51 protein-coding genes, 1 tRNA gene, 2 pseudogenes and 1 riboswitch (2 of these 55 only partly in view) are annotated in these 56,862 nt (G+C 59.7%); of the genes and pseudogenes, 23 read left to right on the forward strand and 31 right to left on the reverse strand.

The window, feature by feature from the left end:
- The 8 genes from phoR to OKB77_RS01925 all read left to right on the forward strand — a co-directional run.
- A protein-coding gene (gene phoR / locus OKB77_RS01890; RefSeq protein ID WP_150390417.1) for a phosphate regulon sensor histidine kinase PhoR crosses the window boundary here: on the forward strand, positions 1-434 show its final stretch. 862 nt of this gene lie to the left of the window's left edge; 434 of the gene's 1,296 nt are visible here — the last part of the coding sequence; its start codon lies beyond the left edge, outside the window; the stop codon is at positions 432-434.
- A gap of 178 nt (positions 435-612) precedes the next feature.
- Positions 613-1,587, forward strand: coding sequence for a PstS family phosphate ABC transporter substrate-binding protein (locus OKB77_RS01895; RefSeq protein WP_005338411.1), 975 nt, complete (start codon positions 613-615; stop codon positions 1,585-1,587).
- 181 nt (positions 1,588-1,768) lie between these two features.
- Complete coding sequence (locus OKB77_RS01900) at positions 1,769-2,575, forward strand: M48 family metallopeptidase (RefSeq protein WP_270816847.1); 807 nt, start codon at positions 1,769-1,771, stop codon at positions 2,573-2,575.
- A complete protein-coding gene (locus OKB77_RS01905; protein WP_199415299.1) occupies positions 2,563-3,069 on the forward strand; it encodes a GNAT family N-acetyltransferase in 507 nt (168 codons plus the stop codon). The genes OKB77_RS01900 and OKB77_RS01905 overlap by 13 nt, the downstream gene beginning before the upstream one ends.
- A 108-nt stretch (positions 3,070-3,177) precedes the next feature.
- Positions 3,178-4,080 carry an ROK family protein gene (locus OKB77_RS01910; protein ID WP_005338407.1) on the forward strand — a complete coding sequence of 301 codons (903 nt, stop codon included), beginning with the start codon at positions 3,178-3,180 and terminating at the stop codon, positions 4,078-4,080.
- Between the two features lie 41 nt (positions 4,081-4,121).
- A complete protein-coding gene (locus OKB77_RS01915; RefSeq protein ID WP_005338406.1) occupies positions 4,122-4,847 on the forward strand; it encodes a copper homeostasis protein CutC in 726 nt (241 codons plus the stop codon).
- Positions 4,848-4,997: 150 nt separating this feature from the next.
- Positions 4,998-5,609, forward strand: coding sequence for an FKBP-type peptidyl-prolyl cis-trans isomerase (locus OKB77_RS01920; RefSeq protein ID WP_005338405.1), 612 nt, complete (start codon positions 4,998-5,000; stop codon positions 5,607-5,609).
- A gap of 188 nt (positions 5,610-5,797) precedes the next feature.
- Positions 5,798-6,112 carry a DUF2845 domain-containing protein gene (locus OKB77_RS01925; protein ID WP_005338404.1) on the forward strand — a complete coding sequence of 105 codons (315 nt, stop codon included), beginning with the start codon at positions 5,798-5,800 and terminating at the stop codon, positions 6,110-6,112.
- 52 nt (positions 6,113-6,164) lie between these two features.
- Here OKB77_RS01925 and OKB77_RS01930 read toward each other — a convergent pair whose 3' ends face one another.
- Complete coding sequence (locus tag OKB77_RS01930) at positions 6,165-6,383, reverse strand: DUF1107 family protein (RefSeq protein ID WP_270816848.1); 219 nt, start codon at positions 6,381-6,383, stop codon at positions 6,165-6,167.
- A gap of 203 nt (positions 6,384-6,586) precedes the next feature.
- Between OKB77_RS01930 and yfcD the strand changes: the two genes are divergently transcribed.
- Positions 6,587-7,069: an NUDIX hydrolase YfcD gene (gene yfcD, locus OKB77_RS01935; RefSeq protein WP_236368015.1), complete on the forward strand. Its 483-nt coding sequence runs from the start codon at positions 6,587-6,589 to the stop codon at positions 7,067-7,069.
- 83 nt (positions 7,070-7,152) lie between these two features.
- Here the strand turns inward: yfcD and OKB77_RS01940 are convergent, their stop codons facing one another.
- Complete coding sequence (locus OKB77_RS01940) at positions 7,153-8,079, reverse strand: phenylacetate--CoA ligase family protein (protein WP_270816849.1); 927 nt, start codon at positions 8,077-8,079, stop codon at positions 7,153-7,155.
- A gap of 155 nt (positions 8,080-8,234) precedes the next feature.
- Here OKB77_RS01940 and OKB77_RS01945 point away from each other — a divergent pair, with 155 nt between their 5' ends.
- Together OKB77_RS01945 and OKB77_RS01950 are read left to right on the forward strand one after the other, a co-directional pair.
- The gene (locus tag OKB77_RS01945) at positions 8,235-8,708 is read left to right on the forward strand and encodes a peroxiredoxin (protein WP_206875717.1); all 474 of its coding nucleotides are present in this window, start codon (positions 8,235-8,237) and stop codon (positions 8,706-8,708) included.
- 126 nt (positions 8,709-8,834) lie between these two features.
- Positions 8,835-9,803: a calcium/sodium antiporter gene (locus OKB77_RS01950; RefSeq protein ID WP_005343920.1), complete on the forward strand. Its 969-nt coding sequence runs from the start codon at positions 8,835-8,837 to the stop codon at positions 9,801-9,803.
- Between the two features lie 88 nt (positions 9,804-9,891).
- Here the strand turns inward: OKB77_RS01950 and OKB77_RS01955 are convergent, their stop codons facing one another.
- Entirely contained in the window at positions 9,892-11,058 is a 1,167-nt protein-coding gene (locus OKB77_RS01955) for a type III PLP-dependent enzyme (RefSeq protein WP_118854176.1), read from the reverse strand.
- 507 nt (positions 11,059-11,565) lie between these two features.
- Positions 11,566-11,681, forward strand: a riboswitch (glycine riboswitch).
- A 107-nt stretch (positions 11,682-11,788) separates the two neighbouring features.
- Between OKB77_RS01955 and OKB77_RS01960 the strand changes: the two genes are divergently transcribed.
- Positions 11,789-13,165, forward strand: a complete 1,377-nt coding sequence (locus OKB77_RS01960; RefSeq protein ID WP_005338391.1) for an alanine/glycine:cation symporter family protein — start codon at positions 11,789-11,791, stop codon at positions 13,163-13,165.
- A gap of 115 nt (positions 13,166-13,280) precedes the next feature.
- On the opposite strand, the gene OKB77_RS01965 is transcribed toward OKB77_RS01960, so the two are convergent.
- Positions 13,281-13,997: a lipoyl protein ligase domain-containing protein gene (locus OKB77_RS01965; RefSeq protein ID WP_270816850.1), complete on the reverse strand. Its 717-nt coding sequence runs from the start codon at positions 13,995-13,997 to the stop codon at positions 13,281-13,283.
- A 99-nt stretch (positions 13,998-14,096) separates the two neighbouring features.
- Complete coding sequence (locus tag OKB77_RS01970; RefSeq protein ID WP_184232563.1) at positions 14,097-15,494, reverse strand: nucleobase:cation symporter-2 family protein; 1,398 nt, start codon at positions 15,492-15,494, stop codon at positions 14,097-14,099.
- 246 nt (positions 15,495-15,740) lie between these two features.
- Here OKB77_RS01970 and OKB77_RS01975 point away from each other — a divergent pair, with 246 nt between their 5' ends.
- A complete protein-coding gene (locus OKB77_RS01975; protein ID WP_236356432.1) occupies positions 15,741-16,862 on the forward strand; it encodes a GGDEF domain-containing protein in 1,122 nt (373 codons plus the stop codon).
- A 33-nt stretch (positions 16,863-16,895) separates the two neighbouring features.
- Here OKB77_RS01975 and OKB77_RS01980 read toward each other — a convergent pair whose 3' ends face one another.
- Positions 16,896-17,144 (reverse strand): YciN family protein, encoded by a 249-nt coding sequence (locus OKB77_RS01980; RefSeq protein WP_005338382.1) that lies wholly within the window; start codon positions 17,142-17,144, stop codon positions 16,896-16,898.
- A gap of 123 nt (positions 17,145-17,267) precedes the next feature.
- Positions 17,268-18,647 (reverse strand): MATE family efflux transporter, encoded by a 1,380-nt coding sequence (locus OKB77_RS01985; protein WP_005338381.1) that lies wholly within the window; start codon positions 18,645-18,647, stop codon positions 17,268-17,270.
- Between the two features lie 120 nt (positions 18,648-18,767).
- Here OKB77_RS01985 and OKB77_RS01990 point away from each other — a divergent pair, with 120 nt between their 5' ends.
- Positions 18,768-19,625 (forward strand): helix-turn-helix transcriptional regulator, encoded by an 858-nt coding sequence (locus OKB77_RS01990; protein ID WP_005338380.1) that lies wholly within the window; start codon positions 18,768-18,770, stop codon positions 19,623-19,625.
- Between the two features lie 69 nt (positions 19,626-19,694).
- Entirely contained in the window at positions 19,695-21,389 is a 1,695-nt protein-coding gene (locus OKB77_RS01995; RefSeq protein ID WP_005338379.1) for an NAD-dependent malic enzyme, read from the forward strand.
- An 85-nt stretch (positions 21,390-21,474) separates the two neighbouring features.
- Here OKB77_RS01995 and OKB77_RS02000 read toward each other — a convergent pair whose 3' ends face one another.
- The 4 genes from OKB77_RS02000 to OKB77_RS02015 form a co-directional block, all read right to left on the reverse strand.
- Positions 21,475-22,512: an OmpA family protein gene (locus OKB77_RS02000; protein ID WP_150390422.1), complete on the reverse strand. Its 1,038-nt coding sequence runs from the start codon at positions 22,510-22,512 to the stop codon at positions 21,475-21,477.
- Positions 22,513-22,741: 229 nt separating this feature from the next.
- Complete coding sequence (gene ompA / locus OKB77_RS02005) at positions 22,742-23,740, reverse strand: porin OmpA (RefSeq protein ID WP_005358919.1); 999 nt, start codon at positions 23,738-23,740, stop codon at positions 22,742-22,744.
- A 307-nt stretch (positions 23,741-24,047) separates the two neighbouring features.
- Positions 24,048-25,067: a porin OmpA gene (gene ompA, locus OKB77_RS02010; RefSeq protein ID WP_013723997.1), complete on the reverse strand. Its 1,020-nt coding sequence runs from the start codon at positions 25,065-25,067 to the stop codon at positions 24,048-24,050.
- A gap of 308 nt (positions 25,068-25,375) precedes the next feature.
- Positions 25,376-25,972, reverse strand: coding sequence for a hypothetical protein (locus OKB77_RS02015; protein ID WP_139432703.1), 597 nt, complete (start codon positions 25,970-25,972; stop codon positions 25,376-25,378).
- A 258-nt stretch (positions 25,973-26,230) separates the two neighbouring features.
- On the opposite strand from OKB77_RS02015, the gene OKB77_RS02020 reads away from it, so the two are divergent.
- Positions 26,231-26,497: a helix-turn-helix domain-containing protein gene (locus OKB77_RS02020; protein WP_005338367.1), complete on the forward strand. Its 267-nt coding sequence runs from the start codon at positions 26,231-26,233 to the stop codon at positions 26,495-26,497.
- 199 nt (positions 26,498-26,696) lie between these two features.
- A complete protein-coding gene (locus OKB77_RS02025; RefSeq protein WP_005338365.1) occupies positions 26,697-28,037 on the forward strand; it encodes an APC family permease in 1,341 nt (446 codons plus the stop codon).
- A 71-nt stretch (positions 28,038-28,108) separates the two neighbouring features.
- Here the strand turns inward: OKB77_RS02025 and OKB77_RS02030 are convergent, their stop codons facing one another.
- Together OKB77_RS02030 and OKB77_RS02035 are read right to left on the reverse strand one after the other, a co-directional pair.
- Positions 28,109-28,984: a patatin-like phospholipase family protein gene (locus OKB77_RS02030; RefSeq protein WP_005338362.1), complete on the reverse strand. Its 876-nt coding sequence runs from the start codon at positions 28,982-28,984 to the stop codon at positions 28,109-28,111.
- A 46-nt stretch (positions 28,985-29,030) separates the two neighbouring features.
- Positions 29,031-30,568, reverse strand: a pseudogene (locus OKB77_RS02035) (sensor domain-containing diguanylate cyclase).
- A gap of 197 nt (positions 30,569-30,765) precedes the next feature.
- On the opposite strand from OKB77_RS02035, the gene OKB77_RS02040 reads away from it, so the two are divergent.
- From OKB77_RS02040 to OKB77_RS02050, 3 genes are all read left to right on the forward strand, one after another.
- Positions 30,766-31,815 carry an efflux RND transporter periplasmic adaptor subunit gene (locus OKB77_RS02040; protein WP_040065810.1) on the forward strand — a complete coding sequence of 350 codons (1,050 nt, stop codon included), beginning with the start codon at positions 30,766-30,768 and terminating at the stop codon, positions 31,813-31,815.
- Positions 31,815-34,931 carry an efflux RND transporter permease subunit gene (locus tag OKB77_RS02045; RefSeq protein WP_270816851.1) on the forward strand — a complete coding sequence of 1,039 codons (3,117 nt, stop codon included), beginning with the start codon at positions 31,815-31,817 and terminating at the stop codon, positions 34,929-34,931. Before OKB77_RS02040 ends, OKB77_RS02045 begins: the two co-directional genes overlap by 1 nt.
- A gap of 175 nt (positions 34,932-35,106) precedes the next feature.
- The gene (locus OKB77_RS02050) at positions 35,107-37,458 is read left to right on the forward strand and encodes a YgiQ family radical SAM protein (protein ID WP_270816852.1); all 2,352 of its coding nucleotides are present in this window, start codon (positions 35,107-35,109) and stop codon (positions 37,456-37,458) included.
- 153 nt (positions 37,459-37,611) lie between these two features.
- Here the strand turns inward: OKB77_RS02050 and OKB77_RS02055 are convergent, their stop codons facing one another.
- The 5 genes from OKB77_RS02055 to OKB77_RS02075 all read right to left on the reverse strand — a co-directional run bounded on the left by OKB77_RS02055 (position 37,612) and on the right by OKB77_RS02075 (position 43,218).
- On the reverse strand, positions 37,612-39,075 hold the full coding sequence (locus OKB77_RS02055) for a DUF4041 domain-containing protein (RefSeq protein WP_058058345.1): 1,464 nt from the start codon (positions 39,073-39,075) through the stop codon (positions 37,612-37,614).
- 4 nt (positions 39,076-39,079) lie between these two features.
- Positions 39,080-39,427: a hypothetical protein gene (locus OKB77_RS02060; protein ID WP_081042861.1), complete on the reverse strand. Its 348-nt coding sequence runs from the start codon at positions 39,425-39,427 to the stop codon at positions 39,080-39,082.
- A gap of 390 nt (positions 39,428-39,817) precedes the next feature.
- Positions 39,818-41,317: a histidine-type phosphatase gene (locus OKB77_RS02065; RefSeq protein ID WP_270816853.1), complete on the reverse strand. Its 1,500-nt coding sequence runs from the start codon at positions 41,315-41,317 to the stop codon at positions 39,818-39,820.
- Between the two features lie 291 nt (positions 41,318-41,608).
- The gene (locus tag OKB77_RS02070) at positions 41,609-42,253 is read right to left on the reverse strand and encodes a hypothetical protein (protein WP_270816854.1); all 645 of its coding nucleotides are present in this window, start codon (positions 42,251-42,253) and stop codon (positions 41,609-41,611) included.
- A 356-nt stretch (positions 42,254-42,609) separates the two neighbouring features.
- Positions 42,610-43,218 carry a short chain dehydrogenase gene (locus OKB77_RS02075; protein WP_033113045.1) on the reverse strand — a complete coding sequence of 203 codons (609 nt, stop codon included), beginning with the start codon at positions 43,216-43,218 and terminating at the stop codon, positions 42,610-42,612.
- Positions 43,219-43,323: 105 nt separating this feature from the next.
- On the opposite strand from OKB77_RS02075, the gene OKB77_RS02080 reads away from it, so the two are divergent.
- On the forward strand, positions 43,324-44,205 hold the full coding sequence (locus tag OKB77_RS02080; protein WP_270816855.1) for a LysR family transcriptional regulator: 882 nt from the start codon (positions 43,324-43,326) through the stop codon (positions 44,203-44,205).
- A 128-nt stretch (positions 44,206-44,333) separates the two neighbouring features.
- Complete coding sequence (locus OKB77_RS02085; RefSeq protein ID WP_252657090.1) at positions 44,334-45,248, forward strand: Gfo/Idh/MocA family protein; 915 nt, start codon at positions 44,334-44,336, stop codon at positions 45,246-45,248.
- Between the two features lie 111 nt (positions 45,249-45,359).
- On the opposite strand, the gene OKB77_RS02090 is transcribed toward OKB77_RS02085, so the two are convergent.
- From OKB77_RS02090 to OKB77_RS02100, 3 genes are all read right to left on the reverse strand, one after another.
- Positions 45,360-45,710, reverse strand: a complete 351-nt coding sequence (locus OKB77_RS02090) for a TusE/DsrC/DsvC family sulfur relay protein (protein ID WP_019446869.1) — start codon at positions 45,708-45,710, stop codon at positions 45,360-45,362.
- Between the two features lie 24 nt (positions 45,711-45,734).
- On the reverse strand, positions 45,735-47,888 hold the full coding sequence (gene yccS / locus OKB77_RS02095; RefSeq protein WP_108571638.1) for a YccS family putative transporter: 2,154 nt from the start codon (positions 47,886-47,888) through the stop codon (positions 45,735-45,737).
- A gap of 164 nt (positions 47,889-48,052) precedes the next feature.
- A complete protein-coding gene (locus OKB77_RS02100) occupies positions 48,053-48,709 on the reverse strand; it encodes a Bax inhibitor-1/YccA family protein (protein ID WP_005338308.1) in 657 nt (218 codons plus the stop codon).
- A gap of 208 nt (positions 48,710-48,917) precedes the next feature.
- Between OKB77_RS02100 and OKB77_RS02105 the strand changes: the two genes are divergently transcribed.
- Positions 48,918-49,005: transfer RNA gene (locus OKB77_RS02105), tRNA-Ser, on the forward strand.
- Between the two features lie 139 nt (positions 49,006-49,144).
- On the opposite strand, the gene exeN is transcribed toward OKB77_RS02105, so the two are convergent.
- From exeN to exeE, 10 genes and pseudogenes are all read right to left on the reverse strand, one after another.
- Positions 49,145-49,912 (reverse strand): GspN family type II secretion system protein ExeN, encoded by a 768-nt coding sequence (exeN, locus tag OKB77_RS02110; protein WP_252657089.1) that lies wholly within the window; start codon positions 49,910-49,912, stop codon positions 49,145-49,147.
- Positions 49,909-50,400, reverse strand: coding sequence for a GspM family type II secretion system protein ExeM (gene exeM, locus OKB77_RS02115; RefSeq protein ID WP_005350039.1), 492 nt, complete (start codon positions 50,398-50,400; stop codon positions 49,909-49,911). The genes exeN and exeM overlap by 4 nt, the downstream gene beginning before the upstream one ends.
- On the reverse strand, positions 50,397-51,581 hold the full coding sequence (gene exeL / locus OKB77_RS02120) for a GspL family type II secretion system protein ExeL (protein ID WP_270816856.1): 1,185 nt from the start codon (positions 51,579-51,581) through the stop codon (positions 50,397-50,399). Before exeL ends, exeM begins: the two co-directional genes overlap by 4 nt.
- Before the next feature lie 122 nt (positions 51,582-51,703).
- Positions 51,704-52,705, reverse strand: a complete 1,002-nt coding sequence (gene exeK / locus OKB77_RS02125) for a GspK family T2SS minor pseudopilin variant ExeK (RefSeq protein ID WP_252657087.1) — start codon at positions 52,703-52,705, stop codon at positions 51,704-51,706.
- 112 nt (positions 52,706-52,817) lie between these two features.
- A pseudogene (gspJ, locus tag OKB77_RS02130) lies at positions 52,818-53,465 on the reverse strand (type II secretion system minor pseudopilin GspJ); the annotation flags it as partial.
- Positions 53,462-53,821 carry a GspI family T2SS minor pseudopilin variant ExeI gene (gene exeI, locus OKB77_RS02135; RefSeq protein ID WP_021229089.1) on the reverse strand — a complete coding sequence of 120 codons (360 nt, stop codon included), beginning with the start codon at positions 53,819-53,821 and terminating at the stop codon, positions 53,462-53,464. The pseudogene gspJ and the gene exeI, both read right to left, overlap by 4 nt.
- A complete protein-coding gene (gene exeH / locus OKB77_RS02140; RefSeq protein ID WP_236367994.1) occupies positions 53,818-54,390 on the reverse strand; it encodes a GspH family T2SS minor pseudopilin variant ExeH in 573 nt (190 codons plus the stop codon). The genes exeI and exeH overlap by 4 nt, the downstream gene beginning before the upstream one ends.
- A gap of 38 nt (positions 54,391-54,428) precedes the next feature.
- The gene (exeG, locus tag OKB77_RS02145) at positions 54,429-54,860 is read right to left on the reverse strand and encodes a GspG family T2SS major pseudopilin variant ExeG (RefSeq protein ID WP_042061950.1); all 432 of its coding nucleotides are present in this window, start codon (positions 54,858-54,860) and stop codon (positions 54,429-54,431) included.
- 150 nt (positions 54,861-55,010) lie between these two features.
- Positions 55,011-56,231, reverse strand: a complete 1,221-nt coding sequence (gene exeF, locus OKB77_RS02150) for a GspF family T2SS innner membrane protein variant ExeF (protein WP_005338296.1) — start codon at positions 56,229-56,231, stop codon at positions 55,011-55,013.
- Position 56,232: 1 nt separating this feature from the next.
- Positions 56,233-56,862: the 3' portion of a GspE family T2SS ATPase variant ExeE gene (gene exeE, locus OKB77_RS02155; RefSeq protein ID WP_103251307.1), read on the reverse strand. The gene runs 876 nt beyond the window's last position; 630 of the gene's 1,506 nt are visible here — the last part of the coding sequence; the start codon falls outside the window, past its right edge — the gene reads right to left on this strand; the stop codon is at positions 56,233-56,235.

Genomic DNA, 56,862 nt, shown 5'->3' on the forward strand with positions numbered 1-56,862 from the left:
TGGAGCAGGAGGCGCGAGCACTCTCGGGCGAACGGGCCCACCAGCTCGAATTTGTGGTGCAGCCCAATTTGCTGGTGCGCGGGGATCAGGAGCAGCTGCGCAGTGCCGTCTCCAATCTGGTCTACAACGCCATTCACTACACCCCGGCGGGGCGAAAAATTACCGTGGAGTGGCGCAAGCAGGGGGCGATGGCGCTGTTTGCCGTGAGCGATGAAGGGGAGGGGATTGCCCCCGAGCATCTGGCGCGGCTCACCGAGCGTTTTTATCGGGTGGACAAGGCGCGCTCGCGCCACACAGGTGGCTCCGGCCTCGGCCTTGCCATCGTCAAGCATGCCCTCAGTCATCATGACTGCCAGCTCGATATCGAGAGTCGGGTCGGCCTTGGCAGCCGCTTCAGCTTTCTCATTCCGAGCCGCATGGTGGTGATTAAATAGTCTTTTATGGCAATGAGTTAGCTGCAAAAAGAGGGCCTTTTAACGGGCCCTCTTTTCATTTGTTCAAATCTGTCGCCATGTCATTAAAGTGTCACATTAAATCCATAAATTTGTCACTGCCAGGTCAGATACTGGCGCCGTCTTAAGAACGGACCTTCTGTAACTTTGGAGAGATTGGATGAAACTCAACAAACTGGCTGGTGTAATCGGATTCACCGCAGCAACCCTGTTTTCTGTCAGCGCCCTGGCTGCCGGTGTGGATAAAGACCTGCCGGATTACACACCGACCAGCGGCATTTCGGGCAACCTGTCCTCTGTCGGCTCGGACACCCTGGCCAACATGATGACCCTGTGGGCCGAAGAATTTAAGCGTTTGTACCCCAACGTCAACGTGCAGATCCAGGCCGCCGGTTCTTCTACCGCCCCGACTGCCCTGACCGAAGGTGTTGCCCAGTTCGGTCCGATGAGCCGTGCCATGAAGGCCGGTGAAGAGGAAGCATTCGAGAAGCGTTACGGCTACAAGCCGACTGCCATCCGCGTTGCAGTCGATGCCCTGGCGGTGTTCGTCAACAAGGACAACCCCATCAAGGGGCTGACCATGCCGCAGATCGACGCCATCTTCTCCAGCACCCTCAAGTGCGGCGAAGCCAAGGCTGCCACCAAGTGGTCTGATCTGGGTCTGGATGGCAACTGGTCCAGCAAGGATCTGCAACTGTTCGGTCGCAACTCCGTATCCGGTACCTACGGTTACTTCAAGGAGCACGCCCTGTGTAACGGCGACTTCAAGAGCGGCGTGAACGAGCAGCCGGGTTCTGCCTCCGTGGTGCAGTCTGTCTCTGCCTCCCTGAATGGCATCGGCTACTCCGGTATCGGTTATGTCACCTCTGGTGTGCGTGCAGTACCGCTCTCCAAAGATGGCAAGACCTTCATCGAAGCGACCTCCGATAACGCCATCACTGGCAAGTATCCGCTGTCACGCTTCCTGTACGTTTACGTGAACAAGCATCCGAACAAGCCGCTCTCCCCGATGGAGCAAGAGTTCGTCAAGATGATGCTCTCCAAAGCAGGCCAGAACATCGTTGCCAAAGATGGCTACGTGCCGGTGCCGGCCAAGGTGGTACAGGCTGACCTGAAAAAGCTGGGTATCATGTAACTGCCTGCCGTCAGCATGCCCTGATAAAACGAGCCCCAAGCGGGCTCGTTTTGTTTTTGGCGGCTGTCAGTTTTGTTAATAGCGCAGGATGGATATTTTTCCGCCAGCCGGGGGCTGGCTCCCTTGCGTAGCAGGGCGGCATTTCCGAGAATAGGGCAACGTTATGGCAAAGGATCCCTTCATGATTGCGTCCCTCACCAAGTTTGGCCTGGTAGCCCTCTGTAGTTCCCTGCTGGTCGCCTGCGCCCAGTCGCCGACCGGCCGCAGCCAGATGCTGCTCTACTCTCCCCAGCAGATGAATCAGTTGGGCGCCGACTCCTTCGAGCAGATGAAGAAGCAGGAGAAGGTGAGCAAGGATGCCAAACTCAACGCCTATGTCTCCTGTGTCGCCAAGGCGGTGACCGCCCAGGTGCCGGCCAGCTATGGCATCACCAACTGGGAAGTGGTGGTGTTTGACTCCAAACAGGTCAACGCCTTCGCCCTGCCCGGCGGCAAGATTGGTGTCTACAGCGGTCTGCTCAAGGTGGCCAAGAATCAGGATCAGCTGGCGACCGTCATCGGTCACGAGCTGACTCACGTACTGGCCCAGCACTCCAACGAACGACTCTCGCGCAGCCAGCTGGCGGGGATTGGTCTGGCGGCTGCGGACATTGCCATGGGCACCAGCGAGTATCGCGGCGCCACCATGGCCGCCCTTGGCCTCGGGGTCGAGGTGGGGGTGATGCTGCCCTATGGCCGAACTCAGGAGAGCGAAGCGGATCGGCTCGGACTTGAGCTGATGGCGCGTGCCGGGTTCAATCCGGCCGAGGCAATCCCCCTGTGGCAAAACATGAGTGCCGCCGCCGGTGGCAACACGCCGCCGCAACTGCTCTCCACCCACCCGAGCAACGAGAACCGGATCGCCGAGTTGCAGGCGCAACAGGCGCAAGTGCTGTCGCTCTATGAGCAGGCCCGCGCCAACGGTCTGGTGCCCCAATGCAAGGCATAAGCCTGCGCATGGCGCGCAGCGACGATGCCGCCGCCATGACGGTGATGCAGCGAGCCAGCTGGCTCGCTGCCTATTGCCAGGTGCTCGGTGCCGACCTGCTGGAGCAGCTCGATGTCACCGCCCATCTGCAGATTTGGCAGAGCCGTCTGGCCGAGCCGGGCCCAAGGCCCATGCTGCTTTGTCTCGATGAGGTGGTGATTGGCCTGCTCTACTGGCAACCACTGCAGGAAGCGGGACAGAGCCATGCCCTGATCCGCGCTTTTTACCTCCATCCCGACCACTGGCGACAAGGTTATGGCAAACGGCTGTGGCAGGCGGTGGCGATGCAGATGCGCCGCGCCGGTTGCCATAGCGTCAAGTTGTGGCTGCTCGATGGCAACCACATCGGCGAGGGGTTCTACCTGCGCCGTGGCTTCGTCTTTGATGGCGAGGAGCGCACCCTGATAAGCCTCGGGCAGCCCTGCCTGCAGCGACAAATGAGCCGTTTGCTCTGATCACTCTCCTGTTTTTCGCCTTCGGTCACTTTATTTTTTTTGCGAATTAATACAATGTCCCCCTTGGAACAGAGTTGGATAAACACGGGCTGACAAGGGAGTGCTGGCATGTATTACGGCTTTGATATCGGTGGCACCAAGATCGCTTTTGCGGTCTATGACGGTGCATTGAACCTCTGCCACGAGGAGCGCATGAGCACTCCGGGCAACGATTACGAGGGGTTGCAGCAGCTGATCCGCTCCCGGGTCGAGCAGGCGGATGCCCGCTTCGGCGCACGGGGCTCGGTCGGTATCGGTTTTCCCGGTGTCATCAACAGCCACGATCACAGCATAGTGGCGGCCAATCTGCCCTCCATCAATGGTCGCCATCTGGGCGCCGATCTGGCCGAGCTGCTGGAGCGGCCGGTCAAGGTGGATAACGACGCCAACTGCTTCCTCTGGTCCGAAGTGCATCAGGGAGCCGCCGACGGCGCAGGCAGTGCGCTCGGCGTCACCATCGGCACCGGCATCGGCGGCGCCGTCTATCTGGCGGGCAAGCTTATTCAGGGGCGCAACTGGCTGGCTGGCGAGATTGGCCACTACCCCTTGCCCGCGACCATGCTGATGAAGTACCCCGAGTTGCCCCGTCCCCGTTGCGGCTGCGGCCGTCTGGTCTGTTTTGAAACCTATGCCTCCGGCACCGGTCTGGAGCGTCTCTATCACCATTTCCATGGCCAGCGCGCCACGGGTCACCAGATTGTGGGACGCTTCGAGGCCCATGAACCCCATGCGGTCGAGACGGTCGACTGCTGGCTGGAGATCATGGCCGCCGGGCTTGCCACCGCCATTTCGGTGATTGATCCCGAAGTGGTGGTGTTGGGGGGCGGCCTGAGCGGCCTGCCCGCCCTCTATGAACAGCTGCCGCTGCGTCTGCCCGGTCACTTGCTGCCCGGGGTCGCCCTGCCCGAGATCCGCCAGGCCCGCTTCGGCGGTGCCGGTGGTGTGCGCGGCGCAGCCTTGCTCAATCTATGAGATCAGATGTGGGGTCTGATCTCCCCGAAAAAGGAGTCCTCATGACCCGTCTTGAAATCTGTATCGACAACCTGGAATCCCTGTTTACTGCCCAGCAATCCGGGGCGGATCGCATCGAGCTCTGCTCTGCACTGGGTCTGGGCGGCCTGACCCCCTCCTACGGTTTTATGCAGCAGGCTGCCCGCCATGCCACCGTGCCGGTTTATGCCATGATCCGCCCGCGCGCCGGGGATTTTTGCTTCAACGACGGCGAGTTCGAGATGATGCTGCAAGATATCGCGGCCGCACGTGCTGCGGGGCTGCAAGGGGTGGTGGTCGGTTTGCTGGATGAGGAGGGGCGGGTGCCTGCCGCCAAACTCAAACAGCTGGTGGATGCTGCAGGACCGTTGGGGGTCACCTTCCATCGTGCCATCGATCTCTCCTCCGATTGGCGCCTCGATCTGGAGACCATAGTTGCAGCCGGTTGCGAGCGCATTCTGAGCTCGGGCCATGCGCCGACCGCGCTGGCTGGGCTGGAAACCCTGCAGGAGATGCAGCAGGCGCTGGCGGGGCGTGCCAGCCTGATGCCGGGGGCCGGGGTCAATGCCGACAACGTGCGTACCATCATCGAGTTCACCGGGGTGAGTGAAGTGCATATGTCCGGCATGGGCTGGCGCGGTGGCATGGTGCCGCACGGAGTGAATATGGGCACTTCGGATGATGGTCGGGTCAATATCACCGATGGCGCCAAGGTGGCTGCGGTCAGAGCCTTGCTGGATCGCGGTTAAGCAGATCGCCGCCGTTGGGCGGCGTTCATCCGCATCTTGTGTGAAGTTCCTCCCACTGACGGGGAAATCAGGGGCGCCCCCGGCAGCACCCCGGCCAAAAGTCTGATATTATCCCGCCTCTTTACTACATGGATCTGGAGCAACATCTCAATGTCCCAATACGACTCTATCGAACAGAAGGCCAGCTATGGCATCGGCCGCAACATGGGTGATCAGCTGGCGCAGCAAGCCTTCGCCGGTCTGGATATCCCGGCCCTGCAACAAGGTCTGGCAGATGCCCTGAATGGTCTGGAGTTCGCGGTCAGCCGTGACGATATCAATGATGCCTTCCAGGTGATCACTGCGCGTATGCAAGAAGAGCAGGAAGCCGCCGCCAAGGCCGCCGCTGCTGACGGCGAAGCCTTCCTGGCTGACAACGCCAAGCGCGCTGAAGTGAAGGTGACCGACTCCGGTCTGCAGTACGAAGTGCTGGTAGAAGGCAACGGTGCCGTTCCGGTAGCCGGTCAGTCCGTGCGTGTGCACTACCACGGTACCTTCACCCATGGTGGCGTATTCGACAGCTCCGTTGCTCGCGGCCAGCCGGCTGAATTCCCGGTGACCGGCGTGATTGCTGGCTGGGTTGAAGCGCTGCAGCTGATGCCGGTTGGTTCCAAGTGGAAGCTCTACATCCCCCACGATCTGGCCTACGGTGCCCGTGGCGCGGGCTCCATCCCGCCTTACTCTGCACTGGTATTTGAAGTCGAGCTGCTGGACATCCTGTGATCCTGCTGGCTTGATGCAAACGGCGACCCTCGGGTCGCCGTTTGTTTTTGAGCTATGTGATAGACAGCATTTGTCGCGACCAGCGGGCTGGAGAGCAGAAAAGGGCGGCACTTTTGCGCTTTTTACTGGTTTTTTCAGAAACGGGAACAGGCATACTGCGACTCATTAGAGAGGATAAGGAGAACCCGATGAGCAAGAAGATGAAGAAAGTAGCGGGGCTGGCCCTGTTGCTGCTGAGCATTCCGGCCAGTGCCGATGCCATGCGCTGCAAGAACGCCCTGATCACCGAGGGAGACACCACCGCCGAGATGCTGCTCAAGTGCGGTGAGCCGATGTTGCGCGAAGAGCTCAACCGCAACGAGGAGAACCAGTTTGGCAACATGGTGCAGGTCAAATATGGTGAACGCTGGACCTACAACTTCGGCAAGAACGAGTTCATGCGCTTTGTGACGGTGCGCAACGGCATCATTACCGATATCGAAAACGGCCCGCGCGGCCAGTAGCCGGCGGGCAAAGCATGGATGCACAACAGACAGTAGGGCAAGACCCTTTGACTCAGATGTCCGGCAAGGGGTCGCGGTGACCAAGTTGTCTGACCGCCAGATTGATCTGGCGAGCCAGTCTTAGCCGCTGGCGGCAGGTCAGGCCATGGAGGCTGATCCTGCCCGCGTTGAATTCAAATGTCCCCAGCGACTCGATGGCAAAATAGCCTCGATGAAAGCTCTTGATGTAGCGAGCGATCTGCCGTGGGGATAACTGCTTGAATACCTTCATCACACGGTTCCCTGATTGCCTGGACAGGGCACACTATGGTGTCGGTCGATGACACTGATATGACGGTTTATAAAGATTTGTATGAATCCTTATTTTGCCAGTGAGTTCGGCAAATTGACGGCGTCATCGAAAAAGTTGTGCCATGACAAACCACCGCACCGATATACTGCGGGCTTGAATGGAACAAATAAAAGGGCCTGTGCGTGGAATGGGTTGATGTGGTGGACGAGGATAACCGGGTGATTGGCGTGGCCGAGCGAGCCAAGGTGCGGCGGGAGAATCTCTGCCATCGTGCCAGCTATATTCTGGTGCTCGACGACGCGGATCGGATCCTGGTGCAGCGGCGCACCCTCAGCAAGGATTTCTGCCCCGGCATGCTGGATGCCTGCGCCGGTGGCGTGGTCACCACCGGTGAGGAGATGGAGCTCTCCGCCCGCCGCGAGCTGGCCGAAGAGCTGGGGATTATGGATGTTCCCCTGCAGGGCTTTGGCAGCTTTTATGCGGAAGGGGAGGGCTACCGGGTCTGGGGTGGCCTCTTCAGTTGCCGTTATCAGGGGCCGCTGCAGTTGCAGGCCGAAGAGGTGAGCGCGGTGCACTGGATGAGCCTGGCCGAGATCGCCGAGCGCGCCAGTGAATTTACCCCCGACTCCCTGCTTGCCATCGCCACCTGGCAAGCAAGGCGCTGACCAACTTCATATATTATCTTCTCCAGAGACAAGACGGGCAGCCTGATGGCTGCCCGTCTGCCTTTGTGCATTTACTTGATCTGCTACACCAGCTTGAGGCGCCGGTTGGTGCGCCCGCAAGCGCTCGGCTTGGCGAGCCAGTGCCCTTGCCAGTCGGTAGCCAGACGCAGTAGGGGATACTCCAGATCTAGCCGGGTCACCACCAGCTGGCCGGTCTCGTCGCCACTCACGGGATTGCCGCTGGCGGGATCGATGATTTCGACGATGCAGCTCTCGTTGACGATAAAGCCCTGACCGGGCTGACTCTCGTAGGCCACCACCCCCACATCCTGCCACACCAGACAGTTGAGGGCCGCAATGCCATGAATGGCGCGCAGTGGTGCCGTTTCAGGATGGGTGGCTTCGCACAGTAGGGCACGGCGCAGCGAGTCGCTCGGGATCTCCGCCGCTTCGGCCGCTTCCAGCAGGTCGAGCAGGGTCACCAGCGGGCCGACATAGCCGGTGGGTTGATAGCGCAGCAGTGCCTCCAGTTGGCGCTGGGTATCGTGGGGGCCGCAGGGTACCACGGGAGCCCCCAGCTGGCGGGCGCCGTTATCGAAGATAAAGGCGGTGGGACCAGCATGATAGTCGTGGCCGTTGAGCATCACTTCCCCCGCCTTGAAACCGGCGGCAAACAGTGCCCGGGCGGCCCCCCACCAGTCTGCCCCGGCATATTCGGGAATGGCCAGCTGGCCCGGACAGGAGAAGACCCGCAGCGCCTGACTGGCGGGGCGGCCGGTGAGACCGGCAAAGGGGGGATGAGCCTGCTGGGCGGCAAAGAGCTCTTTGCTGTCGAGCAGTGGCAGGGTGGCCAGCTCTGCCAGATCCTCGAGGTGGCACTGGCGATAGGCGCTGGAGTAACCGGCGCAATATTGACTGACATGGGTAAGCTGATGATTGAGCTGGTCCAGTTGCTGCTGTTCGCGCATGGCGGGGGGACGAATTTCCAGACCATCGTAATAGTGTTGCATGGGGCCTCCTGGCGCCGTGAAACCAGCTCAAGAGTAGTCTGCCCAAGGGGAAAATGCCTGCCGCTATCCATGGTCAGGCTCAGAGCCGCTGTTAGGCGGCATCGTCACTCTGGGATAAACTGGCAACTTCCCATCACGACTCAGGACGAGAAATCATGATTGCTGTAGGACAACCCCTGCCTGCGGGCGAATTTACCTTTATCACCGCCGAAGGCAAGCAGCTGCGGGATAGCAAGACGCTGTTCGCCGGTAAAAAAGTGGTGCTGTTTGCGGTACCCGGCGCCTTTACTCCCACCTGCTCCAATGCTCATCTGCCCGGCTATGTGGTGCTGGCCGATCAGTTTATGGCCAAAGGGGTGGATGCCATCTGTTGCCTCTCGGTCAACGACGCTTTCGTGATGCGGGCCTGGCAGACGGCCCAGAATGCCGAGGCGATCACCATGCTGGCGGATGGCGACGGAAGCTGGAGCCAAGCGCTGGGTCTGGCCAAAGATACCGGCGCCTTTGGCGGCATCCGCGCTCAGCGCTTTGCGTTGATCGCCAACGATGGTGTGGTCGAGCAGCTGTTTGTGGAGGCGCCGGGCAAGTTTGAGGTCTCCGATGCCGCGAGCCTGCTGGCTGCACTGTGAAATGTTAATCACGGTTTGATTTCCCCTTGAAATGGGAGGTGGCACAGCTACACTGGCGCCACTTTCCCATGGTGCCTGCCCGTTCGGGCTGGCGCTTCGTTGCAGATAACAAGAGATGAAGATCCTATGACCCTGGCTTTTGTTGCCCTGATTGCCGGACTGGCGCTGCTGGTCTGGAGTGCAGACAAGTTTGTCGATGGCGCTGCTGCCACCGCCCGTTATGCGGGGATGCCGCCGCTGCTGATCGGCATGGTGATCATCGGTTTTGGTACTTCGGCCCCGGAGATGGTGGTCTCGGCACTGGCGGCGTCCCAGGGCAATCCCGGGTTAGCGCTCGGCAACGCCTATGGCTCCAACATCACCAATATCGCGCTGATCCTGGGTCTGACGGCACTGATCAGCCCTATCGCGGTGGCCTCTCAGGTGGTGCGCAAGGAGATCCCCATTCTGCTCGGTATTACCCTGCTCTCCGGCGCCCTGCTGATCGATGGTCATCTGGGCCGGATGGATGCGGTCATTCTGGGGGCCGTCTTCGTTGCCCTGATGGGCTGGTCTATCTGGGCTGGCATGAATGGCAAGGGAGATGCGCTGGATACCGAGACCGCCGAGGATATCGAGAGCGAGGGGATGTCCCTCAAGAGCGCTATCTTCTGGCTGGTGGTCGGGCTGGTGCTGCTGATCGGTGCTTCCCGTCTGCTGGTCTGGGGGGCGGTGACCATCGCTCAGGCGCTTGGTATCAGCGATCTGGTGATTGGCCTCACCATAGTCGCGGTGGGAACCTCCCTGCCGGAGCTGGCCTCGTCGCTGATCGCCATTCGCAAGAACGAGCATGATCTGGCCCTTGGCAACGTGCTCGGCTCCAACCTGTTCAACACCCTGGCGGTGGTGGGGATCGCGGCGGGCATCCACCCGCTCGATGTGGCGCCGGAGGTGCTCACCCGTGACTGGAGCATCATGATGGGGCTGACCCTGCTGCTGCTGGTGATGTGTCTGGGCCGCAAGGGGCAGGGCCGCATCAACCGGTTGGAGGGGGGCGTGCTGCTGACCTGCTTCGTCGCCTACACCGGCTGGCTGCTGACCAGTCAGTTTATCTGATAGGGGTTGGTGAAATGAGAGAGGGGGAAGCTCAAGCTTCCCCCTCTTGTTTTTGCCCAGTGAACCTGTTAGCGAGCGAGCGGTGTGCTCAGGCTACTGCCACCAGTTTCTGCCCCTTCTGACTGCTGTCCAGAATGAGGATGCTGGCCTTGGGAAAGAAGTTGAAGGTGGAGGCGGAGGCCCAGGTGTAGGCGCCCATCACCTTGCCAACCACCAACTCGCCGATAGCCAGATCCGGCAGCATGATGCCATCGCGGATCACATCCACGCTGTCGCAGGTGGGGCCGGAGAGCACCGAGTTGTGCTGTTCGCCGCTGGCATAGGGGGTGCTCACCGGATAGGTGACGTGGTCATAGAGCTGGCCGTTGTAGCTGCCGTAGAGGCCGTCATCCAGGTAGTACCAGATCTTGTCGCCGCGGTGCGCCTTGCCCATCACGCTGGCGACCGAGGTCATGGCCGGTGCGCTGATAAAGCGGCCCGGTTCGGCAATTTTCTGCACGGTGGCCGGCAGCTTGGCCAGCGCCTCGCGGATCGGCGCGCAGAAGCCGTCGATGTCGAACTCGCCGCCCTCATAGTCGACCGGGAAACCGCCGCCGATATCCAGCACCCAGGGCTTGAGCCCGAGCGCCCAGGCCTGCTCCATGATCTCGCGGCAGGCGTCGATGGCCTGCACATGGCGACGGGCATGGGGCACTTGCGAGCCGACGTGGAACGACAGCCCCATCACCTTGATCCCCTTGGCGTGGGCCAGTTGCAACAGCGGCAGCGCCTGCTCCGGAGTGCAGCCGAACTTTTTGGAGAGATCGACCTTGGTCTCGGGGTTCGGGAAGCTGACCCGCAGCAGCAGTTTCACTTCGTCCTTGTAGGGAATGAACTTCTCCAGCTCCAGCGGGTTGTCGTAGACAAACACGGTGCAGCCGAACTCCAGCGCGTAACGGATATCGCTGTCGCGCTTGATGGGATGGGTATGAATGCAACGTCCCGGGCGAACCCCCTGACTGCGCACCAGATCCACTTCGCCATTGGTGGCCAGATCGAAACAGGCCCCCTCTTCCTTCAAGACAGAGACCACCGCCTCATGGGGCAGGGGTTTGAGTGCATAGTGCAATCGTACATCGGGCAGGGCGGCGGCCAAGGCCCGATACTGTTTGCGGACGGCTGCCTTGTCGAGCAGCAGCAGGGGGGAGCCGAATTGTTCAACCAGCTGACGGTAATCTTGTGCGACCACATCTTTTGCAACCAGGGTCTCGTTCATTCTCTTTTGGTCATCCTTAGGGGGCGTGATATGCCCAAGCCATATGCGATTGAACCGGCGACGGCCGGGTCAGGCGAGCGGTCCGGTGGGACCAACCGAACACAGTGCATAAATTGATAACAAAGTGCTTGGTTATGCAGCGGATTATCGGCTTATTGATTCTGTGTGCAAGCATTTTGATTGGATATGTCGGCAAGATTTTCTTGGCGAAACGAGAGGGATCACTGTTCTCTATCCGCCATTTTTCCCGTTTGGGCCACATTTGATCCGTGCGAGCCTAACTTGTTGATAGTTAACTAACATTTAACATTCTTGCCGCGGTTCTGGTGGTCACTAAAAAAATATAAATGGGGGCGGCCAAGTGCGAGACAGCTCACATTTTTTGGATTAACATGCCGACTTCCTAATCCAAATTAGTTCGGATGAAGGTAGCAGGAGAGCGATGGGCAACCATCCACCGAAGAAGTGAATCTTTCAGGTACCGGGCAACCGGTGTGGACTGCTACTGGACGATACTCTGGAGAGACCCGTTAAATCGGGCGCCGAAGGAGCAAGGCACCATGACTACCCGCAAGGGCAGGCTGGCGCCGGAAACTCTCAGGCAAAAGGACAGAGGGGATGGGATGGTTGTACCTGGGCTTGGCCCGCATCCGATCGCCTCTGGCCGATCGCGACACCTATGGGAAGATCATCCTTCTCCTCCTTAATTTCTGTTTCTTAAGGAGGATGCATGTCATCAATTCAATCGGCGTTAACCGCCATCGATAGCTTTATCTGGGGACCACCCCTGCTGATCCTGCTGGTCGGGACCGGTATCTATCTCACCCTTCGTCTGGGTCTGCTTCAGGTGGTGCGCTTGCCGCTCGCTCTGCGGCTGGTCTTCGGCCGCGATCAGGGTCAGGGCAAGCAGGGGGATGTCTCCAGCTTCGGCGCCTTGTGCACCGCTCTCTCTGCCACCATTGGCACCGGTAACATCGTCGGGGTGGCTACCGCCATCAAGCTCGGCGGCCCCGGTGCCCTGTTCTGGATGTGGATGGCGGCGCTGTTCGGCATGGCCACCAAGTACGCCGAGTGTCTGCTGGCGGTCAAATATCGCGAGCAGGATGCCAATGGCCAGATGGCGGGTGGCCCCATGTACTATCTGGAGAAGGGGCTCGGTTCCAAGCCGCTCGCCAAGCTGTTTGCCCTATTTGGTATCGGTGTGGCCTTCTTCGGGATCGGTACCTTCCCGCAGGTCAATGCCATCTCCGATGCCATGAGCCTCTCCTTCTCGGTGCCCCGTGAAGCGACCGCCGTGGTGCTGACCCTGATCGTGGCGCTGGTGACCCTGGGGGGGATCAAGTCCATCTCCAGCGTGTCGAGCAAGGTGGTGCCCTTCATGGCCATCTTCTACATCGTCGCCTGTCTGGGCGTGCTGGTGAACAACGCCAGCGCCCTGCCCGATGCCGTCATGCTGGTTATCGAGAGTGCCTTCACCGGCCATGCGGCGACCGGCGGCTTCGTCGGTGCCAGCATCATGCTGGCCATTCAGTCCGGGGTGGCGCGCGGGGTCTTCTCCAACGAATCGGGACTGGGCTCTGCGCCCATCGCGGCGGCGGCAGCCAAGACCGATTCGTGCGTGGAGCAGGGGCTGGTCTCCATGACCGGTACCTTCATCGACACCATCATCATCTGCACCATGACCGGCCTGACCCTGGTGGTCACAGGCGTGTGGAGCGGCGATGCAAGCGGCGCGGCCATGACCAGTCTGGCCTTTGCCCAGGGGCTTGATGCCCATGTTGGCCAGTATCTGGTGAGCATTGGCCTGCTGTTCTTCGCCTTTACCACCATCCTTGGCTGGAACTACTACGGCGAGCGCTGCACCGAGTACCTGTTCGGGGTGAAGGCAATCAAGCCCTATCGTCTGGTCTATCTGGCGCTGGTAGCGAGCGGTGCTTTCCTCCATCTGGACATGATTTGGCTGCTGGCCGATATCGTTAACGGCCTGATGGCGGTGCCCAACCTCATCGGCCTGATTGGCCTGCGCCATGTGGTGATCGCCGAGACCCGCGCCTACTTTAGCCGGGATCTGGATAGCGAAGCCGAGCCGGAGCCGCAGACGGCCTGAGAGCCTCGGCCCGTTTCACGTGTCCATTGAAAAGAACAAGCCACGACTCCGGTCGTGGCTTTTTTTGTGCGCTGTGTCTATGGACGGGGACTTTCCCTCTCCCTTCGGGATAAGGTCAGGATGAGGGGGATAGCCCCTCGCTCAGCAGGCTATCCAGACGTGCTCGCACTTTCTCTACCAGTGCCTGATCGCTACCGCGCCAATCGATGCAGCTTGCCAGCGTGGTGGAGGTTCCCGCCATAAAACGCAGTTCGCCGCCCGCCAGCTCGTAGAAGCGGCTCGCTATTCTGGTTCCCTCATCCACATCACCCGCCACCAGCAGCATGGCTTGTGCCAGCACGGCGCCCTGGTGATCCTGCCCCGGTGCCAGCCAGCGCTGGGCAGTGCCGGTGATCTTGCGTCCCCCGATCACCAGATTGTACTGACCATCGCAAAAGGAGCCGGGCACGAAGTCATAGCTTCCCTCAAGGCCGTACTCCGCCAACAGGGTCAGCAGCGGCGCCCCCAGCAGCCGGTAGTAGTGGGCGAGATCTGTGGTGGTGCGGGGCAGCAGCAGGGATAGGTTGAGGATCCCCGCCCCGTGGGGCACGGCGGTACCGCCACTGTCGCGCACATGTACCGGCCAGCCTTCATCTGCAAGTTGCTCGCAGGCGGCTTCGTAATGGGGGAGGCGGGTATCTTTGCGAGTGACAATCAAGCATTGGGGCGCCTGCCAGAGGTGAGCGCGGGGCTGGCCGTCATGGGCACAGTCGCGCAACCAGCACTGCTCTTGCGCCAGTATCTGTGCGGGTGAAGCGGTATCGGGGAGGGGGGAGAGCAGGCGATAGGGCATGGCGGCATCCTCAAAAAAGGCTGCCCAGCACACTACCCGTGGCGACTGGCAAGGTAAAGCCCCGCAGTGCGGGGCTGTTTGCTATCGGTAGACGGTGTCTCAGGAGTGGCGCGCTTCGCGCTTGGGCAGCAGCAGGTTGAGCACGATGGCGGTAATGCCACCGGTAGCGACGCCGTAGGAGAGCACGCTCTTGGCCAGCTCCGGCAGGTGTTGCAGCACTTCCGGCACCTGCGCGACCCCCAGCCCCATGGCCAGCGACACTGCCAGGATCATCAGGGCGCGGCGATCCAGCTCCTCGCGGGCAATGATGCGCACGCCAGCGGCGGCGATGGTGCCGAACATCACGATAGTGGCGCCCCCCAGCACGGGCTCGGGGATCTGCTGCACCAAGCTGGCGACCGCCGGGAACAGGCCGAGCAGGGCCAGCATGGCGGCGATGAAGAGGCCGACGTGACGGCTGGCCACCCCGGTCAACTGAATGACGCCGTTGTTCTGGGCGAAGGTGGACATGGGGAAGGTGGAGAAAACCGCTGCCAGCATGGAGTTGGCACCATCGGCCAGCACGCCGCCTTTGATCCGCGCCATATAGACAGGCCCTTCCAGTGGCTCGCCGGAGATGTCGGAGGTGGCGGTCATGTCGCCGATAGCTTCCAGCGCCGTCACCACGAAGATGATGGCGAGCGGCACGAACAGCTGCCAGTCAAAGCCGAGACCGTAGTGGAGCGGAATGGGTACCATCACCAGCGGGCCATCGAAGGTGGGGGCACTCACTTTGCCCAGCAGCAGCGCCACGGCATAGCCCGCCAGCATGGCGATCATGATGGCGGAGAGGCGCAACCAGGGGTTGCGACTGCGTTGCAGCAACACGATAAGGCCGAGCACCAGCAGGGAGAGGAAGAGGTTGGTGTGGCTGGCGAAGCTGCCATCAGAGAGGGCTGCATAGCCGCCGCCCATGCTGATCAGGCCCACTTTGATCAGGGTCAGGCCGATCAGCAGCACCACTATGCCGGTCACCAGCGGGGTGATGATCCGTTTCACCAGATGGAGGAAGCGGCTCATCACCACGATAGTGAGTGCGGCAACCATCATGGTGCCGAACAATGTGCCCAACAGATCCTCGGTGGGCATGGCGGCCTGTTTGAGGGCGAGGCCGGAGGCGATGATGGGGCCGAGGAAGTTGAAGCTGGTGCCCTGTACCGAGAGCAGGCCGGAACCGATGGGGCCGAAGCGGCGGGTTTGAATGAAGGAGGCGATGCCGGACATGACCAGCGACATGGAGACGATATAACGGGTGTCGGCGGCAGGGAGGCCGAGGGCATTGGCGATAATCAGGGGTGGGGTAATGATGGCGACAAACATGGCGAGCATATGCTGCAGGGCGGCGAACAGCGTCTGGGGCAGAGGCGGGACATCCTCTATGCCATAGACCAGTTCGCTATGGGCTCGCCTGGGTGGATGTGCCTCTCGATTGGCGCGTGTGACAGCAGCCTGTTCCATAAGTACCTCGAATTGTGTGGGGAGGGGGAGAAAATTGGGCGCTATTGTAGTGATTGAAATGAGGCTGACCAGCGCTAATTATGCAAAAAAAGGTTTATTTTTTGATGGGTTGAAACGTTTGCGCGCTGCGATTATCATCTGTCGGTTTGTGTGACCGACCTCTCCTTTTTATTCTCCCCGCTAATGACATTTTTACCACTTTGTAGGTGTAGAATGAGCCCTCGGTATTCATCGTGGAGACTCTGGATGCTCAAGTTGTCAGAGTTCTGGAGTGCGAGGGTTCACTCCGAAGACTTTACTCGTACTCGCATGGGCTTTATGACGGTGCGTTTGCGCCTGCTGACCTGCTTGCTGATGCTTGGATTGCCCGCCTGGGCCGTGGTGGATTGGCTGACCTTGCCCGCCGTTCATTTCGAGCAGCTGTTCCAGGCCAGGATCTTCTGCACCCTGGCGCTCTCGCCACTTATTCCGCTTTCGTACCTCATCCACTTCAAGCGGGAACGGATGAAGCTGGCCCTTGGCTACCTGATGGCCGTGATGATGCTCTTCTCCCTCTTCTGCCTGAACAGCTTTGGCGCCGGACAGGAGTTGCAGGCGGGCTATGCGGCCTTTCCCTATCTGCTGATCACCCTGTTTGCCATCTTCCCTATCCCCCTCTCCCTCGGCTTGCAACTGGCAGGCGTGGTACTGGTGACCATGCTGCTGGGCCACTGGCTGCTGGTGGGCCAGAGCATCTGGAGTCAGGCCACCCTGAATCAGGTGTGGGTGCTCGGCATGTTTACCATGGCCAGTTGCTGGGTGCAGTGCGGCCAACTCAACATGCTGCTGCGGCTATATCGGGAATCGACCACCGATGAGCTGACCGGCATGATGAACCGCCGCCTGCTGATGAAGCAGCTGGAGCAGGCCCGAATCCGGCTGCAACTCAAGAAGAAGCCCTTTGCGGTGATGCTGCTGGATCTCGATCGCTTCAAGCGGATCAACGATATCTACGGCCATCTGGCGGGGGATGCAGTGCTCAAGGAGGTGGCGACCACCCTGGGGGAGCAGCTGGAGCCTGACATGGTGCTGGGGCGTTATGGCGGCGAAGAGTTTGCCATCCTGATGCATAACTGCGCCGATCCGGCGCTGGCGAGCAAAATGGCCGAGCGGCTGCGCATTGCCGTCGAGGCGCGGTTGGTGAAGAGCCCTACCTCGGACGAATTGCTGGAGGTGACGGTGAGTATCGGGATTGCCATGGCTCGTTCCGATGACACCATCGATATTCTGATCAACCGTGCCGACGAGTGTCTCTATCAGGCCAAGATGGCGGGACGCAACTGCGTGGTGGTCGAGGGGCTGAACCGCGCAAAAACAGATGCCGCCTGAGGGCGGCATCCTGTTGGCAATGAGCTGGCGAGATCAGGCCAGCTTGTACTTGCCGGAGAGCTGCTGGGCCAGCAGCTTGAACATGTTGAAGACCGCCATGGTCTTGCCGGTCGGGGTGCCATCTTCGGCCAGGAAATACTCCCCCTTGAACACCAGAATATCCCCCTTCTGCTCCACCGAATCGGCGCGCATACCGTGGATGAAGTCTTCATGCTCTTTGATGATCTTGTTGGCCATCTCAAGCAGGGCCGTCTCGGTGATCAGCTCTTTCTGTGGTTGCATGCTCGTCTCCTTAAACGACTACTGGACAGGGAAATCGTGGATCCCTGCCTCTGATTGAAGAGGCGCCCAGCATACTGCAAACAGGGTTTTTCTGTCATTGATATGACCCCGATTTGTGGCTGTTTATCCGATCACCAGATTCTTCAACCAGCAGCGCTGGCGAATACGGCGCTGCACCAGCAGCACCTTGCTGAGTTCCTCAAGCAATACCACCGCCACCACCCAGGAGAGGGGCCAGCCGAGTAGCGTGACCGCCACCCAGGCGAGCGGGATGCCGATGCACCACATGCCGACGATGTCGATAAAGATGCTGTAGTTCACATCACCGCCAGAGCGCAGCACCCCGATGATCCCCACCATGTTGAACACCTTGAGCAGCATCCCGAGGCACATGATGCCGAGCACCTGTCCCGCCTCCGTCATCAGCTCGGGGGGCAGGTTGCCGACCCACTGCAGCAGGTTGGCTTGCAGCAGCCAGACGATGATCCCCACCAGTAGCGCGCCGATGGGGGCGAGCAGCAGGAACAGCTGGGAGTGCTGCCAGGCGACCTCGTACTCCTCGGCCCCGAGCCGGTGGCCGAGCAGGGTGGAGCAGGCCACCGCCAGTCCGAAGAAGAGGGAGATAAGGATGCTCTCCAGGGTGCCGAGTGTGGTCATGATGGCCAGCGAATCGGTGCCAAGATGGGCATAGAGAAAGCCGTAAATCAGCATGCCGAAGGCCCAGAGGCCGTCATGGAACAGCAGCGGCAGGGCGATCAGGGTAAAGCGCACCACCTCCTTGCGCTTGAAGGCGGCCAGCCAGTCTGGTGCGCGCGGGATCAGGCGCGCCTCATAACGCTTTACGTAGAGCAGTAGCAGGGCTGTCTGCAGCAGCCGGGAAATGGTGGTGCCCCAGGCCGAACCGGCGACCCCCATCGCCTCGAAGCCGAAGTGACCGAAGATGAGGGCGTAGTTGAGGATGACGTTGGCGATGATGGCGATAATGCCGATGCGGGTCGGCGCGGCGGCATTGCCGACCGAGCGCAGGGCTGACTCCAGCGGCACCACGATGGCGGTACAGAGGATGGTGGCGCCGGTGATCATCAAGAATTGATCCGCCAGTGCCCGCAGCGCCGGATCCTGACTGGCAAAACCCAGCACGCTGCCCGGTGATAACACATAGATGAAGGCAAAGGGCAGGGTGACCAGCAGGGCGCCCACTATGGCCAGCGCCAGGGAGCGGCGTACCCCGGCCATCTCCCCGCGCCCGAAGTATTGTGCTGCCAATACCGAGACCCCGCCCGCGAGGCCCGCTATCACCAGCAAATTGAAGAAGAAGACCCGGTTACCCAAGCCGACCGCCGCCACAGCCGTGGTGCCAAGCTGGCTCACCATCATGATATCGATGAGGCCGAGCAGGGAGAACATCATGGATTGCAGCGAGACAGGCAGGGCCAGCCGCCACAATCGGGTCATGAACTCGCGATCGGTGGTTTGTTTTAAAATCGCTTGCCAATAATTCATAGTTGTTAACCGGGTATGAGAAAAGCAAGGTTTGTCAGGGGTATGATAGGGGCTGGCGAGGCTCTTCTCACTGTGAGTAGCTCTCGATTTTCTTGTGTAAAACTATCCTGTTGAGGTGTTATGCCATTTGCCAGCGAGTGTCTGGAGATAGCGCCAGCCTGTGAAGAGCAGATGTTGGGACGTGAAGGGCTGCCCCTGCTCGGCGAGGCGGGGATCTTCCTGACCGGTCTCTCCCGGGTGCGGGATCACTACCTCATCCGTCGCAATCGCCCCGAGTTTCACATCCTGATGGTGAGTCACGATGAGGGGGGCGCGCTGCTCACCGACGAGGGGGAGCAAGCCATTCCGGCCGGGTCGCTGATTTTCCTGCCCGCTGCCGTACCCGGCGGTCTCAAACTGATTGGCGAAAGCTGGCAGATCAGCTGGATTTTGCTCGATGACGTGCCGCGCTGGCAGCACCTGCATCGCCTTGGTCACCGTATCTGGCAAGGGGATGGCGGCGATCAGCTCTACCATCTGCTCAGCCTGATGCAGGGAGAAGGGGTTCGCTCTTCGCTGCAACCTCAACTGCTCAGCCTGTTGCTGGCGCTGCTGGAGCGCACCCTGCAAGGGGAGGTGCGCGGCACCCCTGAACTCAGATTGCAGGCTCTGTTTCGCCGGGTGGAGGCGCGCCTGGATGAACCCTGGAGTGTGGCCCTGCTGGCCCGACAGATGGCCTGCTCCGTTCCCCATCTGCACCGGCTCTGTCAGCAAGCGTTTGGTATGGGGCCGATGGCGAGGGTGACCGAGCTCAGAATGAACAAGGCGCGCCAGCTGCTGCTCTATACCAACTGGCCACTTGGCGAGCTGGCGGCCCGGGTCGGTTACAGCGATGGGGCCAACTTTGCCAACCGCTTTCGTCGTCTGACTGGTCAGACCCCCGGCGCCTTTCGTCGACTGGGTCGCAAACCTTTTGCAACGGATGTGCAAACTCTTTGAAATTAATGAGACAAGCCCCTAGGATCGGCGGGTCCCTGCGTCTAGCTAACCGTTTAGGTACCAAGATCCATGTTTGAAGATAATAACCAGAAACGTCCTCTCTACATTCCCTACGCCGGTCCCGCCCTGCTGGAGACCCCCTTGCTCAACAAGGGCAGCGCCTTCACCAGCGAAGAGCGCAGCAACTTCAACCTCGAAGGTCTGTTGCCCCAAAATATCGAGACCATCGAAGAGCAGGCCGAGCGCGCCTATCGCCAGTTCATGGCGTTTGGCAACGACATGGACAAGCACATCTATCTGCGCAACATCCAGGATACCAACGAGACACTGTTCTACCGTCTGCTGCACAACCACCTGACCGAGATGCTGCCCATCATCTACACCCCGACGGTGGGCAAGGCGTGCGAGGAGTTCTCCAACATCTATCGCCGCGCCCGTGGCCTCTTCATCTCCTATCCGGACAAGGACAGGATCGATGACATGCTGCAAAACGCCACCAAGCAGAACGTCAAAGTGATCGTGGTGACCGATGGCGAGCGGATCCTGGGTCTGGGTGATCAGGGGATCGGCGGCATGGGCATTCCCATCGGCAAGCTGTCGCTTTACACCGCCTGTGGCGGCATTTCGCCCGCCTACTGCCTGCCGGTGGTGCTGGATGTGGGCACCAACAACCAGCAACTGCTGAATGACCCCTTCTATATGGGGTGGCGCAATCCGCGTATCTCGGGGGATGAGTACGCCGAGTTTGTCGATGCCTTCATTCAGGCGGTCAAGCGCCGCTGGCCCGATATCCTGCTGCAGTTCGAGGATTTCGCCCAGAACAACGCCATGCCGCTGCTCAACCGCTACAAGAACGAGCTCTGCTGCTTCAACGACGACATTCAGGGTACGGCTGCCGTGACGCTGGGCAGCCTCATCGCTGCCTGCAAGGCCTCCGGCGCCAAGCTATCCGAGAAGCGGGTTGCCTTCCTCGGGGCGGGCAGCGCCGGTTGCGGTATCGCCGAGCAGATCGTGGCGCAGATGAAGGCCGAGGGGCTGACCGATGCCCAGGCCCGCAGCCGGGTCTTTATGGTGGATCGCTTCGGTCTTATCACCGACAAGATCCCCAACCAGCTCGACTTCCAGCGCCGTCTCTCCCAGCCGGTGGAGCGCATCGCTGACTGGCCGGTGGGGGACAATATCTCCCTGCTGGAGGTGATGGAGCACGGTCGCCCTGACATCCTGATCGGGGTCTCCGGTCAGCCGGGGCTGTTTACCGAAGAGGTGGTCAAGACCATGCACAAGCACTGTGCCCGTCCCATCATCTTCCCGCTCTCCAACCCCACCTCCCGGGTCGAGGCGACGCCGGCTGACCTCATCCGCTGGACCGACGGTCAGGCGCTGGTGGCCACCGGCAGTCCGTTTGCACCGGTGGAGCACAAGGGCAAGCGCTACGTCATCGCCCAGTGCAACAACTCCTTCATCTTCCCGGGGATCGGCCTTGGCGTCATTGCCTCCGGCGCCACCCGGGTGACCGACGCCATGCTGATGTCGGCCAGCCGCGCGCTGGCAGAGTGCTCGCCGCTGGTGAAAGGGGAGGAGGGCTCCCTGCTGCCGGATCTGGCGGATATCCATCAGGTCTCCCGCTACATCGCCAAGATGGTGGCCAAGACCGCCATGCTGCAGGGCAAGGCGGTGCAGACCCCGGACGAGGTGATCGATCAGGCCATCGACGCCAACTTCTGGCATCCGGAATATCGCCGCTACCGCCGCACCTCGTTCTGATTTCTGCGAAAAGACGCAAAGCAAAAGGGATGCCTCGGCATCCCTTTTTACTGCACGTCTGACATGGTTATCGCCTCAAGATGAACTACTCGCTGCCGCCCTGTACGCCGGTGACGCGCACCTCGACCCGGCGATCCGGCCCAAGGCAGTCGATGAGCGCCGCCTTCGCCTTGATGGCATCACACTGGTTGCCGGTGACCGGATTGCTCGCACCATTTCCCTGGATGCTCACCTTGTCGGCAGGCAGCCCTTTGCTGATCAGAAAGTCGGCAACGGTTTGGGCCCGAGCTTCTGACAACCTCTGATTGTTGGCATCCGAGCCGATGCGGTCGGTATACCCCATCACGACTGCACTGCCATCCTTGGGCTGCACGTCGACGATCTGCTGGTAGAGATCGTCCAGCGCACTCATCCCCTCCTGTTTGAGGTCCGCTTTGCCAAAGGCGAACAACACATCGGAACTGAGGTTAAAGGTCTGATCCACCACCTCCGGTTCGGCCGGTGGCGGGGGAACCACGACCGGGGCGGGCGTGGGGGCCGCTTCTTTGGGTTGGCTGCGGTTCGGGTGGATCACCAGCTCCAGCGTGGCGGTGCTGATGTCGCTGACCCAGCGCTGGGTGCCGCTGTTGGCTTTGCCGTTATCCGGATCATCGCCAACGCGCACTATGTAGCGGTAGCGTGCCTGCAGATCGACCCAGTCATGGAGCCGGGCCGTCACTCCCAGACCCGCCAGCGGCGCCAGGTTGTCGTCCCCGCCATTGACTGACTCGACGTGATAGATATAGCCACCGCCTTCGGCAAAGAGCGAGAACATCTCGCTGAGCGGCAGGCGGCCAATGACTGACAGTGTGGCTCCCTTACTGTTGAAGTCATGGCCGCTGATATCCCAGTCACCGGTGGAGAGATAGCCAATCTCGGCCCCCAGGTTTTCCGTGAAGTTATAGCCGCCAAACAGGGAGAGCGCAGTCGCATCCTTGCCGACATCCTGACTGAAATCATTCAGATTGTGGGCAATGGCCCAGCCACCGCCAACCCCGGCATACCAGTCGTGAACCGGTTCCGCTTGTGCGCCTGTGCTCGCCAATGCCAATGCAATACACACAGGTTTTACTCTTATGTTCATCGCGTATCCTCGTCGATGTTTGGTGTAGTGGGGTTGCCTGCTGGTCAAACCCCACACTTATGTATAGGTGACGGGCTGTTTTTAACCACCAAAGAGGTATGGGGGGCGACACGCCGTGAACCATGGCGCGAGACGGGAAGAGGAAGAGCAAAAGAGGGTTACAAGGTGGGCGAATAAGCGGCAAGAAAAAGGAGGCCAGGTGGCCTCCTTGCTATGTCGGACTGCAGGATTACTGTTGTACTTGCTGCACGCCGGTGACGCGTACTTCTACACGGCGATCCGGTGCCAGGCAGGAGATCAGCTGAGCCTTGCCCTTGACGCTGTTGCACTGGGTACCGGTGACCGGATTGGCTTCACCGCGACCTTCGATGGCAACTTTGCCAGCCGGCAGACCTTTGCCAACCAGGAAGTCGGCTACGGTACGGGCACGCGCTTCGGATAGTTTCAGGTTGTAGGCATCAGAACCGATACGGTCGGTGTAACCGACGACCACGGCGCTGCCATCTTTCGGCTGAACATCAACGATCTGCTGATACAGGGTGTTCAGCGCTGCGACACCTTCTGGCTTGAGGGTGGATTTGCCAAAGGCAAACAGCACGTCAGAGCTCAGGGCAAAGTTCTTGTCGACCAGTACCGGCTCGGGAACCGGCTCAGGCGCAGGGGCGGCAACCGGGGCAACATAAGAGGTGCGATTCGGGTGCATCACCAGCTCCAGGGTCGCGACGCTCATGTCGCTCTCCCAGGTTTTCTGCTCGTCACCCAGATTCCACAGATAGCGGTAGCGTGCTTGCACATCGATAAGGTCGGAGAGCTTGGCAGTCAGACCCAGACCCGCCAGCGGCGCAGTGCCGTTGTCGCTGTTGCCATTGCCGTTGACGTGGTTGAAGTAGGCACCACCTTCAGCAAACACCGAGAAGATGTCGCCCAGCGGCAGGCGGGCGATACCGGAGAGGGTGGCACCCTGGGTTTTGAAATCGGCACCGTCCACGCCCGCTTTACCGGCGTAGAGGTAGCCCAGTTCCGCTGCGTAGTAGTCGTTGAAGTTGTAACCGCCGAACAGGCTCAGCGCAGTGGCGTCTTTGTCAGTGTCTTTGCCAAAATCATCCAGACCGTGGGCATATGCCCAACCTGCACCAACACCGGTGTACCAGTCATCGGCAGCCTGAGCTGTGGTGCCTGCGGCGGCGAGCGCCAGTGCAATCAGGGTAGGAGCCATTTTGAGTTTCATCGGTTTATCCTCGTTGTGTTAGCCCATGTCGGGCAATGCACTTGTTTTTATTGCTGCGAAAAATCGCCAGCAAAGTGGATAGCGAAGGCTTTGGACTCTCATGATGCATTGGCGTCATGGACAACAGACCGGACAAGAAGCGCTTTTTAGTGCTTATCCAATACCTTACAGGCGCAACTACTTTATGCTTTCGAGACGGGGCAGGCAAGGGCAGGGAGGCGGGAGTTAGGGATTCAATCGAGAGCCATGCAAACAAAAAGGGATGCCGCAGCATCCCTTTTTTTCGCACTATCTGAACGAGGTCAGATTATTGCTGAACTTCTTGTACGCCAGATACGCGAACTTCTACGCGACGATCCGGAGCCAGGCAGGAGATCAGTTGAGCTTTAGCAGTTACGCCGTTGCACTTGGTGCCGGTAACCGGGTTGGCTTCGCCACGACCTTCGATGGCAACTTTGCTGGCAGCCATACCTTTGCTCACCAGGAAGTTGGCAACGGTACGGGCACGGGCTTCAGACAGCTTCTGGTTGTAAGCGTCGGAACCGATACGGTCGGTGTAACCAACAACAACAGCGTTGCCATCTTTCGGCTGGAACTCAACGATTTGCTGATACAGACCGTTCAGGGCTGCAACGCCTTCCGGCTTCAGGGTGTCTTTGCCGAAGGCAAACAGTACGTCTGAGTTCAGGGCGAAGTTCTTCTCTACCACTTGCGGAGCAGGAGCCGGCGCTTCTTCAACTACCGGAGCAGCTACCGGAGCTACGTAGGAAGTACGGAACGGGTGGTATACCGCTTCCAGAGTAGCGATGCTCTGGTTGGCTTTGTAACGCTCACCGTTGGCGTGCAGGTCAGCCACGTCCCACATGTAGCGGTAGCGAGCTTGCAGATCCAGCGCGTCATTTACCTTGTAAGTCACACCAGCACCGGCCAGCGGGGAAACTTTAGTGTCGCTGGTACCCAGACCATCGGTGTGACCCCAGTAGGCGCCGCCTTCAGCGAACAGGGAGAAGTCGTTGCCAACCGGCATACGGGCGATACCGGACAGGGTGGCACCCTGGCTCTCGTAACGGTTGCCGTCGGTGTTGCCACGACCGGTGTACTGGTAGCCCAGTTCAGTACCGAAGTTTTCGGTGAAGTTGTAACCCATGAAGGCGTTGGCAGCAGCCGCGTCTTCCTGGCCTACATTGGTGCTTTCCAGCTTGTTCAGGCCGTTGAAGTGAGTAGCACCGACACCGGCACCGAAGTAGATGTCGTCAGCGGCGTGAGCAGCGGTAGCACCCAGAGCAGCCATGGCGATGGCGATCATGGAAGGAGCCATTTTCATCATAAAAAAATCCTCGTTGAGATCGCACGTTATTCACGTGCTTCACACTTTGTAATTTATGTAAGCTGCAGGCTCCGCCGTACGGCTGGCGTCGAGTCTGGCAGATGACCCGGTATAACCGGGTTGCACACTCTCCTGGTGTGTCGAGTGCGCTGGCATGGCACGCAATGCGTGAGAAACCACTGCCAGGCAACTGATGTCATTCCGATGACGAGGCGCACTCTATGCCGATTTTAAAACATGATCAAGCTCACAAATGAGCCTTGTGGCAAATTGTGTCGTGCCCTTAACTGGCTGTTTATTTTGATTAATTAGTGATCCAGATAGGCCCTGTGCAGTTTCTTCTCCAGCTTCATATAAGCCTGAACCCAGTCGCTATGCGGGCTGGCAGGATTCGCTCTGGCGGCAAAGACCGCGAGGTAATCTGCCTGGGTTGCGCTCTGCAGCAGGGGGGTAAATGTCATCAAGAAATGTCGGGCCAGATAGGGGTCAAGGGGCCAGATGTTGAGGATGGCGCGAGCCACAGGCTGAACTGCAGCTGAACAGATGAAGTGGCGATGTCCCGCCTCCAGCCAGTCGGCCATCTCGCACATGCCCGATTCGGGCACCAGACCACCATCACCCGGGGTGGTTGCCAGAGCAATCGCCTGACCATTTACCGTGATGAGCTGCTCATTGTTATGCAGGGTGCCGTCGTGGCTGCGCAGGGCCAGGTCCGGGCATGCCTGTTCAAGAAACAGGCTGCAGCTCTCCGGCAGGGCGGCCAGCAGCTCGCTGGCGTGGCTGGACATCAAGGCCGGAAGCCAGAATGCTTCGGCACGATATTGTTCACCTTGCAGGCGCTGTTGTGCCAGTTCTTCTGTGCTGGATACGGGGTGCAGGCGAGAGATAATGCCGGGAAACGCCATACTTATTCCTCTTAATGGGTATCCGGCGGATTATACGAGTTATTGGGGGGGCCACAATAAAGGTTTCTTTTCGAGACTGTTTACCTGAGGCGGCTGAGCGATTACCATCCCCCCTTGAAGGCAAGGGTTGTCGCCGAAAGGCGCTCATAAGATAGAGGCTCGACCATAACGAGTCCGAACAAAACTGATACACTTGACTACGAGTCGTCGCGAAAAATAAAAGGCGGAGTAAATCCGCCAAACGGAGTATGGAACATTATGAATTCAAATATCGTCACTGTTGGCAAGAAGATCCGTCAGATCCGTGAAGCGGTCGGTTTGAGCCGTCCGAAGTTTGCAGATTTGCTGGGTGTTCCTCCCACCACGCTGAAAAACTACGAGCTGGGTTACCGTGAAGTTGGGGGCGCCTTCCTGGTTGCCCTGGCGCACCACCCGGATCTGCACAAGTTCACCCTCTGGCTGCTGGCAGACAAGAAAGTCGCCGAAATTGGCCAGATTGGCCCGGATGACCTCGCCAAGGCGTGATCATCGATGTGAATAGAAATGCCGCCTTCGGGCGGTATTTTTTTTGGGTCGCCGATCGATATTTTGATCTAACACGCTTTGAATTATCCATGCAGGCCAACGAGAATAAGCGGCCCCGAAAAGTGGGCCCCTGGTGGTATCTGGCCACCTGAACACTATTACATTCAGGATGATATGAGCAATCGTATGGAGTATGGGTATGAGCAGTAATGAGTTGGATAAACGCTATGGCCTGATGACTGCCATTGCGATGGTGGTCGGCGTGGTGATCGGCTCCGGAGTCTTCTTCAAGGCCGATGATGTACTGCGTCTGACTGGCGGTAATCTGGCCATTGCGCTGCTGGCATGGGCGCTGGGAGCATTTTCGATGATCTTCGGCGCGCTGGTGTTTGCCGAGTTTGCCCAGCGGATCGAAAAGTCCAACGGTATCGTCGATTATGCCGAAGCGGCATACGGCAAAATGTTTGGTTACCTGGTGGGGTGGTTCAAAGGCGTACTCTATTACGCCCCTCTTTCCGCCATCCTTGCCTGGGTCGCCGCTCTGTACACCATGATCTTGCTTGGTAGTGATAATCCGACCAACTCTGGTGCGACCTGGATACTGGCGGCTGTCTATATGACGGTCACCTATCTGATCAACTTCTATACCCCGGTCCTGGCGGGCAAGCTGCAAGTGGGTTCTACCCTGATCAAGTTGATCCCGCTGATCCTGGTTGCGATTGTGGGCACCATTTCAGGTTTGCTCAATGGTGTCACCGTGACCAACTTTGTGCAGGCAATGGATGGGATAGGAAGCACCGGAGGCACGCTGGCCACGGCCGTGGTTGCCACCGCCTTCGCTTATGAGGGGTGGATCGCCGCCGTGACCATCAACAGCGAAATTCGCGATTCCAAGAAGAATCTGCCCAGAGCACTGGTGATTGGCACCCTGATAGTCTTTGTGGTCTATGTCACCTATTTTCTGGGGATCGCCAGCGTCTTGCCGACGGACGAGATAGTGGCGCAAGGGGATAACGCGGTTAATCTCGCGACAACCAGCCTGTTTGGCGGGACTGCCTCGACCATTTTGACCGTGTTCGTGATTATCTCCTGCCTCGGCACCCTCAATGGTCTGGTGTTGGCGACCATGCGTATTCCCTACTCGCTGGCGATCCGCAATCAGGGGCCAGCCCCCAAGTGGATGAGCCGTATCGAACCGCATCACCACATGCCAATCAACTCGGCCCTCGCGGCAGCATTGTTGTCGGTGATCTACTCAGTGCTGTGGTACTGCAGCATCAACGAGACATTCGGTCGTTACATCGCCCTGGACGAGATGCCGATCGTGCTGATTTATGGCCTCTATCTGTTCCTCTATGTCTGGTACATGCGCACCTTTACCGAGTTGGGCTGGATAAAGCGGTTTGTGATCCCGACCTGCGCCACCCTGGGTGCGCTCATCATTCTGTATGGCGGTATCACCAATCCCAGTCTGGGACTCTATCTGCTGGTCTCTGTGGGGGTGATTCTGCTTGGGTTGCTCTTCTACCGTAAGGAGTGACCGGGTAAGTAAGTTGAAAAAAAAGCGCCGAATGGCGCTTTTTTCATGTGTAAACCACAGCATGTCGACAACTAACTGCCCAGCAGCCCGAGGCGGCCCAGTTCATCTTTGAGCTGATCGAGATTGCGCTCGACGCAGGCTTCCCCCTCGTTGATGGCATCGCTGGCGCGATGAAAATCCATGATGGAGAAGCTGCCAAGGCGCGGGCAGAGCTGGATCTCCGGCGGATCACCTGCCATCCGGGCGCGGGTGATTCGCTCCTGCATGATGTTGATGGAGCCACTCATCACGCTCCACAGACCCGGGGTGGCTGGCGCAGACTCACCGCGATTGAGCCACTGGCTGAGCAGGCCGCCGCTGCCGGGTTGATCCGGCTCATCGGTCCAGGGTTGGTGCATATCGGTGTTGAGGTTGACCGCAATCACCACCTCGGCCCCCATGGCGCGGGCCAGCGAGATGGGCACCGGATTGACCACGGCGCCATCGACCAGCCAGCGGTCGTTGATCCGGGTCGGGGTGAGGATCCCCGGCATGCCGCAGGAGGCGCGCACCGACTGGCGCAGCGGGCCCTGTTGCAGCCAGATCTCGCGGCCGGTATCGAGTTCGGTGGCGATGCAGGCGAAGGGGATGGGCAGGTTCTCGAGGTCGGGATCCCCCAGATGGCTGGCGGCAAGGCCAAATACCTTTTCGCCGCGAAACAGCCCGCCGGAGAGGGCCGGGTCGAGCAGGCTGACCACCTGCAGGCGGGTAAAGCCGCGCACCCAGGTTTCCAGCCGATCCAGTTCTCCGGCGGCATAGGCAGCACCGACAAAGCTGCCGATGGAGCAGCCAGCGATCAAATCCGGTTTGATGCCGAGACGTTCAAGGGCGCGGATGACGCCGATATGGGCCCATCCTCTGGCGGCGCCGCTTCCGAGAGCGAGCCCTACGCGGGGTTTACGTGGCACGACAGTCCTCCAAAAAAGGGGTTGAGGGCTCAGCTTACTCCGAGAGTCAGGAGGCGTCACCCTGCCATCTTTCGCTGCGGTTGCGACCGTTGGCCTTGGCCTGATAGAGCGCCACATCGGCGCGGCGCACCGCTTCGTGCAGGGGAAGGTTCTCCTGATGGGGCAGATAGCCGAGGCTGATGGTGACTTCCAGCCCGGGTTCGATGGCGGCCCAGTCGTGATCTGCCACCGCCTTTCTCAGCCTCTCCGCCAGTTCGCCGATCTGTGCGGCGTTACTGCGGCCAATCAGCAGCAGAAACTCTTCGCCCCCCAGCGGATCAGGCGATCAGTGGGCCTAATCTGCTGCTGGCAGAGCTGCACCAGCCGGATCAGCACGATATCGCCGACGGCATGGCCGAAGTTGTCATTGACCCGTTTGAAGTGATCCGCATCGAACATCAGGATCCCCGCTTGCAGCCGGGCCAGATCGCCCGCCTGCTCCAGCAGCACCAGATAGTGGCGGTTGAAGGCACCGGTGAGGGCATCGTGGCAGGAGAGGTAATTGAGCCGCTGGTTGAGGCGATGGGATCTCAGGTTGGAGAGGGCGGCCAGCAGCATGAAGAGAATGGCGAGCAGGGTCGGCGTGGACTGGCAGAGCATGGCCCACACCAGCGGCAGCAGGGTGACGTTGTGCACCAGTCGCAGCGGGGTATCGGGAATTGCCATGGTTAGCTGCAATGCCCCTTGCTGCCACTGGTATTCGTCGGTCGGCTCGGGGTCTTGCGGCACCACGGGCTGGTGTGCGCTGCTGGCCAGCACCTGATGGTACTGATTGAGCAGCAGATACTCACCCAGCGCCGGCGCCAGCTGGTTGAGCTGCGATTGCAAGCGTGAGAGCAGGATGTCCATGCTGATCATTCCTACCAGCGAGCCGTCCTTGTAGAGAGGTTGGGACATGGTGACCATGGTGCCCAGTCCGGCAAAATCTTCGTAGGGGCGGGAGAGAATGGTGTCCCGGCTGGGGTTGGGTGACATCAGCGCATCCTGCCAGTAGTGCTTGTCATAGATGCTGCGGGCAAAGCGAAACTGGCTGGAGGGGATCCAGGGATAGAGGTAGATAAAATTGTCCACGCCGGTGAAGTAGGCCCAGGCGATCTCGCTGCCCAGGCGCTGGCTTGTGGTGGACAGCAAGGGAGAGAGGCTCAGGGCCAAATGAAGTTGCGCCTCCCGCGCACTGCCGGGGGGCGGCAGCGGACCGTCACCGGTGAGGTTGCCCGCCAGTCCGGCCGGTAAATCCCCGGGGAGCTTGTCGAGGGCCAGCCCCTCTGGCAGCGCCTCGATATGGCCATAGAGCTGGCGGGTGAGCACCGACTGGGGGTCGCTGCGCAGTCGCTCTTCGGCCTGACCGCGCATCGCCTCCAGAAACACTTCGGTCTGTTTGAACCGATCCCGCAGGTAGATGGCGCTGTTGAGGGTATCGCTCTGGTAGAGGCGTTCTATCTGTTTCAGGCTTTGCCGCAAGGTCAGACCAATCAGCAGGATGACCACGGCAAACAGGAGCCAGGTCAGGCGTGTGAGAAAGCGGTGGTCAGACATTTTGGGCATAGGCAGTCAGTCGGGTTGCGAAGGAAATTGTCGTTAGTGTATGCGATGTGGCGTGAAAACAAACGGCGCGACCTGAAACAGAGTGAGCTTATCCCGCTCTTGTTACGTTTTGTCACATTTATACATAGTCACGGCATAGTCTGGGGCTAAAATGGCCCCAATCTGGATTTACCCTCTCACTCTTCATGGACTGTTCGATGAAAATGCGTATCTGGCTCGGCTTGGGCCTTCTTCTAATCGTGGTTGCCGGCGTCTGGGCGCTGCGTCACAGCGAACCCGCCGCCAAAGCACCGACCAGACAGGTCAATATCCGCACTCAAACCGTCAAACAGAGTCTGGCCGAGCCGACCCTCAAGCTGGTGGGCAAGCTGGCGGCCAATCGTTCCGTCATCATCAGCCCCGAAGTGACCGGCCGCATCGTCAAGATTGCGGTGCAATCTGGTCAGAGCGTGGCGAAGGGGGAGACCCTGATCGCGCTCGATGCGGGCAAGCAGCAGGCGGAGCTGGCCGAGCAGAGCGCCAGTCTGCGCGACGAGAACCGCAAGCTGGGGGATATGCGCAAGCTGGTGGCCCGTGGCGCCGTGACCCAATCCGAGCTGGAGGGGCAGGAGGCCACCGTGGCCCAGGTGCAGGCACGCCTCGATGCCGCCCGCTACGAGCTCTCCCTGCGTACCCTGCAGGCGCCCTTTGCCGGTACCGTGAGCCTGATTGATCTCAGCGAAGGGGCGCTGGTCAACAGCGGCGACACCCTGCTGCATCTGGACGAACTCGACAAATTGCGCCTCGATCTGGCGGTGCCGGAGCGTTATCTCTCCCTGCTGCGCCCGGGCATGGCGGTTACCGCCACCAGCACTGCCTGGCCGGATCAGCAATTCAACGGCACTCTCACCACTCTCGACAGCCGCGTCTCCAACGATACCCAGAACATCAAGGCGCGGGTGATGATCCCCAATGGCAACGGCCAGTTGCGCCCGGGCATGCTGCTCAATGTGGAGCTGGCACTGCCCGCCCAGCAGCTTACCCTGATCCCCGCCCAGTCGGTGGAGTACGCCGGTGAGCAGCGCTTTGTTTACCGTCTCGAGGCCGATGGCCGGGTCAAGCGGGTGCCTGTAGTGCTAGGCGAGACCGAAGGGGAGACCGTCTGGGTCACCGAGGGGCTGAAGGTCGGCGATCGCATCGTGGTCGAGGGGCTGGTCAATCTGCGTGATGGGGTGCAGGTGCGTGATCTGGCCGAGGTGAACGGCTGATGTGGCTCTCCGATATCTCAGTTCGCCGCCCGCTGGTGGCGGTGGTGCTCAGCGCCCTGCTGACCGTGTTTGGTCTGGTCGCCTTCAGTAAATTGACGGTGCGGGAGATGCCGGACGTGCAGATCCCGTCGGTCTCCATCACCACCACCTATGAGGGGGCGGCCCCCTCGGTGATGGAGAGTCAGGTCACCAAGCCCATCGAGGATCAGCTCTCCGGCATCAGCGGCATCAAGAACATCAACTCCATGACCCGCAAGGGGCGCTCGATGATCACCGTCGAGTTCAAGCTCGGCTGGAACATGGTGGAGGGGATCTCCGATGTGCGCGATGCCCTCTCCCGCGCTCGGCCACGGCTGCCCGATGATGTGGACGAACCGCTGGTGACCAAGGACAGCGGCAACGGCGATGTGGCGATCTGGCTCAACTTCAGCAGCAGCCAGATGGATCGCACTGCCATGACCGACTACGCCAATCGCGTGCTGGTCGACCCCCTGAGCTTGGTGGACGGGGTGAGCGAAGTGGCGCTCTCCGGCGATCTCACCCAGGTGATGTATGTACGGCTGCGCCCGGCCGACATGGCGGCCCGAGGCATCACGGTGAGCGATGTGGAAGATGCCCTCAAGCGCGAGAACATCGAACTGCCGGGGGGGGAGATCCGCAACAACTCCATGACCATGGCGGTGCAGATCGCCCGTCTTTACCACACAGCGGAAGATTTCCAGCAACTGCAAGTCACCACCGCCGCCAACGGCCAGAGCGTCTATCTGGCCGATATCGCCGACGTGGAGGTGGGAGCCAAGAACGAAGACAGCGCCTATCAGCGCAACGGCAAAGAGAGTCTGGGTATCGGCATCGTCGCCCAGTCCACCGCCAACCCGCTGGCAGTGGCACAGGGGATCGAGAAGAAACTCGGCGAGATGCAGCGCTTCCTGCCGGAGGGGGCCAAGCTCGAGGTGGATTACGACTCCACCATCTTTATCAAGCAGGCCATCGACGAGGTGTACGAGACCCTGGCCATCTGCGCCGTGCTGGTGGTGGCGGTGCTCTATCTGTTCCTCGGGCAGGGACGCACCACGCTCATTCCTGCCATTACGGTGCCGGTATCGCTGATATCAGCCTTTATCGGCGCCTGGTATTTCGGCTTTTCCATCAACCTCATCACCTTGCTGGCCCTTATTCTTGCCATCGGCCTGGTAGTGGATGATGCCATCGTGGTGGTGGAGAACATCCACCACCATCTGCAGCGGGGTGAACCGCCGCTGCTGGCCGCCTGGCACGGCACCCGCGAAGTGGGCTTTGCGGTCATCGCCACCACCGCCGTGCTGGTGATGGTGTTTGTCCCCATCGCCTTTATGGATGGCATGGTGGGGCGGCTCTTTACCGAGTTTGCGATATTGCTCTCCTTGGCGGTGCTCTGCTCCTCGCTGGTGGCGCTGACCCTGACCCCGGCCATGGGCTCCTGGCTGATGCGCCCGCTGGATAAACCGAACCGGCTGACCGCCGGGCTCGATCGCGGGCTCGGCTGGTTGGAGGGGCACTATCGCCACCTGCTGGCGTGTGTGCTGCGTCGCTCCCGCTGGACGCCGCTGGTGCTGCTGCTCTGTCTGGGCGGTATCGGGGCCCTCTTTGCCCAGCTGCCGACCAGCCTTACCCCGACCGAGGATCGCGGCGTCATCTATGTCTTCGTCAAGGGGGCAGAGGGGACCAGCATCGAGCGGATGAAGCGCAACATGCAGCAGGTGGAGTCCGCCATCATGCCGATGCTGGGCAAAGGGGTGGTGCAGGCGCTGAGCTTCAGTACCCCCGCCTTTGGCCGTGGCGGCGATCAGACCGGTATGGTGATCATCCAGCTCACCGACTGGGCGGAGCGCGATGTCACCGCCACCGAGTTCTCCCGCTCGCTGGGTGCCAAGCTCTCCGGCATTCCCGATGTGATGATCCGCACCTTCCAGCCCGGTTTCCGGGGGGGCTCTACCGCACCGGTGCAGTTCGTGCTGCAGGGTAACGACTATGCCGAGCTCTACCAGCAAGGGTTGGCGCTGCAACAGGCAGCGCAGGGCAGCGGCCTGATGCTGAGCCCGGATCTCGACTATGCCGAGAAGACCCCCGAGCTGCAGGTGACCATCAATCGCGACAGCGCCAGCCAGCTCGGCATTCCGGTCTCCACCGTGGCCAACAGCTTGCAGACCCTGCTGGGCGGGGCGAGCAAGACCACCTATGTGGACAGGGGCGAGGAGTATGACGTCTACCTGCGCGGCAACCAGACCGAGTTCAACGGCATCTCGGATCTCGGTCGAATCTATCTAAAGGCCGCTAATGGCGAGATGGTCAGTCTCTCGACTCTGGCCACCGTCAAGCAGGTGGCGACTGCCAACCGCCTCAACCACTACCAGCGGCAAAAAGCGATCTCCCTGACCGCCGATGTGCACCCCGACCACACCCTGGGTGAGGCCCTCGATTTCCTCGATGGCTGGGCCAACGCCAACCTGCCCACCGGCATGACGGTGGATTACGCCGGTGATTCCAAGGATTACCGCGACAATCAGGGGGAGATGGTGCTGGTCTTTGGCCTCGCCCTGCTGGTGGTCTATCTGGTGCTGGTGGCCCAGTTCGAGAGTACCCTGACCCCGGCGGTGGTGATGATGACGGTGCCGCTCGGCATCTTCGGCGGCCTGCTTGGCCTCTGGCTGACGGGGCAGGAGATGAGCATCTACAGCCAGATCGGGATGATCATGCTGATCGGCATGGTGACCAAGAACGGCATCCTCATCGTCGAGTTCATCAACCAGCTGCGCCAGCGGGGGGAAGGATTCGAGGAGGCGATCATCGCAGGCTCGGTGCGCCGCTTGCGCCCCATCCTGATGACCTCGCTCACCGCCATTATCGGTGCGGTGCCGCTGATGCTCTCCATGGGAGCGGGTTACGAGAGCCGGATGGCGGTGGGGACAGTGGTCTTCTTCGGACTGTCGCTGGCGACCCTGGTCACCCTGCTGGTGGTGCCCGCCATCTACCATCTGATCGCCCGTCACGCCGGCATGACAGGGGCGCGGGATCAGCAGGTAGACGAAGCACTGGCCGCCAGGGGGGCAGGGGAGTCACCCCCTCCGGCGCTCTGACCTCAATCCTGACGGAGGCCAGTAAATCAGCCTCCATCATCACAAGGGCGCCTGCGGGCGCCCTTGCTATTGCGGGCGGCGGCCTATTCCGCGGGATCTATAGGGACAAAAAGCCATCGCTCCCCTTGGCCGCAACCGGTATAATGCGCGACCCGAATTTTTCCAGGTGTTCAAAATGCAGCCGGTACCCAACCTTTTCTCCTATCCCCGCTATTGGGCCGAGTGCTACGGCACGGCGCCCTTCCTGCCCATGTCCCGCAAAGAGATGGACAAGCTGGGTTGGGACAGCTGCGACGTCATTCTGGTGACGGGGGATGCCTACGTGGATCACCCGAGCTTCGGCATGGCGGTCATCGGTCGGATGCTCGAAGCGCAGGGCTTTCGGGTCGGCATCATCGCCCAGCCGGACTGGTCATCGAAGGATGACTTTATGCGTCTGGGCAAACCGAACCTCTTCTTCGGGGTGACCGCGGGCAACATGGACTCCATGATCAACCGCTACACCTCCGACAAAAAGCTGCGCCACGACGACGCCTACACTCCGGGGGATGTGGGCGGCAAGCGGCCGGATCGCGCCACCCTGGTCTATACCCAGCGCTGCAAGGAGGCCTTCAAGGAGGTCCCCGTCGTCATCGGCGGCATCGAGGCGTCGCTGCGCCGCATCGCCCACTACGATTACTGGTCCGAGACCATCCGCCGCTCCATCCTGCTCGATGCCAAGGCCGATATCCTGATTTACGGCAACGCCGAGCGGCCGCTGGTGGAAGTGGCTCACCGTATCGCGGCGGGGGAGACCATCGACACCATGCAGGATATTCGCGGCACCGCCGTCATCCGCAAGGAGCCGCTGCCGGGCTGGAAAGGGGTGGATTCGAGCAAGCTCGACCAGATTGGCCGCATCGATCCCATCATGAACCCCTATATGGAAGGGGCTCCTTGTTCTGACGACGCCACCGAAGCGGCACCTGCCGCGCAGGAGGCCCAGCCTGTGCTGGTGCAGCCGGCCAAGCCCAAGCCGTGGGAAAAAACCTATGTGAAGCTGCCGGCGTTCGAGCGGGTGAAAGAGGACAAGGTGCTCTACGCCCACGCCTCGCGCATTCTGCACCACGAGACCAACCCCGGCTGTGCCCGCGCCCTGGCACAGGCCCACGGCGATCGCATCGTCTGGGTCAACCCGCCCGCCTTCCCGCTGGAAACCGAGGAGATGGACGGCGTCTTCGGCCTGCCCTACCAGCGGGTGCCGCACCCGACCTATGGCAACGACAAGATCCCGGCCTTCGAGATGATCAAGACTTCGGTCAACATCATGCGCGGCTGCTTTGGCGGCTGCTCCTTCTGCTCCATCACCGAGCACGAAGGGCGCATCATCCAGAGCCGCTCGGAAGAGTCGATCCTCAAGGAAATCGAAGATATCCGCGACAAGGTGCCGGGCTTTACCGGCGTCATCTCGGATCTCGGCGGCCCTACCGCCAACATGTACAAGCTGCGCTGCAAGAGCCCCAAGGCCGAGCAGACCTGCCGTCGCGCCTCCTGTGTCTGGCCCACCATCTGCCCGCACATGGACACCGACCACAGCCCGACCATCAACCTCTATCGCAAGGCGCGCGACCTCAAGGGGATCAAGAAGATCCTGATCGCCTCCGGCGTGCGTTACGACATCGCGGTGGAAGATCCCCGCTATATCAAGGAGCTGGCCAAGTATCACGTCGGCGGCTACCTCAAGATCGCGCCGGAACACACCGAGGAGGGGCCGCTCTCCAAGATGATGAAGCCGGGCATGGGCAGCTACTACCAGTTCAAGGAGCTGTTCGACAAATACTCCAAAGAGGCGGGCAAGCAGCAGTACCTGATCCCCTACTTTATCTCCGCCCACCCGGGCACCACGGATGAAGACATGATCAATCTGGCGCTCTGGGTCAAAGAGAACCGCTTCAAGCTCGATCAGGTGCAGAACTTCTACCCGTCGCCGCTCGCCAACGCCACCACCATGTATTACACGGAGAAAAACCCGTTAAACAAGGTGAGCCGCACCGGTGGCGATGTGTTTGTCGCCAAGGGCGAGCGCCGTCGCCGCCTGCACAAGGCGCTGCTGCGCTACCACGACCCCGCTGGCTGGCCGATGATCCGCGAAGCCCTGCTCGCCATGGGCAAGGGCCACCTGATTGGCAATGGCCCCGGTTGTCTGGTGCCAGCTGAAGGTCGCAACGAGCGCGCCGCCAGCGGCAAGGGGTTGAAACCGGCCCTGACCCGTCATAGCAACATTGCCCATCAGCGCGGCAATGGCGCAGGCAACAAGCCGACGGGCGGCAAGCCGGTGGGTTCCCAGCTGCACAAAGGCGCGGCTAACGGTAAACCGGCCGCACAAGGCGAAGGCCAGAATGCGGGTAAAAGCAAACCTGCCGGCAAACCCGCCCATAAGGGCAAGGCGCCAACCCGCGCAGGCTCTGCCAAACCGGGCGCCAAACCCGCTGCTCAGGGCGGCAAGCCTGCGGCCAAAGGAAATGGTGCCAAGCGACCGGTTCGGTAATATTTCCTGACTGGAAAGCAATAGGAATAAAAAAGGCGACCGGATGGTCGCCTTTTTTAGTTTAAAAATTAATGTCATTATTATTTTTTTATATTAAAAAGAATGATTTTTAATTATTAACATGTAATGTAAGTTAATTATTAAACTACTGCATTAAGCAACCAGTTCAACAGTTTGAAGGCGCAAGCTCTCATAATACTCCTCTGCCAATGCTGTTAATTTAAACTCACTATCAATATCAACAATAGTATCCACAGCATCCTTTATCGACAACAAGTCTACTTGGAAGAATTCTTTCCTCAGATTTACTGCATTCACTCGATGAGCTCTAAATTCACGATGTAAAGCTGCCTCCAACGCCGGAGCATCATCGGAATAAATCATAGCATGAACATCAAAAGAAAATGGCACACTAGCATCACCTAACTCTTTAACTCTATCCATCGGATCTAGTCTCCTAGTTAAGCCAATCTTATAGATATCCTCACCAAATGAACCAATATTACTGATGACGTATACATGGCCTTTACGAGTTTGTTCAGCCATGCTTTTGGCTCGAGCCTCTTTCATCTCTGCCTCAAGTAGCTGTTGTTCAAGCTCAGCTATTCTCTGCTCTGCAAATGCCCTTTCGCTTTCAGAGGTTTTCAACAATTCTTCTCGAGCCTTGCTCAATAGATCCCTATAGATACGCTCTTCCTTTTCAGCCTCAGCAATAGCTCGCTCATATTCTTTAATTGCACGCTGTTCTTCGCGGATCTGTTCTTTTATGATTCTTTGCTCATCAGCCTCTTCTTGTTTTTTCAAGGTGTATTGATACTGAAGCTTGCACTCTTCAAATTTCAATTCTACATAACTAATATTAAAGCCACACTTCAATGTTGCTGCTGACTTTTCTATTGTGTTGGCAAGACTTTCTATTCTCTGCAAGGTTCGGGCGAAGTTACTAGGACTCACCTTCCCAATCAAGAAATCACACTCAATATTAAATGCCGCTAGCATTAGCTTTATTTGACCATCGAGAATCTTTTTGTTTAATGATTTGTCATTAGCAATGATCAGAGTGACAGGATACGTTATCGCATTTTTATCTCTAATTAGATCTTTTTGTTGGCTTCGGATGTATTTTATTTCTTCTGAAAATCTAGCTGATGTTTCATAGAGATACTCTGGATTTTCAAAATGCCCAACAGACGTGAATTCGTCCAATCGAGAGTATAGGTCAAGCATTCCCATCAGATTTTTCACATCAACATTGAGCTTTGTTATTTCTAATGAAAGCCGATCCTTTTCCTCATTCTGTTTGTTATTTTGTTCAGTTGCTTCTCTGATTCTTTCTAAAAGCTGGGCTTCATCTGCTTTAAGTGCCCTCAGCTCTTCCGTCTCAATTCTGACCTGCTCTAGTTCTTTTGTATCGTTATATAAATCACTTTTTAGCGATGTAAGGCTCTCTTTTAATTGCGACAACTCTGTCTCAAGACTTGTATGCTCGCCAAGCTTAGCATCAACATCAGCCTTATATTTAGCCAGCTCCTTGTTATGTTTTAATTTGAGAATGAAATAGCCAATCAGTATGGCTGCAATTGCACCAATGATAATGGCTAAAAGCATGTGTTCCATTTTTCTACCTTAGTTGTAAACTGATAAATTGTTGGCGCAGAGTCGCACGCTCTAAGCATCTGTCTTCATATTCGTCTTGGGCATCAGAAAGTTCATCTTTTAATCTTTCCTTTGCCTGAGCAATACTCAATTTTTCAGCTTTTTTAGCCAGTGCAAATTTTTCCCTTTCAGCACGAATTGCATCTCGTTCCTGTTCTCTTAAAAATTTTTGATATTCTCTTTCTGCTCTGGCATTTTCGCGTTCGGCAGACTTTTGTCTACGCGCTGATTCCCTAGCAGCCTGCTTACCGGCTCTATCAATTGCCTTAGCAACTTTGATAGATAAACTTAAAAGACTACCCCGCCTTGCCAAACCATCCTCCTTACCACTTGTTTCTGTAACCTATTGTCATATGAAAAGATAAAACCTGAGATACCCACCCTTCTGAGCAGGAATAATGCTAGCGAGTCCCACGCTAATGCCCGTGGATTACAGCATTTTACAATGCTCAATTAACCAGCAGGGCTGGTACCAATTGCTGATTAATAAGCACCGTATGGGGATGTTAAGCCAAGCAAGGTTTACTACGCGAGCCTTTAAGTGACTCAATTGTCAGAAATTAATCATTTTTTGCGCTTGATCAGCAAATGGAGCCGGAAGGCGGCTTTATAGCCATATCCCGCTTTGGCAAGCAGGGAAGGGAGTGAATTGGGGCGACCTGCTGGTCGCCCCTGGTGATTGCCATATCCGGCTTGTTTGGGGTTAGCCGTTATAGCCGTAGCAGCGTTTGAGCTCCTCGAAGTCGTAGTAGTGGCTGCCGCTTTGGTAGGGCTGGCAGCCCGTTTTAAAGGCGATCTCCTTTTCGTTGTAGAGCATCTTGACCAGCACCTGCCGCTGCCCGTTCTGGTAGATATCCCACTGAATATTGGCGGTATAGGGGGAAACCCAGCCGCCGCGCCACTCGTTGTTCTGCTGGCTGAACAGCTGATCCGGGCTGGCCCCCTGACGGCTCCCTTCCAGCTTCATCAGGGCGGCGAGGGGGATAATGGCCTCGGCGTGGGCAAAGCGCAGGGTAGCCCGTCGGCTCTGCTCACCCTCCACTACCTGACGCTGCACCTCGCCAAACAGGCCGTCGAGCAGCGGTTGGGCAATGGCGTAGGGGGCGCTCTGGTTGGCAAAGCTCGGCCCCTTTTCGTAGAAATCTTCCGCATCGGAGAGGTAGGAGAACCAGGCAGACTCCTGTGGGGTCAGGAACTGCTCCAGCGCCCAGGGTTCGCTGCCCTGAGCCTGCGCTTCGCGGATCATGCCGGGGCCGATGATAAAGAGGTTGTAGAGCATCAGGGCTGCATCCACCTCGTCGTGCACATAGGTCATGCCGCCATCCTCCGGGTTGACGGCGACAAACTCGACGCCGCCCGCCAGATAGTCGACAAAGCCCTTGCTGTAGATACGCTCCAGCATGCTGCGGGCCATCTCTTTGGTCTTGCTCAGGTTTTTAAGCTGATCCAGCGCTCTGGCCAGCTCGGGAGCCGGGGCGATTCCTGCATCCTCGTCGCCGATAAAGCGCTGGTAGCTCTCATAGGCGGGCAGGTAGCGGGCGTAATCCCCCTCGGGGGTGGTCTTGTGGAAGTAGAGCTCGAATTTGTTGACCAGCTTTTTATCGATCTTCGAGGGGTCATCCTGCGTGAGGTAGCACTGCGCCGAGTCGCTGACATAGTTCACATCGCGCTTGAGGCTCTCCATAAAGTAGAAGGCGCTTTCGTTGGCCCTGTCTTTGCCCGAGGTGACGACCTTGATGCAGTGGGGCTCGCTGCTGTTGAGCAGGGTCGGCAGCCGCGCCGCCAGTCGGGTGGCGAGATTGGCGTGCTCCTCCTTGCCCAGCGCCGAGAGCAGGCCATAGCCCAGTTTCTGGTTGGCGGCCGTCACCAGATCGACCTTGCTTCCCAGCCCCTGCCCGAGGGTAGTGAGCGCCCCCTGACGCTGCGCCTCTTCCCATACCAGCTTGGTCAGCACGTCATATTTCGGGCTGGAGAGAGAGCGCGAGCCGTGGCGCGCCACCATCTCGGTAAAGACCGGGCTGAACCCCTGAGGCGCTGGCTCGTAACTCTCCGCCTGCTGCTGCGAGCTGTAGACCGCTTTGGTGCTGTATTGGTAGGCGGTTTTGCCCTGGCTGTCGGCAGACGATTCGTTCTCTGACTGGCAGCCGCCAAGCAAGACCAGCGAGACGGCCAAAGCCACATAAGAAGAGCGCGGGAATGTCATGATGTTCCTTATCTATCCATATGAAAAATAAGTGAAAAACTCTATGGCTTGAAAATGACAGCGGGATGTCAGCCAGATGACAGGCTGATGACTTCTGATAAAGCAGTAAGCAAGGGGAGGGGATAGAGGATGGCTATAGGGAGGGCAATAGAGGCTCAACCAACCACTGCGCCGGTCACGGCTGAGTGGTCAGTGAGCACTGTTGGGATGGGGGCTTATTGTCTTACCTCCTGCCCCGCCATCTTGATCCAAAGGGGGGAGGCCAATTGAAGATTGCCAATTAAGGGTTGCTCAATACCACGCCAATAAGGCATCGAACATGCGGGTATGGGGCACTTGCAGGTTTGCCGCCTTGGTAGAAATGGCTGCGCTATAGAGCTGGACGCCGGGTTCGTTATGACTCTGCACCAGATAGTTTTTATGGCGACAGGTCCCGTAGAGGGAGAGGCTTTTTCTCGCGCAGTGGCCAAGAAACAGTACCCCACCAAGGCCGAGCATCAGGCCACATATATCCAGCTGATTGATATCCATCAGATTGACGGCGGGCAGGGCAAATTGTGCCTCGGCTTGCTGCGCGAGTTCATACAGTGACACTGCAAACATGGCGCCGCAGAGCAGCAGTTTGAGGCGGGCAAGGCTGGTGAGTTTGGTCTGCATCACGTCCGGCGAGATAAAATAGAGATTCTCCAGATGTCGTCTCTGCTCCTTGATAAGGATCCCGCGCACATTGACATCAACCTCGACCTGGGTTGATTCGCGATAGACCAATCCCTGCTTTTCCCACTCGTCCGCCAGCATGGCAACCAGCACCGGATAGACGACAATGGCCAGGCCGCAATAGATCGGCAGCGCATGATATCCGCTGGATATCAGCCCAACTGACAATATTGCGAATATATAGGGCGACAAGGCTTTGAGTGCAATTGATGATTTCATCGTTATACATCCATAAATAACGCGTTTTATAAGTGCCGATAGCTCACAGGCAATAGTGGCCGCGCCAATAAGTTGCGGCCAAATAGGGCGTTGGTCAGCGGTAATCCATTCTGGCAAATAGTCTGCAACAGCCCTTTGCACGGCAACAGGGAGAAGAGCGCCATAGTAAGCCAAACGAGGCCGCTCTGACAGTGACCCGGATGACATAAATCTGTGTACCGTCGTCGAAATAAAATCATATTTTGCCGCTACTCCGGTTCCTCTATGCAAAAAGCCCCGAGAGCAGGGCGCTTTCGGGGAAGAGGAAAAACATCGACAAGGCATTACAAAGGCAGTTGGGTCAGATCTGAACCTGATCAGGCATCGACATAGAGCACCTGGCCGCTAATAAAGCCATCGACGGAGCGCTCAAACGCCTTGCCGACCAGGGCGCCCGGCACCGGCTGGAAGCCCGGCATCATCTCGCCATATACGTCCCATGCCTCTTCCAGCACGGTCGGGTTGACCACATTGATGCGGATGCCGCGGGGCAGCTCGTGGGCCACGCACTGGACAAAGGTATCTATGGCGCCGCTGGTGGTGGCATCGGCAATGGCCAGCGGGATCGGCTTGATATTGAGGATGCCGGAGATCAGGGTGAAGGAGCCCCCCTGATTGATGTAGTTGAGGCCGATATTGACCAGATTTATCTGCCCCATCAGCTTGCTCTGGATGGTGGTTTGCCACTGCTCGTCGCTCATCTCGCCAAAGGGGGCGTATTCGCAATAGCCGGCGGTATTGACCACCGCATCGAAGGAGCCAACGTTTTGGTAGAGCCGCTCGATGGACTCTCGGCTGGTGATATCCACCTGAAAATCACACCCCTCGCCGGAGCGGCTGGCGGTAATCACTTTGTGCTTGCCCAGACCACTGAGGGCGGCTTGCCCCATTTTCCCCTGAGCACCAATCAGAATGACAGTCTTCATCGTTAACCTCGCTTTGCTGGAAGAGCTGCAAGGTTAGAGAGCCACTGATACAATGTAAATCATGGGTAATTTGTATGTGATACAACTTAAATTGGTGAGGTGAGGGTGGAGAAGATCGATATCAGGCAGATGCGGGTGCTGGTGCTGCTAGTCAGATACAAGAGTGTGTCGCGGGTGGCCGAGCTGCTGGAGATCTCCCAACAGGGGGTGAGCAGCCATCTGAAAAAGCTGCGCGATCTCTTTCCCGCCGAGCTGTTTATCCGCCAGAGCGCCGGGTTGCAGCCGACCGACTACGCCTGCGAGCTGGCCGACAAGTTCGAGCAGATCCTGGCCGATATCGACGGGGTCTTTGTGGCTGCCCCCTTCGATCCCGCCAGCAGCGAGCGCACCTTCAGGGTGATGGCCAACGAGTATGCCCAGCTCGCCATTATCCCAAGGCTGGCGAGCGCCCTGCGCACTCAGGCGCCCTCCATCCGGCTTGATGTGGTGGACTTTCAGGCCGAGCAGCATCTGGAGGCGCTGGCCAGCGGCGAGGTCGATCTGGTGATTGGTTTTGATGCCTATCTCGACCCGGGGTTGCTGCGCGCCACCCTGCGCCGGGATCACTACTGCTGCGTGCTGCGCCGCGACTCCCGATATCTTCCGGACAAGGCCCCGCAGGATCTGGCGGCCATCCCCTTTGTGCAGTTTGCCAACAGCGTTGGCAATTTCGAAGGGCAGATGAGCCCGCAGCAGGTCGCCAGCGCGGCGGTGGCGACGCTCCCCTGTTACACCTCGCTGCAAGCCTTTATGTCGGTCAATGACGTGGCGGCTTGCATTCCGTCGGCCATCGCCGCCCTCGGCGATTTTCGCACCGTGGAGCTCGCCGGGGCGCCGCAGCAGTTCGAGGTGGTGGTCGGCAGACACCGCAAAAGTCAGGGCAATCTCGCTATCGAGTGGCTGGCCGAGGTGATCAAGTCGGTCAGCGATCTTGCCATGCCCGGATAACGCCACCGTTTGCCGAGAGCTGCACACGCCAGCCAGTGCGCTAACGGCAGGCTGGATCTGCGGGAGAAATCCTGCGATGGTGCGGGCAGTTATCCGCTTGTCCCGTTATCGAGTGAAAAGGAGTTGAGATGCGCATTGCCATGATTGGTCTGGGTGATATCGCCCAAAAAGCCTATCTGCCGCTGCTGGCGAGCGACGAGCGGGTCACCCCGCTGCTCTGCACCCGCAATCCATCTGTGCTGGAAAAGCTGGCCCGCCAGTATCGGGTCGCCGAGTGCTTTACCGACGTGGCGGCCATGCTGGCCAGCCGCCCCGACGCCGTGATGATCCACGCCGCCACCGCCGTTCACCGCGAGCTGGCCGAGCAGTGCCTGCGGGCAGGGATCCCCACCTTTGTCGACAAGCCCCTGTGCGACAATCTGGCCGAGGCAGAAGCACTGGCCAACCTCGCCATCGCGCAAGATTGCGCCCTCTTTACCGGCTTTAACCGCCGCTATCTGCCCGCCATGGATGCCGCTCGTGCCCAGCCGCTCACCGAGCTGAACTGGCAAAAGCACCGCTTCGCCCTGCCCGGCAAGGCGCGGGATTTTATGTTCGACGACTTTATCCATGTGCTCGACAGCCTCTGCTTCTATGGCGGCGTGCCGGGCGGCGACTTTCATGCGGTATTGCGACCGGATACGAAGGACAGCAGCCTGTTGGCCGGAGTAAGCGTCAGCTGGCAGAGCGGCGATCGCGCCATCAGCGGCAGCATGAACCGCAGCGCCGGGATCACCGAGGAGCGCATCGACGCCTATGGCGACAATCTCTCCCTGCACCTTGAGAACTGCACTCGCGGCAGCATTGCCCGTGACAAGCAGGCGCAGATGCTTAGCCCCAACGATTGGCAGCCGGTGCTGGCCCAGCGCGGCTTTGCCGCCATGTTGGAGCACTGGTATCAGCAGATTGAATCGGGCAAGGCGGATAGCGAGCTGATCGCCTCCTACCTGCACGGTCACCGGCTGGCGGAGCAGCTGGTGGCGCTTGCTGACAAGCGGGAATAAGGCTGGCTGGAATTCTGAGAGATATGAATACGAGGTGCGCGAAGGTTGCGCACCAAACACAACGGGGGCCGCAGTTGCGGCCCCCGTTGTTATGGGATGAGATGCATGGGATCAGATGCACTTCACCGGCTTGGGCAGGCCGCCAATCTTGGTCGCCTGCTTGGCGGGCCCTTCCGGAAACAGCTTGTAGAGGTAGCGGCTGTTGCCCTTCTCGGGGCCGTACTGTTTCTCCATCGCCTTGACCAGCGCGCGGATGGCGGGGGAGGTGTTGAACTCCAGATAGAAGGCGCGTACAAAGCGCACCACTTCCCAGTGCGGCTCCTCAAGCGTGATCCCCTCCTGCGCGGCCAGCACCAGCGCCAGCTCCTCGCTCCAGTCGTTGCTGTTGAGCAGGTAGCCCTTGGCATCGGTCTCGATGAGTTGGCCGTTGAATTCCAGCTGATGTTTTTCGGACGCAGACATGGGGGCTCCTCGCTAATGGGGCTATCAGGATTGGGCGGGCATGGTAGCGCCTTGATCCCCGGTGAGCAACCGGCTCTCGTTGGCCAGATGCAGCAGCTGATCCGCCAGCTCGCTGATCAGGTTGAGCTGCTGGGTCAGCATCAGCTGCTCCTCGCTGCTATCCGGACTTATCACAGGACACTGACCACCGATGGAGCTGGAGGGGTTGCCTGCCAGATGACCGGCGGCCTGCTCCAGGGTGTGGCAGATGTGGTGGCGCACCTCATCCAGCCCGCTGATGGCCTCCAGCTTGTCGCGATGGGCCCCCAGCGCCGAGATGTAGGAGAGCAGGGCGTGGTTGCGCCAGGTGAGGGTAAAGCAGAGATCGAGGAAGCGGCGGCGCTTTTGCGGCTCCACCAGCATGCTCTGCCAGGCGGTAGCCAGCTCGCTGTCCGCCAGATGGGCGCTCTTGCGCGCCACCCGATAGTCGATGGACTCGTCCCGCTGCTGCTTGAGGCTTGCCAGCACCGCCGATAGGTAGCGGGCGTTGGCCGAGAGCGAATTGGCGATCAGGGTCGGCAGCCGCTTGTACTGCCAGTCCGGCCAGAGCCAGGCCACCAGCCCGTAGGAGATCAGGCAGCCGAGCAGGGTATCGAGCAGCCGCGGCCCCAGAATGGCGAAGCCGATGCCATCGAGCAGGTTGAACGCCATCAGCACGTAGAGGGTGATAAAGCAGACCGCAGCGCTGTAGTTGTTGCGCACCTGGGTGAAAAACAGGAAGGCGGCCAGCCCCATCACCACCAGCTGAACGTGCAGCTCGGGGAAGAGCCAGAGCACCGGAATGCCCACCAGAATACCCGCGAAGGTGCCGAGCATCCGCTGCACCAGTCGGCGGCGGGTGGCGCTGTAGCTGGGCTGGCAGACAAACAGCACGGTCAGCAAAATCCAGTAGCCCTTTTCCAGATCAAAGGCTTGCAGTATGCCGTAGCCGATCACCAGCCCCAAGGAGAGGCGCAGCGCATGGCGAAACACCATGGAGTGCAAGGTGAGGTGCTGCTTGAGCTGGGTCAGCAGCGGCAGGCGGGGCGGCCGCGCCAGCGCGGGCAGCTCCTGCTCCGGCTGCTCGGGGTTTTGCAGCACTTCGGCGCTGCCGAGCAGCTGGTTGATGCTGGCCAGATTGCGGCGCAGGAACTTCATCGGCGTCAGCAGGGTTTTCGGGTAGTGCTGTTTGAGATTGGTGAACTCCAGCTGATCGCCAAGGGCCTCAAGTGTCCAGTGAATGCGCTTGTTATGGGCGTAGGGCTTGTGCACCAGAATGGCGTAACCGAGCCGCTGGCACGCCTCGGAGAGTTGCAGGAACACCTCCTGAAATCCTTCCAGTACTATGCCTTGCTTGAGCTCCGCTTCCAGCCGGCTGTAGGGGTAGTGGCTGGAGGTGGCTCGCTCGTGAATCTCCAGCGCCAGCAGATAGAGGCGCAGCAGGCTGGCAAGCTCCGGGCTCGCCGGATGGCGGCGGCTCAGGCGGGCGTTGAGGGCCGACTTGGTGAGGGTCAGCGCACTCACCAGATTGATGTTGAGCTGGGCCAGATTGTGGCGAATGGCCTGAGCGCCGTGCTCGTCCGCCGGGAAGAAGCGGGACTTTTCCAGCAGGTAGCGGCCAAGGGCGAAGTAGCTCTGGGCCAGCTGCTCGTGCAGGGTCTTGTAAGGCAGCAGCCAGAGCCAGATAAACGAGACCAGTCCGTACCAGAGGGCGCCAGCGCCGAGGGCCAGCGGCTGGTAGAAGAGATCCGGCGCCTTGGCGGCTCCCAGCATGGTGTAGATGGCGATCAGCAGCGAGCCGAAGCTGATGGTGGCGTAGCGGGCACCGAGCGCCCCCACCATCACGAAGATAAAGGTGGAGCTGGCGAGCCCGATGGCAAACAGCCAGGGGGTGGGGTAGAGATACTGCACGCACAGGGACGCAAACATGAAGCAAATCAGCGTCATGGCGAGGTTTTTAAGGCGTCCCCACAGGCTGTCATCGGTTTCGGCAATGGCACCCGCCACGACCCCGAGGGAGAGCAGCACGGTGAGCTGGATATTGCCGGTGGCCAGGGTGAAGGCGAGCAGACCGAGAATGGCCAGCAGCACCTTGAGAGCGAAGTAGATGTGACTATCGGTCAGCAGTCGGCGCAGCAGGCCAGAGAGATCCATCGGCATGAAACAGGAACAACCCTTGAACGAAACGAGGGCAGGATGTTACCCCGCCAAGCGAGAAGCGGCCCTGATTTGGATCAGGGCCGCTTCGCATCATATCCTTGATTTGCAACTTATCCTGACAGAAACAGGAGCCAATAAAAACCCCGCCGAAGCGGGGTTTTTGATTAGTTGCGGTTGCCGCCAAGCAGGCTCAGCAAGCTCAGGAAGATGTTGTAGATGGAGACATACAGAGTGACGGTGGCAGAGATGTAGTTGGTCTCGCCGCCGCGCACGATCTGCTGGGTAGTCAGCAGGATGGCGCCGGAGGAGAACAGCATGAACATGGCGGACAGAGCCAGGCTCAGGGCGCTCATCTGCAGGAAGATGTTGGCAATCATGGCTACCAGCAGTACCCAGAAACCGACGAACAGCATGCCGCCGATGAAAGAGAGGTCACGCTTGGTGGTCAGGGCATAGGCCGACAGACCGAAGAAGGTGAGCGCGGTGCCGCCAAGGGCGGTCATCACGATCTCGCCACCACCATTGTTCATGTACATGTTGATGATGGGGCCCAGGCTATAGCCCAGCAGACCGGTCAGGGCGAAGGTGAAGACCAGCCCCATGCCGTTGTTGCGATTCTTCTCGGTCAGGAACATCAGACCGTAGACACCGATCAGGAACACGGCCCAGTGCAGCGGCGGCATGTTCATCACGGTAGCGACCCCCGCCACCACGGCAGAGAAGCCCAGAGTGAGGGAGAGCAGCATATAGGTGTTACGCAGCACCTTGTTGGTATCGCGTACGGCACTTTGGGTGCCAGTGTAGATAGAACGGGTATCCATCTTGGGTGTCCTCTTGATGTCCGGGTGAGACGGCGAGCAGCCGCCTCGTGATCGCTGTTTGTTACTGCATGTTTACGCATTGTATGTAGAACAAATAGGGATGACGAGGAACAATTTCAAGCCACCTGCCATTTTGCTCCCGCACACTATCCCACAGGAAATATGTATTGCATATGAACAAGGGCTTAGCGTAGTATGCACGCCGTTCGGAGGGGTGGCAGAGCGGCTGAATGCACCGGTCTTGAAAACCGGCGATGGGCGACCATCCGTGGGTTCAAATCCCACCTCCTCCGCCATATTCAAAGAGAAAGCCCAAGCGATTCAATAGCTTGGGCTTTTTTGTATCTGCCGTATCTGGTATTTCAACTGACACGTCACATGGACGATAAAAATGGCTCGGGTTGTCCCTGAGCCATTTTCACCTTGAATGATGGCTTAGATCCGCCCCTGATAGCGCAGGGGGAAGCGGCCCTGACTGTCGGGCTGGCCGAGGAAGGGGAGTCCTTGCTGCATCTGCGGTGGCAGTTCTGGGCCCGGTTTCAGGGTGCCCTGGAACAGGTATTGGCCATTGGGTTGCAGCTCGAGGCGACCTATGGTCTGCACCGCATCGGAGCCCTGCTTGAGTTCAGCCACCAGTTTGGAGTCGAGGCAGGTGAGTTTCACCTCGGGGTCGGCCAGATCCAGCTTGCCCGCCGGGGTATCGGCGCTGGCATTGTACCAGTCGAGGTTGCCGTAGAGGTTGTCACACCAGGGGTTGCCTTGGGCAAACTGCTCCACTTTGAGCTGCAGCTGGCCGCTGACGGTGAGCGGGATCGGCAGGCGCATCGGCACACGGCTCAGCAACCAGGGGGCGGGGGCGTTGAGGGTCAGATCCCGGCCGAAGGCGGCGCCATTCCAGCCGACAACGCCCTGACCATTGAGTCCGTTGCGATCGCCAAAGCGTATGGCCACTTCGGGGGCGAAGCGCAGCAGCGACCAGCCGTTGAGATCCCAGCGCAGCTGGTTCACCGATTCGCTGGCATATTGCAGTCGGGCAATCTGGCCGCTCCACAGGGTGCCGCTCACCCCTTCCAGTTTCAGCAGATTGGCGACGTTGACAGGCAGCGGCAGATGGCGAGCCACCAGTGCCGCGGGCAGGGTGGCCAGCAGGAAGATCAGATAGGCGGCCAGAAACAGGCTGGCAATCAGGATGCGTTTTTTCATTGTGGACGACTCAACTGCAAACGTCTGACCTTGACCAGACCCGGGGCCAGATCCTCGCGGGCGATCTCGATGATTTGAACCTGAATGCCGTGCTGCTCCACCAGCGTGGAGAGCCAGAGCAGCAAGTCATCGAACTGGACCGTGTCGATCCACACTTGCAGCTCCTGCGCCTGGGGTTGCAGCCGGGCAATCTTGATCTTGTGGTTGAAGGCGGTGCGGTTGACCACCCCTTCCAGGGTGCCGCTGGTATCGATCTGGCGACCCGAGCCACCCTGCATGGCCAGCACCTCTTCACCTTTCTCCTTGAGCCAGGCGAGGGTCTGCTGCTGGTTCTGCACCTGCCGCTCCCGCTCCGCTATGCGGTTGGCGATGGGTTGCCAGACGCTCCAGTAGAAGAGACCGACCAGCAGCAGAACGCCGCCTGCGGCCACCAGCCGCTGTTCCCGTGCGGTGATGCCGTGCCACCAGCTCTGCAATTTTTCCATCATGATGATTTACCCTTGAGCACCAGTGCGCCCTCTACCTTGCCCTCGGTGCTGCGCACCTCGCCTTGCTGTACCTCGAATTGCTTGCCGGCCAGCTCGCGGAACCGCTCGATCTCGGCAAAGCCGGGGGCGGTCACCTGCAGCCGCAGCTCGCGGCGACTGGCATCAAAGCGCATCACCTGCGGCTTGAGGCCGGGGGCTTCGGCAAAGGTGGGGGCCAGCTCGGTGAGCATCAGCAGTACGCCGTTTTGCGGGGCTTGTCCCATCTGTTGCAGATGCTGGTTCATCTGGCTGCGCACGTTCACGATGCGGCTCTCACCCGGGAAGATGCGGGTATAGACGGCACGGATCTCCGCCTTGAGAGCCTTGTCCTGCTCGGTGAGCTGATAGAGCTGAACCCCGCGCTGGCCGAGGGCCACCAGCAGCAGCAAGCCTGCGGTGATGGCCACCTTGCGCCACTGCAACCAGTAGCGGGCATATTCGGTCTGGGGTCGATAGGGGCCGGTCAGCAGGTTGGCCCGGCAGGTGAGGGCCCCTTTGGCTAGCAGCAGCATGGGCAGCTCGGGCTCCGCCGTCTGCCAGTTGGCGGCGGCAATGGCGGGCACCGGGGTGTGGCTGTGGATGGTGACCGGCTCCGCTTCAGTCGCCAGCAAGATAGCCAGCAGCGGCTCGTCGGCGACGATCCCCTGACAGGGGCCCTGGCGTACCAGCCACTCGCTGCCGAGTTGCAGGGCAGACCAGCCATCCGCGGCCTGTGGCAGCGCCAGCACATCGGGCAGCAGTTGCAGGCTCTTGAGGCCAGCGGCATCGAGCCAGCCGAGCCACTCGGTCATCTTCTGCCGATCCACTGCCATCAGGTCGACCTGTTGCCCTTCATGAGCCAACACCACCAGATGGAGCTCGTCCACATCGGAGGCGATCTGCTCCTCCAGCAGGTAGGGGAGGGCCGCCGCCGACTGGCGGTTGTAGCGACCCGGCAGGGTGACGCGCCGGAAGATCAGATCGCTGCCCGGCACTAGCGTGACCACGGGGCGGCCACCGGCTCGCTCCTGCAGCTCGCCCAGGGCATCGGCCGAGGGCAGGGTGCCGGAGGCGATGATCTCCTGCTCCTGACCGGACCAGACCAGCCAGGCCACGGGTTGTTGTTTATTGGTCCCCAGTCGGATGACCAGACTTTCGCTCACGCATCTCTCTCCTGCGATACCGGTTTGCAAAGGGCGTTGTGCGCCCTGGCCACCGGTGCGCAGCCCGCAGGCTGCATCCAACATCTCTCGTACCCGCAGGCGAGGGCCTGCAGGTGCGCTGTTTATTCGGCGCCGCTACTGAGGCGGCGCAGCATCACCAGTTTATTGTCCTTGCCCCGCTGGAACAGGGTTTCGAGCCAGGCCCGGTTGTCGCCGACCTCGGCCACGACTCGGGCTTCGAAGAAGTCGCTCTTGACCACCAGCGCCTCTTTCAGTCCTTTCACCGAATCGACCGGAGTGAGCATGTCCGTCATCAGCTTGCTCTCTTTCCACCCCTTCTGTGGCCGCTCGTTCAGTACTCGCTTGGCGTCATCCAGCCCGATAGTGCCCAGATAGAGGGCAACCAGCAGCTCGGGGCGCTGGGGGGCAAGGGTATTGATATTGATCTTCAACTTGTCGTTGGGCAGGGTGCAGACATAGGGAGCCAGTTTGGCATAGACCCTGGCCGTCACCCCGCGCACCGCCCGCAGCTCGTCCTTGCCCAGCATCCACTGGTTGGCGGTCAGATAGGGTGGCTTGAGCCCCTCGTAATAGGCGTCCTCGGCGCCAAGGCTGGAGACCAGCACCGTATCCTTGTCAGTCCAGTCACGGATGGCATCGGTGAGCTGGGCCGCCTCGTAATCATCCATCGCCAGCTGTTTGAGCAGTTCGCGAAACACCTGCACCGGATAGGGCTGCTGCGCCAGCTCCTCGCCGCTCCCCGCCTTGGAGGCCACGCTCAGGCTGTTGAGGTTGAAGCAGGATTGCAGGTCGGTCACCTCGCCCTTGAGCTGGCCATCGTCCACCGGAAACACAGTGTTCTTGCGGGCCCAGTTCTGGCTGAGGTTGACCACCTCGGGGTTGTCCTTGAAATCCTGCGTCAGCACCTTGCTCACCAGCGCTTCCGCCGAGAGGGCATACCACCACGCCTGTTTGCCGGTGGTGATGTTGGCGGTGCGGCGCAGCTCAAGCTGCAGGCGGCCGCTCATATTGCTGGCGATGATCACCATCACCGAGAGGATCAGCAGCACCACCAGCAGCGCCATGCCGCGCTGGCCACCGGGGGCGGCGAGATTAGCCCGCATTGGCGCCCCCTTCGTTCTGGCTGTCACCATTGCCACTATTGGTATTGCTGTTGCCGCCGTTGTTCCCGTTATTGCTGTTGTTGCCGCCCCCCTGGTCGGGGTTGCTGCTCTGGCTGTTCTCTTCGGCGCGCTGGCCACCGGCACCAATCAGGAACTGGCGGCGAATGGTGCCGTAATCTTCCAGATCCAGCTCCACTGCCAGCCCGTGGGGCAGCACGCTGCGCTGGGTCCACTCCTCTTTCCAGTTGCCCTTGTCGAAGAAGTAGAGGCGAAACGCCGTGACCCCCGTCAGCACCGGCTGGATGCGCGGCTCGGTGCCGATCACCGGATCCGGATAGAGGTAGCTCAGGCGCTCCAGCTTCTGATCCTTGAGGCGCCAGCCGACCCGTTGCAGATGGGAGCGGGGCAGCATGCCGTCCGGGTTGAGCCAGCCGCTGCGCATAAAAGCCATGCCCCAGTCATCGCTCTGCTGGCCGAACCGGGAGGCCGCCAGCAGCACCTTGTTGTTCTCCCCCTCGATGCGACCGCTGCGCGGCACCATCTGGGTGATGTCTCGCTCCAGCAGGGTGAAGGCGAGTTGCAGTTCGTTGAGGCGGGTCTCCTTGCGTTTGGCCACCTCGTCGCTGGTGAGCACCCCCTGCAGCACCTGATAGGCGCCCATGCTGAGAGTGGCGAAGATGGCGATCGCCACCAGCATTTCGAGCAGGGTGAAACCGGCGTGACGGACGGGGCGAGGCGTGCGGGCGGAGTGCTGGGTCATCGGCTGATATAGGTCCGCATCATGGCGACCGGGTTCTCGGCCTTGGCCTCGGTACGCACTTCCATATCGAGCGCCCGGAAGTTGTTGTCGGCGGTGGCGACGCCGCGATAGCGCCAGTACCAGGTGCTGCCCGCCATCTGCTCATCCCCTTCCACCCAGCTGTCACCTGGCCACTTGTTCTCGAGCTTCTGTTGCACCAGCTGGTTCTCTACCACCCAGGTGGCGAGTGTCTTCTGCTCCAGATAGTTGAGGGCCGAGAGGTGTTCGCTGGCGGTTTTCATTACCGCGAGACCCGCGATGGCAAAGACTGCCAGCGCTACCATCACTTCGAGTAAGGTCATGCCCCGGGCTTTCATTCGCTCACCTCTTCATCTTCATCGCCGGTGAGCAGGGTGAGGCGGCCGAACTCGTCCCCCTTGACGATACGGGTGTAGCGGGCATCCTCATCCTGCTGGGTGAAGGTGAGCACGAACGGGCTCAGTTCGCCGCCAGGGAAAATAAGCAACTGTGGCGTGCGCTCCTTCTCGTCGCGCTTCTGTTCGGTTTTCTCGTCGGGGTCGGGCTGCCAGCCAAAGCCTTCCAGCTCCAGTGCCAGCGTCATGTTCTCGGCCAGTTGCACAGGCCCCAGCTGCTTGTCGCCAGTCAGGGCCAGCCACTTGCGATCCTTGGCCTGACGCTGCATAAACTGCCAGCCGTTATCCTCGATGCGAATACCCACCAGCCGACCATCCATCACCGCATACTCCTGCGCCAGCTGCAAGGTCGCCATCAGGCGACGCGCCTGCTTGTCCAGCTCCCGATCCCCTCTGGCACCTCCCATGCTGAGGGTGACGGCGGTGGCCACCAGCCCCATCAGCATGGCGACCAGCAACACTTCCAGCAGAGTAAAGCCGGATTGGCGATGAAAGGAGAGAGACCGCTTCATGCAGGCAGCTCACAAGGAGTGCGGTGGCGACATATCACTTATTGGAAATCCTTCAGGTTCCAGTTGCCGATGTCGTCATCGGTACCGGCTTCACCATCCAGACCCATGGAGAAGATGTCGATCTTGCCGAACTGGCCCGGGCTCAGCAGCTGGTACGGGTTGCCCCAGGGATCTTGCGGCAGGCGCTTGATGTAGCCGCCATCGCGGTAGCTGCGCGGCGCCGGATCGATAGAAGGCTTGGTCACCAGCGCGTCCAGACCCTGTTCGGTGGTCGGGTAGCGGTTGTTGTCCAGCTTGTACATGTCGAGGGCGTTTTCCAGCGCCACGATATCGGAGACCGCTTTCTGCTGGTCAGCCTTCTCCTTGTTGCCCATCAGGTTGGGCACCACCAGACTGGCCAGAATGCCCAAGATCACGATGACCACCATGACTTCCAGCAGGGTAAAACCGGATTGACGACGCTTTTGCATGAGTTACTCCCTCACAGATGAGATGGCATGAACCATCGACGATTGATTGTTAAACCGCGATCGTTCGATTACGCCTGTCGGCTAATCGAACCTACGAGGTCGATTGGATTGGTAGGTTCGAATAGGGTCGCGTATTCGGACATCCGAACCTTACATATTCACCATATTGTTCAGTTCTAGGATCGGCTGCAGGATCGACATCACGATAAACAGCACCACCCCAGCCATGGAGACCACCAGCATGGGTTCGAACACCCCGAGGGCGATATTGACCTGGGATTCAAACTCCCGATCCTGGTTGTCTGCCGCCCGCTCCAGCATGCTGTCGAGCTCGCCGCTCTGTTCGCCGGAGGCGATCATGTGCAGCATCATGGGCGGGAAAATCTTGGTCTCGGTCAGCGACTTGCGCAGACTGGTCCCCTCGCGTACCCGTTCGGCGGCCTCTAGAATGCGCATTCTGGCAAAGTCGTTGGAGAGCACTTCGCCGGAGATTTTCATCCCCTCCAGCAGCGGCACCGCACTGGCATTGAGGATGCTTAGAGTTCGGGCGAAGCGGGCGGTGTTGAGACCGCGGCTGACCCGGCCAATCACCGGCAGGCCGAGCAGCACCTGATGCCAGCGTCGGCGACGCTTTTCATCGGTGAGCCACCAGCGCCAGACAAAGCTGCCAAGGAAGATCAGCAGCAGGAACCAGAGGCCGTAGGCCTGCATCAGCTCGCTGGTGCCGATGAGAAAACGGGTGGTGCCCGGCAACTGTTGACCCATGTGTTCAAACTGGGCCACTACCTTGGGTACCACGGCGGTAAGCAGGATCGAGATAACCCCGATGGCGACGCAGGTGAGCACGATGGGGTAGATCATCGCCTGCAGCAGTTTGGTGCGCATATGCTGTCGCTGCTCGGTGTAGTCGGCGAGGCGGTTGAGCACCTTCTCCAGATGGCCCGATTTTTCACCGGCCGCCACCATGGAGCGAAACAGCTGGTCGAACACATGGGGAAAAGCCCCCAGCGAGTCGGCCAGCGAATAACCTTCCACCACCTTGCTGCGCACGGTCGCCACCAGAGAGCGCAAGTGGGCCTTTTCGCACTGCTCGGCCACCGCTTTGAGCGCCTCTTCGATGGTGAGACCGGCCCCCACCAGGGTCGCCAGCTGGCGAGTGATCAGGGCCAGCTCGGCAGTGCTGGCACCGCGCCGAAACAGGGCGAAGCGGGTCGCTTCCCGTTTCGCCTTCTCGGTGGTCTCGTTCACCTCGAGGGGGGTGAGCCCCTGTTCGCGCAGCAGCTGGCGCACTTGGCGGGCCGAGTCGCCCTCCATTACGCCGCTCTTGCTGCGTCCCTTGTTGTCGAGGGCCTTGTATTCGAATGCCGCCATCTCAATCTTCCCGGGTCACGCGCAGCACCTCTTCGAGGCTGGTCTGCCCCTTGAGGACCTTGTCGATGCCGTCACGGCGGATGCTGGGGGTGTGGCCGCGGATCAGCCGCTCGATGGCGAGCTCGCCGCTGGCGCTGTGAATGGCTTCTCGCACCGCTTCGTCGATCACCACCAGCTCGTGGATGCCGGTCCGGCCACGGTAGCCGGTGTGGTTGCACAGCTCGCAGCCGACCGGGCGCCATACCTGCTGATCGGGGGCCAGCTCGATGCCCATGGCGAGGCGCTCCTGCTCGGTGATGGGGCGCGGGGCGCGGCAATCGGGGCAGAGGGTGCGCACCAGTCGCTGGGCCAGCACCGCCAGCAGGGACGATGAGAGCAGGAAGGGTTCGATCCCCATGTCACGCATCCGGGTGATGGCGCCGATGGCGGTGTTGGTGTGCAGGGTCGACATCACCAGGTGACCTGTCAGCGACGCCTGCACCGCAATCTGGGCGGTTTCCAGATCTCGAATTTCCCCCACCATCACCACATCCGGATCCTGACGCAGGATGGCGCGCAGGCCGCGGGCGAAGGTCATGTCCACCTTGGTGTTGACCTGGGTCTGGCCCACCCCTTCGAGGTCATACTCGAT

Source organism: Aeromonas sp. Y318-3 (assembly GCF_027706185.1).
Taxonomy (GTDB): domain Bacteria; phylum Pseudomonadota; class Gammaproteobacteria; order Enterobacterales; family Aeromonadaceae; genus Aeromonas; species Aeromonas veronii.

Bases quoted from the DNA above. Each gene is read 5' to 3' on its own strand.
- exeM (WP_005350039.1), bottom strand. From the start codon at position 50,400: ATGATGGAAAAATTGCAGAGCTGGTGGCACGGCATCACCGCACGGGAA.
- OKB77_RS01925 (WP_005338404.1), top strand. From the start codon at position 5,798: ATGAGCAAGAAGATGAAGAAAGTAGCGGGGCTGGCCCTGTTGCTGCTG.
- OKB77_RS02070 (WP_270816854.1), bottom strand. From the start codon at position 42,253: ATGAAATCATCAATTGCACTCAAAGCCTTGTCGCCCTATATATTCGCA.
- OKB77_RS01955 (WP_118854176.1), bottom strand. From the start codon at position 11,058: ATGAACGAGACCCTGGTTGCAAAAGATGTGGTCGCACAAGATTACCGT.
- OKB77_RS01945 (WP_206875717.1), top strand. From the start codon at position 8,235: ATGATTGCTGTAGGACAACCCCTGCCTGCGGGCGAATTTACCTTTATC.
- OKB77_RS01985 (WP_005338381.1), bottom strand. From the start codon at position 18,647: ATGAATTATTGGCAAGCGATTTTAAAACAAACCACCGATCGCGAGTTC.
- OKB77_RS01995 (WP_005338379.1), top strand. From the start codon at position 19,695: ATGTTTGAAGATAATAACCAGAAACGTCCTCTCTACATTCCCTACGCC.
- OKB77_RS01950 (WP_005343920.1), top strand. From the start codon at position 8,835: ATGACCCTGGCTTTTGTTGCCCTGATTGCCGGACTGGCGCTGCTGGTC.
- ompA (WP_013723997.1), bottom strand. From the start codon at position 25,067: ATGATGAAAATGGCTCCTTCCATGATCGCCATCGCCATGGCTGCTCTG.
- OKB77_RS01975 (WP_236356432.1), top strand. From the start codon at position 15,741: ATGCTCAAGTTGTCAGAGTTCTGGAGTGCGAGGGTTCACTCCGAAGAC.
- OKB77_RS01980 (WP_005338382.1), bottom strand. From the start codon at position 17,144: ATGCAACCACAGAAAGAGCTGATCACCGAGACGGCCCTGCTTGAGATG.
- ompA (WP_005358919.1), bottom strand. From the start codon at position 23,740: ATGAAACTCAAAATGGCTCCTACCCTGATTGCACTGGCGCTCGCCGCC.
- exeH (WP_236367994.1), bottom strand. From the start codon at position 54,390: ATGAAGCGGTCTCTCTCCTTTCATCGCCAATCCGGCTTTACTCTGCTG.
- OKB77_RS02065 (WP_270816853.1), bottom strand. From the start codon at position 41,317: ATGACATTCCCGCGCTCTTCTTATGTGGCTTTGGCCGTCTCGCTGGTC.
- OKB77_RS02100 (WP_005338308.1), bottom strand. From the start codon at position 48,709: ATGGATACCCGTTCTATCTACACTGGCACCCAAAGTGCCGTACGCGAT.
- OKB77_RS02015 (WP_139432703.1), bottom strand. From the start codon at position 25,972: ATGGCGTTTCCCGGCATTATCTCTCGCCTGCACCCCGTATCCAGCACA.
- exeF (WP_005338296.1), bottom strand. From the start codon at position 56,231: ATGGCGGCATTCGAATACAAGGCCCTCGACAACAAGGGACGCAGCAAG.
- OKB77_RS01930 (WP_270816848.1), bottom strand. From the start codon at position 6,383: ATGAAGGTATTCAAGCAGTTATCCCCACGGCAGATCGCTCGCTACATC.
- exeN (WP_252657089.1), bottom strand. From the start codon at position 49,912: ATGAAAAAACGCATCCTGATTGCCAGCCTGTTTCTGGCCGCCTATCTG.
- OKB77_RS01965 (WP_270816850.1), bottom strand. From the start codon at position 13,997: ATGCCCTATCGCCTGCTCTCCCCCCTCCCCGATACCGCTTCACCCGCA.
- OKB77_RS02075 (WP_033113045.1), bottom strand. From the start codon at position 43,218: ATGAAGACTGTCATTCTGATTGGTGCTCAGGGGAAAATGGGGCAAGCC.
- OKB77_RS01910 (WP_005338407.1), top strand. From the start codon at position 3,178: ATGTATTACGGCTTTGATATCGGTGGCACCAAGATCGCTTTTGCGGTC.
- OKB77_RS01915 (WP_005338406.1), top strand. From the start codon at position 4,122: ATGACCCGTCTTGAAATCTGTATCGACAACCTGGAATCCCTGTTTACT.
- OKB77_RS01990 (WP_005338380.1), top strand. From the start codon at position 18,768: ATGCCATTTGCCAGCGAGTGTCTGGAGATAGCGCCAGCCTGTGAAGAG.
- OKB77_RS02020 (WP_005338367.1), top strand. From the start codon at position 26,231: ATGAATTCAAATATCGTCACTGTTGGCAAGAAGATCCGTCAGATCCGT.
- OKB77_RS02045 (WP_270816851.1), top strand. From the start codon at position 31,815: ATGTGGCTCTCCGATATCTCAGTTCGCCGCCCGCTGGTGGCGGTGGTG.
- OKB77_RS02085 (WP_252657090.1), top strand. From the start codon at position 44,334: ATGCGCATTGCCATGATTGGTCTGGGTGATATCGCCCAAAAAGCCTAT.
- yccS (WP_108571638.1), bottom strand. From the start codon at position 47,888: ATGCCGATGGATCTCTCTGGCCTGCTGCGCCGACTGCTGACCGATAGT.
- OKB77_RS01960 (WP_005338391.1), top strand. From the start codon at position 11,789: ATGTCATCAATTCAATCGGCGTTAACCGCCATCGATAGCTTTATCTGG.
- OKB77_RS02000 (WP_150390422.1), bottom strand. From the start codon at position 22,512: ATGAACATAAGAGTAAAACCTGTGTGTATTGCATTGGCATTGGCGAGC.
- OKB77_RS02055 (WP_058058345.1), bottom strand. From the start codon at position 39,075: ATGGAACACATGCTTTTAGCCATTATCATTGGTGCAATTGCAGCCATA.
- exeK (WP_252657087.1), bottom strand. From the start codon at position 52,705: ATGCGGGCTAATCTCGCCGCCCCCGGTGGCCAGCGCGGCATGGCGCTG.
- OKB77_RS01920 (WP_005338405.1), top strand. From the start codon at position 4,998: ATGTCCCAATACGACTCTATCGAACAGAAGGCCAGCTATGGCATCGGC.
- OKB77_RS02050 (WP_270816852.1), top strand. From the start codon at position 35,107: ATGCAGCCGGTACCCAACCTTTTCTCCTATCCCCGCTATTGGGCCGAG.
- OKB77_RS02040 (WP_040065810.1), top strand. From the start codon at position 30,766: ATGAAAATGCGTATCTGGCTCGGCTTGGGCCTTCTTCTAATCGTGGTT.
- OKB77_RS01905 (WP_199415299.1), top strand. From the start codon at position 2,563: ATGCAAGGCATAAGCCTGCGCATGGCGCGCAGCGACGATGCCGCCGCC.
- OKB77_RS02090 (WP_019446869.1), bottom strand. From the start codon at position 45,710: ATGTCTGCGTCCGAAAAACATCAGCTGGAATTCAACGGCCAACTCATC.
- OKB77_RS01900 (WP_270816847.1), top strand. From the start codon at position 1,769: ATGATTGCGTCCCTCACCAAGTTTGGCCTGGTAGCCCTCTGTAGTTCC.
- exeG (WP_042061950.1), bottom strand. From the start codon at position 54,860: ATGCAAAAGCGTCGTCAATCCGGTTTTACCCTGCTGGAAGTCATGGTG.
- exeI (WP_021229089.1), bottom strand. From the start codon at position 53,821: ATGAAAGCCCGGGGCATGACCTTACTCGAAGTGATGGTAGCGCTGGCA.
- OKB77_RS01940 (WP_270816849.1), bottom strand. From the start codon at position 8,079: ATGCAACACTATTACGATGGTCTGGAAATTCGTCCCCCCGCCATGCGC.
- OKB77_RS01970 (WP_184232563.1), bottom strand. From the start codon at position 15,494: ATGGAACAGGCTGCTGTCACACGCGCCAATCGAGAGGCACATCCACCC.
- OKB77_RS01895 (WP_005338411.1), top strand. From the start codon at position 613: ATGAAACTCAACAAACTGGCTGGTGTAATCGGATTCACCGCAGCAACC.
- OKB77_RS02025 (WP_005338365.1), top strand. From the start codon at position 26,697: ATGAGCAGTAATGAGTTGGATAAACGCTATGGCCTGATGACTGCCATT.